Origin of the sequence: Streptomyces sp. NPDC088766, from assembly GCF_044750845.1 — a bacterium.
Lineage (GTDB): Bacteria > Actinomycetota > Actinomycetes > Streptomycetales > Streptomycetaceae > Streptomyces.
In genome coordinates, this window is sequence record NZ_JBIVKQ010000008.1 from 223,276 (window position 1) to 275,692 (window position 52,417).

The window sequence follows — 52,417 nt, forward strand, 5'->3', positions numbered from 1 at the left end:
CGTCCTCCTCCCGGCCGCCGTGATGATCCTCCTCGGCGCGCTCGGGGCCGCGCTGTCCATCCAGCGCATCACCTCCGTCGACCCGCTGACCGCCCTGGGGAGCGCCCGATGAGCCTCGACCTGACCGACATCACCCTCACCTACGCCGACGGCGACACCCGGCTGACCGCTCTCGACCGGGTCGGCCTGGAGGTACCCCAGGGCAGCCTGACCGCCGTGGTCGGCCCTTCCGGCTCCGGCAAGTCCAGCCTCCTGGCCGTCGCCGCCACCCTCATCACGCCCGACGCCGGCACCGTCACCATCGACGGCACCCCCACCACCGGCCTGAGCCGCGGCGAACTCGCCCACCTGCGCCGCCGCAGGATCGGCATCGTCTTCCAGCAGCCCCACCTGATCCCCTCGCTCACCGCCGTCGAACAACTCCAGGTCATCGCCCGGATCGACGGCCGCAAGCCCCGCACCGCCCGGGACCGGGCCATGGAACTCCTTGCCGCGGTGGGCCTGGCCGACCAGGCCCGCCGACGCCCCCACCAGCTCTCCGGCGGCCAGCGCCAGCGCGTCAACATCGCCCGCGCCCTCATGAACGATCCCACCGTCCTGCTGGTCGACGAACCCACCAGCGCCCTCGACCACGAACGCGGCGCCGCCGTCATCGACCTCATCACCCGCCTCACCCACCAGCGGGCCACCGCCACCGTCCTGGTCACCCACGACCCCGCGCACCTCACCTCGGTCGACCGGATCGCCGAAGTGCACGACGGAAGGCTCACCCTCCCCGCTGCGGCCCGCTGAGCCGAGGAGGAGGACATCGACGCACGTCCGGGCGACGCGTACCGGCAAGGACGCCGACACGGCGGACACGCGTCATGCCGCGCCGTTGCGAGGGCTCCGTGAGTGCGAGGTCCGCCTCACGATGCCAGGATCCTGCGCTTCTGCTCCTCGAACTCGGTCTCCGTGAGCACCCCTTGGGCCTTGAGGTCGCCGAGCTGCTTCAGCTGTTCGATCTTGCTCGTCATGTCGGTCGCCGGTGGTTCCGCCGGCGGTTCGGCGTGGGCCGGCGGCGGGGGCGTCGTCCCGTCCCCCTGCTGGGCCGCCCATCGCCCCTGCTGGCGTCGGGACACGCGGTTCGACACGGCGGTCGCCGTTCCGGCGACGACGGCGGTACGGGCGACCCCGCGGATGAGTCCTGGCATGACTGGTTCCCTTCTGCGCGTCAGGGACCTCGACGGGCGGTCAGTGAGCGGTTTCGGTCTCGTCGAGGGAGGCGACGAGGGCCTGGACGGGGACGCGCCCGGAGGCGACCAACCTGGCTCCGCCGCGGCGCAGGGCGGCGGCGAAGGGCGCGGCCCACACGTTCTCGTAGACCAGGATGCCGGCCGAACAGCCGGGTTCCAGCGCGGTGGCCGCCTCCTCGATGTCGTCCTGGCCCAGCAGCCCCGAGGACGCGCCCTCGAAGACGGCCAGGTCGAGTTCGCCGTCGCCGGTGAGGTCGGCGATCTCCATCGCGGTCACGGAACCGTCGTCGTCCTTCCTGACGAACGTCAGGTCCAGGACCCGGATGACGCCGCGGTCCACCAGGTCGACCAGGAGAGGCAAACCCTCGCCGGTCATGCGGTTCCCGGGGAACTCGACGACCAGGTAGTCGATGGGTCCCACTTCTTCGAAATCGTCGCTCATGGCGTCCTCTCCGAGGTGTGCGGCTCACTCCCCCCGGGCGCCCGCCCCGCCCCCATTGCAGCATCGCCCAACCGGCCCCGCACCTCGGTACGCCGTTCACCCGCCCGGTTCGCCCAGGTCGCACGTTCCGCGCCGGACGGATCTGCTGGTGGCCATGAGCGACAGCGGTGGCGAACAGCCCTCGGCAGGGGAGCGCGACGAACTGGGCGAGCTGCGCCGCCGGGTCAGGGCTCTGGAAGCCGCCGGGCCTGCGGGGGGCCACCGGCACCATCCGCTGCGCTCGCTCGGCTCGGCCCTGCTGATCCTCCTCGCGGCACTGCTGTCGCTGCTGTCCGTCGTGGCGGTGTGGGCGAACAGCATCGTGCAGGACACGGACCGTTACGTCGCCACCGTCGGGCCGCTGGCGAGCGATCCCGATGTGCAGAAGGCGGTCACCAACCGGGTCACCGACGCGGTGCTGGCACAGGTCGACGTGGACGCGCTGGTCGAACAGCTCACGGACGCGGCCGGGCAGCAGGGGGTCCCACCGCGGTTGACCCGGTTGCTGGGCGATCTGGACGGCCCGATCGAGAACGGGCTCAAGCAACTGGTCAGCAGCACGGTGGAGCGGGTGGTCACCAGCAGTGCCTTCGAGACCGTCTGGGTGAACGCCAACCGCAGGGCACACTCGGCACTGGACAAGGCCCTGACAGGGCAGGCCGACGGACCGGTCAAGCTGAAGAACGACCAGGTCGTCATCGACCTGGGACCGATCGTCGCCGAGGTCAAGGGCCGGCTGGTCGACGCCGGCTTCTCGCCCGCCGCGAAGATCCCGGACGTCCACACCGACTTCGTGGTGTTCGCGTCGCAGGACATCGGCGAGGTCAGGACCTATGTGCGCGTGCTGGAGATCCTCGGCAGCTGGCTGCCGCTCATCGCCCTGCTGGTCGCCGCCGCCGGGGTGTACGTGGCGTTCAACCGCCGGCACGCGCTGATCGGGGCCGGGCTGGCGGTGTTCGTGGCCATGCTGGTTCTCGGCATCGCCCTCACCGTGACCCGGGACGTCTACCTCGACCGTCTGCCACCCGACGTGTCCCAGGCCGCCGCGGGATCCGTGTACGACGCGCTGGTCAGATTCCTGCGGGCCGGCATCCGGGCGCTCGCCGCGGTCGCCCTCTTCACCGCCGCCGGCGCCTTCCTGTCCGGGCCGTCCCGGATCGCCGTCCTCACGCGGACCGGCTGCCAAAAGAGCATCGGCGCCCTGCGCGGCGTGGCGACCTCGGCGGGGCTGCGTCTCGGTGCGGTCGGGCGGTTCGTCCACCGTTTCAAGCGCTGGATCGGGGTGGCCATCCTGGTGATCGCGGCCGTCGTCCTGTTCACCTGGAGCTACCCGACCACGGCGGTCGTGGTGTGGACGGCGGTGATCACACTGGTGGGCTTCGCGATCCGCGAGTTCCTGGACCACGACCACACCGACCCCTCCACCGGCTCCGGGGGCCGGGCCACCGCCCTGTGACCCGGCTCGCCGGGTTCCCCCTGCGGGGATACGTCGAGGGCGTCGCTGATGTCCCCTGCGCGGAGCGGATCCCCGAGTGTGCGGCGATCGGGTCCACAGGATCGTCGGCATGGCACCGAGACCTGTTCAGGTGAACATCAAGGCCGTTGACGGCCCGGCGGTCGGCCGGTTCTGGGCGGAGGCGCTCGGCCGCGGCGCCTACGGCCCCCGCGTGACCGGCTGGGCCGGACCCGGTGGCGGCCTCGTCTGCACCTCGATCCCGCCACCAGCTCCGCGGCCCGTCAGGCGGAGTGCGCCGTGCGTCCGGGGGATCCCGGTGCGACGCCCGCCGACGTGGGTCAGGGCGAGGTGCCGTGGCCAGTGCCCGCCGGCCCGCAGGGCCACGAGTCCTGCGTCCTCGCCCCGTCCTGACGCGGAGCCTCACGAAGGCTGACACGATGAGGCGGAAGGAGTCCTCTCCCCGCGTCCGGACGCCGAGGCGGGCGTCGTCCGACGCGGGGGCATGACGCGCCCGTGGTCGCCGGCGGCGCCCGCATCCGCCGGGCCGCCCGGGCACGAAGTACGAGTGGCGGCCGCTCGCCGCCGGCCGTTCGACGGCGCCGAGCGGCGTCCCGCCCCGTTCCGGCCGAGGAGAGGCTGATGCGCATGGTGACGACGCAGCCGACTCCGGCTTCGGACCCGCTGAACGGGCAAGGGGACCCGGGCCCCGCGGCGCGGCCGCCGTCCGGTGATCCGCCGACGTACGCCGAGGTCGGCGTGGACTCGATGTCCGCACTGCTGGTCGCGTCACTGCGCCGAGGGGGCAGCCGCTTCTTCGAAGCGCGCTGCCAGTGGCCGCGGTGGCACGCGCTCAACGAGCGCCGGCTCGCCGTGACGCACCACCCGGTCATCATGGCCGAGTCGACCCGCCAGCTCGCTGCCGCCGTCCAACTGCGGTACCTGCCGAAGGCGCATACCGCTCCACTTCGCCCCCTCGCGGTGTGCCTCGGCCTGGACCCGCGGACCTGGCCGGTCGAGCGCGGCGGTGCCACCGACGTGGCCGTGCGGGTCACCGTCAGCGATCTCCAGCTGCGCGGCGGCGGCCTCGCCGGATACCGTCTGACGGCCGAGTTCCTCCACGCGCAGACACGATTCGGGACCTGCACCATGGCGGTGGGCCGCCCGCCGGGCCCCGGCCCGTCACCGGGCGACCTGACCCCGGCGGGGCTGCTGCATCCTTCGTCGGCCGCGTTGGGGGCGGCGGCCGAAGCGGACGTCATGCTCGCCCGTGCTCCGCAGGGCCGCCTGGTGATCCTCCCTCGCGACCCCGGTCACCCCGTGCTGCTCCCCGGGCGTCCCGACGTACTGCCGCTGCTGGCGGTACTGGAATCCGGACGGCAGGCGACGCTGCTGTACCGGGGGGCGACGGCTGCGGCCGTGGTCGGTCTCGCCGTGCGACTGCACGGCCCTGTGGCGAGCCGGGGAGCGGTCGTCGACGTGGCGGCGGAACGGGGTGCCGCACGGTTCGTCGTGACGTCGGGCGGGCAGTGTGCCGCCACGGGCACGGTCACCTTGCTGACGGCAGGTGCTCGCGGCTGATGTCGGCGCTCGCGCGGGCGGGGCGGAGGCGGGCCGCCGGGCGTGCCGGTCAGAGCAGGCCGATACGGCGGGCGATGTCCTCGCCGTGCTGCATGTGGAGGTGTCCTTCGTCGCCGAGAGCTGTCACGAGGCCGGCGATCACCGTCTCGATGACGGCGAGGGTGGGCACGAGGCTGTCGTAGGGGGAGAGGCTGGTGACCTGGCTCGGGAGAACCACCTCGGCGTGGGCGCTGGTGGGGGAGAGCCAGGTGTCGGTGAAGACGACGACCCTGCCGCCGCGTTCCTCGGTGAGCTGGGCGAAGGCCACCTTGTCCTCCTCGTAGCGGCGGTAGTCGAAGACGACGAGGACGTCACGGCGGGCGAGGCGAGAGAGGGCGGCGGTGCGTTCGACGTCGCGTTCGGGCAGGAAGTGGACGTCGTCACGCAGTTGCATCAGGTGGAGGCCGAGGTACTGGGCGAAGAAGTGGGTGAAGCGTCCGCCGGCCAGGGTGATGCGGCGTTTGCGGTCGGACAGCAGCGCGACGGCGCGCTGGAGGTCGTGCGGCGGCGTCTCCGCCAGGGTCTGCGTCACCGCGGTCGAGAACACCTTGCCGGCCCGGGCCATGAGACCCGCGGCCGAGTCGTCGCCGCCGGGGCCGTCGGTCTCCTCGTACAGCGACAGGGGTGAGGCGTTGCGCTGGTCGAGCTCGGCGCGCAGGGCGGCCTGGAACTCGGGGAAACCGTGGTAGCCGAGGCGGGCGACGAAGCGCAGAACCGTGGGGGCGCTGACGGCGGCCCGTTCGGCGATGGTGGCGACGGTCTCGAAGCCGGCGGCGGGGTAGGCGGCCAGGAGCACCCGGGCGACCTTCCGTTCGGCCGGGCTGAGGGTGCCCAGCTTGAGGCGGATGTCGTCGGCGAGCGTGCCGGAGGCCATGACGGTTCCTTTCCGATCTTGGGTTGCGCCGGCACTGAGCCTAGGCCCTGTCGTCACCTTCCCGCCTGCCCCGCGGCGCCGTGCACGCCTTCTCGCCGCACCCGGCCCTGACCCGAGTACGTCCAGTACGAGGACCAGGACCCGGCCCCCCAGCCTTCGGCCGGTGGTGGGGGGGCATCCCCGGAGCACGCGCCTGACGCCTCAGGGGCCGTTCTTTGGGCGGACGGCGGGAAGGCGACGACAGGGCTTGGTGCGCGTGGGCCCACGGGGACGGGCTGCCTCCGGGTGAGCGGCGGCACTGCCGGCCGCGATGCGGGGTCAGCCCGCGGTGATGTCGACGCGCAGGCCGATCAGGGTCTGTGCGCTGGTGCCGTCGTTCGTCCAGGCGGAGAAACCGTGACGTCTGGCGAAGGTGACGGTGAAGCGGGGGCCGCTCTCGAAGGTGGTGGCGGTGGCGGTCCGTTGGACGCGGTGGGCGGCGAGGGCGCGGGCGGTTTCCAGGAACGCGTACGGGACGCCGGCGGGGTTGTCCGCCGAGTGGAACACGTCGGTGTCGGCGGGCACGGGGGCCGTGTCCGCCGGGATCAGGCGTCGCTTCGAGGGGGCGGGCCGAACGGTCCAGCGGCGTGCGTCGTAGCGGTCGCCGTCGGAGAGGTGGGTGTACCTGGTTCCCGTCAGGTTCCATCCGGCCGGTGTGGTGCGGGCGCGGGCGTCGCGCAGGTCGAGGACGCCCACGCCGTTGGGACCGAGGACGGTCATGGTCTCGTGGGGCGTTCCCGGGTGGTCGACGACCAGCGCACTGTTCTCCTGGAGCGCGTAGACGCGGTCGTGACCGGTGTCGGCGGCCAGGCGTACGGCCCGGCCCTCCCGCCCGTAGGCACCGGTGTGGGTGTCGAGCAGGCCGGAACGCAGGAAACCGAATCCGCCCTCGGGGAGGTGTCCCAGGCGGGTGGGGTCGTCGAAGTAGCCGGGCGCGGTGCCGTCGCGCAGGGCACGGTACGAGTCGCCTCCCGTGACCATGTCGGGTCCGGAGGCGATCTGCGCTCCCGCCGACGTTCCGGCGACGACCGCGCCGCCGGCCAGCTTGGCGCGGATGGCGGCGAGCACCTTGGAGTCGGTGTGCGGCTTGCCGTGCAGCAGGGTGGTGACGTACCGGTACTGGTCTCCCCCTCCGAAGAAGAAGCCGGTCATCGAGTCGACCTGCTCGACCACGGCGTCGGAGTCGGCGTTGTCGATGTGGTCGAGGTCGACGGGGATCCACTGGGCGTCGGCCGCTCCGTGCCGTTCGAACAGTGCGGCGTAGTAGGCGCCGTTGCAGGCCGAGTTGGCGCAGCGGTCCGGGTCGTCCGCGTGCGGGTCCTGGCTGGCGGGCACCGAGCCCGCCGTCAGGACGCCGATGCGCGCACGGGCGCCGCCGGCCCGCTGGACGATCTCCCGGTACACCGCGGTGTTGTCCTCGTCGAGTGCGCCGCCGACCAGAACGAGGGATCCGGTCTGCGTCCGGGCCTGGTGCTGTGTGTCGGCCCGGACCGCCGGGCCGGCGGTGAGAGTCAGGGCCAGGGCTGCGGCGCCGACGAGGACGGTACGCCGTGCGGGTCTCGCGTGAAGGGGCATGGTCGCTCCTGGGAGGGGTGTGGTCGGGGACGTTCTGCTCTCCCGCGGGGCGCGTACCGGGGCCGCCGGGCAGGTCCGGGGGCGGTCCGCGGGCGGTGGAGGGGCCGTGTCCGCGGGCGGTGGAGGAGTGGTGGGAGAAAGGTCATGCTCCGTCGGCGTGGTCTCCCGCACCCAGCGTGGTGATCAGCGAGGCGAGCAGCGCGACGCGCTGTGCCACGGTGGCGGTGTCCAGCCATTCCTGCGGGGTGTGGTCGGCGCCTCCGACGGGACCGAGGCCGTCGAGGACGGGGACGCCCACGCCGGCGATGAGGTTGGCGTCGCCGACGCCTCCGGTCGCTGCCGCGCCCAGGGGCAGGCCGAGGGCGGCGGCCGCATTCCCGGCCGCGGCGAGCATGCGGCGCGACGCGGCGGTCTCCTCCATCGGAGGGCAGTGGTCCAGTTGTTCCACGGTCACGGTGGTGCCCGGGACCGCCGGGCGGGCGGCGGCCGCTTCGATGGCGCGCCGGGCGCGGCGCATCCCGGCGGCGGTCGCCGCACGCACCTCCAGGCGCAGGGTCGCCTGCGGGCAGACGATGTTGGCGCGGCTGCCGGCCCGGACCACTCCGACGTTGACCGTGACGTCGTCCCCGTGGCCGTTGAGCGCCTGCAGGGCGACGACGAGGTGGGCCGCGGCGAGGGCCGCGTTGGCACCGCGTTCGGGTTCGATGCCGGCGTGGGCGGCCCGGCCGGTGACGACGAGGCGGAAGTCGGCGACTCCCTTGCGCGCGATCACCAGGTCGCCGTTCTCCCGTGCGCACTCCAGGCCGAGCGCGTAGTGGACGCCGCGGGCGACGGCTTCGGTGGCCGGCCGGCTGTGCGGTGCCCCGATCTCCTCGTCGGGGGTGGCGAGGAAGACCAGTTCGGCGTACTCCTCGACGCCGTGCCGGCGCAGGACGTCCAGGGCGGCCAGGCCGGCCAGGAGTCCGCCCTTGTCGTCGCTGACGCCGGGGCCGCGGGCGAGCGTCCCGTCGAGGGTGAAGGGCCGTTCGGCGGCGGTGCCCTCCTCGAAGACGGTGTCCATGTGGGCCGCCAGCAGGATCCGGCGCCCGCCGTCGGCCTCGGCGAGCCGTCCCGGCCTGCGGGCGACCAGCACGTCACCGGTGCGGTGGTACGTGCCCGGAGCGGCGTCGTCCGGCGGGAGCGGGGAGATCCGCTCGACGGTGAAGGCGAGTTCCTCCAGGCGGGCCTGTACCCAGTCGGCGACCTTGTTCACGCCCTCGGGGCTGTAGGAGCCGGAGTCGATGCCGACGAGTTCGGCGAGGTCGTGCAGGTAACGCGCCTGCCGGCCCAGGGCGGTGTCGAGCAGTTCGGCGGGGCGGGGCCGCTGCCGCGAGGGGGCGCTCACAGGACCTTGGACAGGAAGGCGCGGGTGCGTTCCTGCTCCGGTTCGACCAGGACCTGCCGCGGGTCGCCGGACTCGACGATCACCCCTTCGTCCATGAACACCGCGGTGTCGCCCACCTCGCGGGCGAAGCCGATCTCGTGGGTGACCACGACCATGGTGATGCCGTCGTGCGCCAGTTGCCGCATCACGTCCAGGACGTCTCCGACGAGTTCGGGGTCGAGGGCCGAGGTCGGTTCGTCGAACAGCATCAGCTTGGGCTTCATGGCCAGTGCCCGGGCGATGGCGACGCGCTGCTGCTGCCCGCCGGACAGCTGTGCCGGGTAGTGCCCGGCGCGGTCGGCGAGGCCGACCCGCTCCAGCAGGCCGTGCGCCTCCTCGCGGGCCTGCGCCCGGTTCACGCCCGCCACCCGCACGGGTGCCTCGGTGATGTTCTCCAGCGCGTTCATGTGCGGGAACAGGTTGAAGCGCTGGAAGACCATGCCGATGTTGCGCCGCCGCTCGGCGACCTCCCGTTCGCGCAGTTCGTGCAGTGCGTCGCCCCGCCGGCGGTGACCGACCGGCTCGCCGTCGACCGTGAGCCGGCCGCCGTCGATCTTCTCCAGGTGGTTGATGCAGCGCAGGAAGGTGGACTTCCCGGAGCCGGAGGGCCCCAGGAGGCAGCAGACGCTGCCGCGCCGGACGGTGAGGTCGATCCCCTTGAGGACCTCGAGCCTGCCGTAGTGCTTGCGCACGCCCTCCGCGTGCACCATGGGGGCGCTCACCGGCCCGCCTCCTCGTCCTTCGTGCGGCTGGGGTGTGCGGCGGCGCCGAGCATGCGCCGCAGGGGTGACACGAGCCCGGCGCGGGTGGTGCCGCGGCCGTAGCGGCGCTCCAGGTACGCCTGGGGGACGCCGAGCACGGTCACCAGGGCGAGGTACCACAGGCTCGCGACGACGAGCATGGGGATGACCTGGTAGTTCTGGGCGTACACGTCCTGGATGTTCGACATGAGGTCGTGCGCCGAGATCACCGACACCAGGGCGGTCATCTTCAGCATGTTGATGGTCTCGTTGCCCATCGGCGGGATGATGACGCGCATCGCCTGCGGCAGCACGATGCGGCGCATGGTCAGCGCCGGGCGCATGCCCAGTGAGTGCGCGGCCTCCGTCTGGCCGGGGTCGACCGACTGGATGCCGGCGCGCACGATCTCCGAGGCGTAGGCGGCCTCGTTGAGCCCGAGGGCGAGGAGGGCCGCGACGGCGGGCGTCAGCAGGCTGTTGGTGTCGGCCTTGAAGAAGGTGATGTCGGTGAACGGGACGCCGATCATCACGTACTGGTACAGCGCCGCCGCATAGCCCCAGAAGATGATCTGCACGAGCAGCGGTGTGCCACGGAAGATCCACACGAAGAAGGTGGCCAGGCCGTACAGGACGGGGCTGGGGGACAGGCGCATCACCGCGATCAGGGTGCCGAGGGCCAGCCCGAGGGCCATGGCGGCCACGGTGAGCCACACGGTCGTGAACAGTCCGTCGAAGATCAGGTCGGCGAAAAGGTAGTCCCCGACGATGTCCCAGCGCAGGTTGTCGTTCCTCGCGAGTGATCCGACGAGTCCGATGAGCCCGGCCAGGGCCGCCACGGCGGCGGCCCAGCGGCCGTAGTGGCGCACCGGGACGACCCGGAGTTCTCCCGCCCGCCGGCCGGCCGACGCGGGCGCGGCGGCTTCGGCGGGTGTCTTCGCTTCGGTCCTCATCAGTCCACCGCCGCGTTCTTGGTGGCTTCCTGGACCGCGATGGAGGCGACACCGTACTTGTCGTAGATCTTGGTCAGGGTGCCGTCGTCGATGAGGGCCTGCAGCGCCTTCTGTATCGCGTCCCTCAGCTCGGGCAGGCGCTTGCTGACGACTATGCCGTTGGGGGAGGCGTTGTACCCGCCGGGCGCCGCGGGGTCCTCGACGAGGTCGAACGCCTTGCCCCCGTCGGCCGTCTTGGCCGTCCAGCCGGCCGCCGGTTTGGTCAGCAACTGCGCGACGGCTTTCCCGGAACGCAGGGCCAGCTGGGCGTCGGAGTCCTTGGGATAGGTCTGGATGTCGATGCTGCCCCTGCCGGCCTTCCGGCACGCCGACTGGTGGGACTTGAGCAGGTCGAGCTGGTTGGTGGCGGTCTGCACGGCCACCTTGCGTCCGCAGAGGTCGTCGAGGGTGGCGACCTTCCCGGGGTTGCCCTCGGCGACGAGGATGCCGGAGCCGGACTGCGAGTAGTCGACGAAGTCGACCACCTTCTGCCGCTCCTTGTTGTCCGTGATCGCCGACATCGCCACGTGGAACTTGCCGGCCTGGATGGCGGGCACGATCCCGTCGAACTTCTGCGGGGTGAACTCGAAGCGCACACCGAGCTTCGCGCCCAGCGCCTGCCCGAGGTCGTAGTCGAGTCCGGTGAGCCGGCTCCCGCGCTCCTCGAGGTACATCTCGAAGGGCGGGTACGGCACGTCGGTGGCCACCTTGACGGTGCCCGACTTCTTGATCTCCTCGGGAAGCGCGTCGTGCAGTGCGCCGTCCTCGTCGATCTTCACGCCTGCGACGGCGACCTCGCTGTTCGCGGCCGGTGCGGTGTCGTCACCGCCCGAGCAGGCGGTCAGGGCGGACAGGGCGGTGCTCACCGCGGCGGCGGCCGCCAGACGGCGGACGGTACGAGCGTTCATGAGTTCGGACCTCTCGGATGCCTTGGCCGACGCTGAACCCGTCGACCGCACCCCGGAAATTACAGATGGCCGCCTTGTTTGGCTAGATGTATCAAGCGTTACGTTGAGGTAACGCGGAGAACGGGTGCGCTCGATCGACCTTTATGGCCATGTTGAGGCGGTTTTCGATCGCGCTCACGCGTTCATGGGCGGATGATTCCGCGATACATCTTCACGCCGGACTCCGCCATCTGTACCTTCCGCTAGCACGAGTGGTCCCCACCGCTCGCCCTCCCCCTCGACCCTGGAGGCCCCATGCCCCGCCGCTTCCCACGCCGTCCCGCGAGCGCGGTGACCGTCGCGCTCCTCTCCCTCGCCGGCACTCTCGTCTCCACCGCGCCCGCGGAGGCCGCGGCCGACCGGATCCGGCTGGGCAGCACGGCAGACGTCAGCCGCACCCGATGGAGCGGCCCGGCGTTCACCATGAACGGTGACGGCTCGGTCGTCGCCGCCTCCATGGCCCGGGCGATCGACACGATCCGCGGCGACACCGGCACACTCGACGTCGTCGTCCTCGCCGGCTCGGCCCCCTCCTCCGGCAGCAGGACGCCCGAGTGCGACACGGTCATGGAACTGGCCGGGGTCAACTCCTGCACCACCTGGACGCTCACCTCCGCCGCGGACGCCGACGGTGCCGCCGTCAACACCGACATCCGCAACGCGGAGTTCGTGTTCTTCGCCGGTGGCGACCAGTGCCGGTACGCCGGCTGGAAGGGCACCGCACTCGAGGCGTCCGTCGAATCCGTCGTCGCGAAGGCGGGCGGTGCGGGCGGCGGCAGCGCGGGCCACCACATCAACAGCCCCGTCGTCTACGACGCCTGCGCCGGCAGCGTCACGACCGCCGAAGCCCTGGCCGACCCCTACGACCCGGCCCTCACGTTCACCACCGGCATGTTCGAGTGGCCGCACTACGCGGGCGTCGTCAACGACTCCCATTTCAGCGCCCGCGACCGCATGGGCCGCACCATGGCCTTCGTGGCCCGGGCCGTCAAGGACGGTCTGGCCCCCGGCGGACGGGCCTGGGGCGTCGGCGTCGACGAGAAGGCCTCCCTCTTCATCGACAAGAACGGCCTGGGGACCCAGTACGGAGGCAACGCCTACGTCGTCCTCGGCGACCACCAGCCCGAACAGGCCGCTCCGGGAAAGCCGTTGACGTATTCCGGCTACAAGATCTGGAGACTCGCGCCGGGCACGACGTACGACTTCGCCGATCGCCCCACATGCGGCTACTACCGCCGCAGCGTCACCCGGGGAGTCGCCGACGCGAACCTCTACAACGGCACGCCCGAGAACTGCGCCCCCGGTGCGACCACGCTGAACGAGAGCGAACCCAACGACTCCCGCACCAGCGCCGACGACGCCACCGCCCTGGTCTGGCCGGCCACCCTCGCCGGCACCCTGCACAGCTCCTCCGACCGGGACCACTACCGCATCACCCTTGCATCCGGAGGGACGGCGGCCGTCCACTGCGACACCCCCTCCGCCTACGACGCCGACCTGTACCTGCTGGACGCGGACGGCCGCACCCTCCAGCGGTCCGTCAACGACGGCAGCGGCAGCGACGAGGCCGTCACGTTCACCCGTACCGCCTCCGGCACCGGCACCTACTACGTGGACTTCGAGGCCTACAGCGGTTCCGGCGAGGCGGCCTACGGCTGCACGCTGCGGCAGTCCTGAGGCGCGAGGGGACACCGAGTGCCTGCCGGACGGGCGACGGCACGGACGGCAGGGGGGTCGGCGGGCGGCGCACGGGCCGCCGCCCGCCGGGAGCCAGGTTCCCAGACGGGTCGCCGGGGGCACAGGGTGACCCGTTGTCAACGTTCTGAGGCTTCGTCAGGAGCGGTTCCTCCCGGCATCATCGTCCGACCGTCCGCGGATGCGACCGTCCGTGGACGCGACCGCACGGGCTCCCCTCCCGGAGCGCGCCGGGACCGCGGCGGGTGCCCGGCGCGCAACGGCATCGAGGCGTCACGGCGTGAGGAGGCACAAGGTGGAGCAGGAACCACAAGGGCCGCAAGATCCGCAAGATCCGCAAGGAACACTCTCCGGGGGAGCGGACGACCCCGCAGCGGTTCTTCCCCCACGTGAGTCGTGGCGCAGGAAGATGCGGGAGGACGTGCTGAACGCGGCCCGCGTCATGGCGGTGGAGAAGGGCTGGGACGCCGTGAGCCTGGCCGAGGTGGCGGCACGCGCGGAGGTGTCGCGGCCGTCCATCTACAAGGCGTTCGGCAACCGCGAGGGACTGAGCCTGGCACTGGTCCACCGTGAGGCGGAGCGCTTCCTCCACGGCGTGGACCGGGCGCTTCGGCAGCCGGCGGGTGATCCGCCGGAGATCCTGGCGGCCGCGGTCCTGTTCGCCCTGCGGGAGGCGGCGCAGAACCCCCTGATCGCCGCGGCGGTCAGGGCGGCCCGTGAGGGCACGGATTCCCTGCTCCCCTACCTGACGACCCGCTCGGACCCCGTCGTCACCGGGGCGCAGCGACTGGTGCGGTCATGGTGCCGGGCCCGGTTCCCGCACATCGACGCGGCGCGGGCGGACCAGGCGGCCGACGTCACCGTTCGCCTGGCCCTGTCCCACATCGTCCTGCCGCCCGGCACCGGAACCCTCGGCGAGGCCGCCGAGGTCATCACCGCCGCCGCGCTGGGCGCGCTCGGACGGCCGTCGGCCCCCCCCGACCTCCCGCATGTCCCCTCGCCGCACGTCACCTGCCCCAACGTCACCTGATCGAAAACCCTTGTGACGGGGCGTCAGAACATTGACACGACGCCCCGCATTGTCAGTGGTCGGCGTCGCTGCCACGCTCTGCCGGGTCGCCGGAAGACGTTGCCTCCGACCGCTCCGGCGGCCGCCGCAGCCCGAGCGACCGTCCCTTCCCGAGCCGACCGCCCTGAGGAGCGCAGCGCGATGACAGCGTCGACGACCACACCTTCCCCACGGCCCGCGGCCCCGCCCTGGCGCGACCGCAAGCGCCACGCCTGGCTCCTCGGCCTGGCGGTTCCCGCGCTCCCCTTCCAGGCCGCCGCACTCGTCGAAGTCAGTGACTGGCACGTGCTGTGGTGGTGGGGACCGTTCTTCGCGTTCGTGATCATCCCGTTGCTCGACGCCCTCGTCGGCCGGGACCAGGAGAACCCTCCCGAAGAGGCGGTCCCGCTCCTGGAGAACGACCGGTACTACCGCTGGTGCACGTTCCTGTACCTGCCTCTGCAGTACGTGGGACTGCTCTACGCCTGCCTGCTGTGGTCCGGGGGAATGCCGGTGACGGACGCGCTCGGCCTGGCCGCCACCGTGGGCGTCGTGGCCGGTGTCGCCATCAACACCGCTCACGAACTCGGACACAAGCGCGAGACGGTCGAGCGGCGTCTCGCCCGCATCGCCCTGGCACAAGCCGCGTACGGGCACTTCTTCGTCGAGCACAACCACGGCCACCACGTGCGTGTCGCCACCCCGGAGGATCCGGCCAGCTCACGGCTGGGGGAGAGCCTGTGGGCGTTCCTGCCGCGGACCGTCGCCGGAAGCATCCGGTCCGCCTGGCATCTCGAGGCCCGCCGCCTCAACCGCCGACGGCACCGCACCTGGTCGCACCGCAACGACGTGCTGACCGCTTGGGGCCTGACCCTCGTACTCTTCGCCGCACTCGCGACCGGATTCGGACCGGGTGTCCTTCCCTACCTGTTCGTCCAGGCGGCCTGTGGCGTCCTGCTGCTGGAAACCGTCAACTACATCGAGCACTATGGCCTGTTGCGCGAGCGCCGTCCCGACGGACGCTACGAGCGGGTCGCTCCGCGACACAGCTGGAACAGCAACAACACCACCAGCAACATCCTCCTGTACCAGCTCCAGCGGCACTCGGACCACCACGCGAACCCCCTGCGCCGCTACCAGACGCTTCGGCACTTCGAAGAGGCCCCCCAACTGCCCTCCGGCTACGCCTCGATGATCGTCCTGGCGTGGGTGACCCCGCTGTGGCGGCGGGTCATGGACCCCAAGGTCGTGGCGCACTACGGAGGAGACCCGACGCGCGCCAACCAGCACCACGGCGTCCGTCCCGTCACGTGACACTCGGCGGCGGACAGCCCGCAGCGGTCGCCGGGAGGGAGAAGGAGAGCGGGGGTCGGCCGGACCGCGTCCGGGCCGGCCGGTCGCCCACATCCCGTCCCAGGTCCGGACCCGGCGTGTCCGTCGGTTGCGGACAGGCGGACGGGGCGTCCCCGCGTCGGCGGAGGGGACCGCCGGGGTCGCAGGGTGGGCCGACCGCGGTCCTGTCCGGAACGTGAAAGACGGACCGACCGTGCAGGGGCGCTCACGCCCGGCATCCCGTGCCCGTGGACCGGCGACCGGAACGCGGGGACAACCCTGCTGGGTGCCGCCGCGTGCGGACGGGCTGAACAGGAATTTCCGTCCCGCACGGCGGCCCCTCACGTCGCCTTGTCAGCGCGACGAGGACGCCTGTATAACGTTGCAAAAGTCAGGTGGGGGACTCGGTGCACAGCCGACGGTGACGACCCCGTACCCGTACCGGCCGCACCGGTCGGGACGCCGTGAAGGGATTGCCGTGCGGGTCAGCCTCAAGGACGTTGCCGCGCACGCGGGGGTCTCCATCAAGACCGTCTCCAACGTGGTGAACAACTACCAGCACGTCACACCGGCCATGCGCGAGCGCGTCCAGCGGTCCATCGACATGCTCGGTTACCGGCCCAACCTGGCCGCCCGGCATCTGCGCAAGGGGCGCACCGGCATCATCGCGCTCGCTCTGCCCGAGCTCGGCAATCCCTACTTCGCCGAACTGGCGGCCGCCGTCATAGACGCCGCCGCCGCTCACGATCTCATCGTGCTGCTGGACCACACCGGCGGCCGCCGCGAGCAGGAGGTCCTGGTCAGCCAGGGTTTCCGGGCCAGGGTGATCGACGGACTCATCCTCAGCCCCATCGAGCTGGAGAGCGACGACCTGCGCGACCGGACGGAGAACGTACCGCTGGTCCTGCTCGGCGAACGCGACTACGACCTGCCGTACGACCACATCGCCATCGACAACGTGGCCGCGGCCCGCGCCGCCGTCCGCCACCTCATCGACCTCGGACGCCGCGAGGTGGCGTTCATCGGCGCCCGGCGCGGCCGCAGTGAGCCCGCCCACCTGCGGGTGCGTGGCTGGCGAGAGGAACTGACCGCCGCCGGACTGCCGGCCGACGACGGGCTGGTCGCCGCCACCGACGGCTGGGGCCACGCGGACGGGGCAGCGGCCATGGCCCGCATTCTGGAGGCCGGACGGCGTCCCGACGCGGTCTTCGCCTACAACGACCCGATGGCCATCGGCGCCATGCGCGTCCTCCACCAACGAGGACTGCGCGTACCCGAGGACATCGCGATCGTCGGCTTCGACGACGTGGTCGAGGGACGGTTCGGCGCGGTGACGCTCACCTCCGTGTCGCCGGACAAGGGAGCCATCGGCCGGCTCGCGGTCGAGTCGGTGCTCGCCCGGCTCGGCGGCGGCGAGTTGCCCGAACCGCGCCGTGTCCGGGCGGACTACCGCCTGGTGGAGCGTGAGAGCACGCTGGGTCGCGCGGCACCCGGTCGTGGGCACGGCTGATCTGTTCGGCGGTGCGGGCGTTCATCGGGGCCTCCCTGGGTTCGACCGCCCCGGTCGCTCTGCCCACCGGCCGGTACAAGTCCCTCCGGTACGACGCCGAACTGCGGCCGGCCGTCCCGGGCGGTACGCGCGCCTTCGACAACCCTGCCCTGTGCACGGAGGACACCACGTGGTCCGTGGAGGCGCCCTGGGCGCCGCGACCCCGGCGCTGCTCCACCGAGCAGCGGTCCCGGCGGCGGGAGATCCTCTTCCCGCCACCGGGACCGCTGCGCAGGCACCCCGCGAGCCCGGGATGATCCAAGCCGGGAGGTTCCTAGGGCTTGCCCTCCGTGTAGAGGCCGCTCACCTCCTGCGCGGTGAGTGCCCGGTCGAAGGCGTGGACCTCGTCGACCGCGCCGTTCCAGAAGTCGACGTCCGCGCCGTCCCAGTGGGCGCGGCCCACGGTCAGCGGGCCGCTGCTCGGGTGGGCGGCCCCGCCCGTGGCGGTCGCGGCGAGCTTGCCGTCGAGGTACAGCTGGATCTGGTTGCTCGTGGTGTCGCGGACGCCGACGAGGTGGTACCAGCGGCCGGTCTCCGCGCCAGTGGCCACCTGGGCGCGGCGTTCACCGGGTGTGCTGAAGGCGAAGTTGCCGTGGCCGTACTGGAGGTAGAACGCGTTGGCCGTCGCCCGGGAGTCCTGGCTGACCGCGGTGGCGTAGTTGCCGGGAATCCGGTCGAGCCGGACCCAGGCCGACACCGAGTAGCTGCCGGCCGTGTCGAGCACCGGTCCGGAGGTCTCGGCGTACTGCTTCTGGCCGTCGAACGCGAGCGCGCTGCCGCTGACGCCGGGGGTCCAGGAAGCGCCCCCACGGAGCGTGAGGGGCCGGTCGTTCGGACCGTCGTCCGCGGCGGTGGTGCCGGTGCCCTCGTCCATGGCCCAGTGCCCGCCGCCCGTCAAAGGCTTGTGCGAGCCGGCGGCGGCGCCGGCGGCGATCACCTTGCGGTTGATCTCCCGCACCCGCGCGGCGTCGACCTTGATGTCGCGGCGGTCGTAGGTGTACAGGCCGTTGAGTTCGTTCTCGAGGTCGGTGATCTGCGTGTACACCGAGCCGGACAGTTCGGCCCCGGCCTGGTCGAGGTAGTACCGCTCGGTGTTCTCCACGTACGTGCGGGTCAGCTCCTCCTTGGTGGTGACGCCGCTGTAGATCACGGTCGGGGCGCCCGGCCACATGTGGCCCGGGGTACGCAGGGTGAAGCCGCCGTGCTCGCCGTCCATGGCGGCCCGCTCGTCGTCGGGGAAGGCCGGGTCGGTGTTGTTGTAGTCGTGGTGGTCGATGATGTCGCCCTTGCCGGAATCCCCCTTGCTGTTGCAGCAGTTGACCCCGCTGTGGGCGTTGACGACCCGGGACGGGTCGGCGGCCTTCACGGACTCGGCGATACGGCCGGTCTCCTCGCGGTTCCACTCGCCCCAGCCCTCGTTGAAGACGGTCCAGCCGATCACGGAGGGCGCGTCGTGGTGCTGGCGCATCATCTCCTCGCCCTGCCCGACGAATGCCTTTTGGCCCGTCCCGTCGGTGATGTCACCGGAGACGAAGTCCTGCCAGACCAGCAGGCCCAGCTTGTCGGCGTGGTGGAACCAGCGCGCCGGTTCCACCTTGATGTGCTTGCGGACGGCGTTGAAGCCGAGCTTCTTGTGCGCCTCGAGGTCGAAGGCGAGGGCCTCGTCGCTGGGCGCGGTGTACAGGCCGTCGGGCCAGAACCCCTGGTCGAGCGTGGCGAGGGAGAAGACCGGCTCGCCGTTGAGGACGAGCTTGTTGTAGCCGCCGACCTTCTCGATGCCGACCTCGCGCATGCCGAAGTAGCCGGTGACCCGGTCGGTGGACCTGCCGTCGGTGAGCTCGACGTCGAGGTCGTAGAGGTAGGGGTCGTCGGGGCTCCACAGATGCTGCTTCGCCACGCGCAGGCCGAGTCGCTCGTTGGCCGCTCCGGTGACCTTGCCGACGACCTTGCCGCGGGCGTCGCGGGCGACGGCCTCGACGCGGGCGGTGGGGGAGGCGTCGTCCGAGTCGACCGTCACGGCGAGGGTGCCGGTGTCGATGTCGGGCGTGGTGACGATGTCGTCGATCGAGGCGGCGGCGACGGGTTCCATCCACACGGTCTGCCAGATGCCGGAGGTCTGGGTGTAGAAGATGCCGCCGGGGTTCGTGGACTGCTTGCCCATGGGCTGGTTCGCGCCGCCGGTGTCGGTGACCGCGACCACGATCTCCTGCCGCCCGGAGCCCTTGAGCGCATCGGTGATGTCGGCGCTGAAGGCGTTGTAGCCACCGGTGTGTTCGGCGACCTTCGTGCCGTTGACGTAGACGCGGGCCTGGTAGTCCACAGCGCCGAAGTTGAGCTTGAGCCGGTTGGCCCGGCTGTTCGTGCCCACCTTCCAGCTCTCGGGTACGTCGACGAGCCTGCGGTAGAACATGTGGTCCTCGTGCCGCTCCAGCCCGGACAGCTGCGACTCGACCGGGAACGGCACGATGATCTTCTCGTCGAGGTTCTTGCCGAAGTCCGGCTCCTCGCCCTGCTCGGCGGCGCTGAACTGCCACGGGCCGTTGAGATTCCTCCACTTGCTTCGCACCTGCTGCGGGCGCGGGTACTCCGGCAGCGGATGCTCCGTGTCGAGCGCGTCGCCCCAGGCGGTGGTCAGGCGGTGGGCGGAGGCGTTCTCGGCGTAGCGGATGACCTTCGGCACGCTCCTGCCGCCGGCCGTCAGGCCGCCCGCACCGTCGTAGGAGAACCTGACCAGCTGGTTCTTCTGGACCGGTTCGGAGAGGGTGACGAGCAGGGAGTCGGCGTCACCCGGGTAGGCCGTGACCGACCTGACGGGCATGGCGGTGGTGTCGGCCTCGGCCTTGAGGTGGTCCTTGACCGCCTGGAGGCCGCCGACCTCGCCGTCGAAGCGGACGCGCAGCCGCCGCCCGTCCTGGGCGACGCTCGGCTCCACCGGGTACACCTCGAAGTCGGCCGGCGGGGTGAACGCCGACATCGGCACGAGCTGCTTGGACCGCGTCGGCGTCGACCAGCGCAGGAACATGTTGGCTCCGCCGGTGTCCTGGAACATCTCCAAGCGGAAGTCGTGCTTCTCACCGGCGGCCAGCCTGACCGGGGCGCCGGTCTGCTCCCGGTCCCAGTCGCCCACCCAGTGGTCGATGACCGGCTCGTCGTCGATGTAGAGGCGGAAGCCGTTGTCGCCGATGGCGTGGAAGGTGTAGTCACCGGTGGCGGGTGCCTCTATTTGTCCCGTCCACCGCGCCGTCGTGTGTTCCGTTCTGCCGGTCAACTCCTCGAAGGTGCTGGTCAGTCCGGAGAAGTTGATCTGCGGATCGAGTAATGTGCCGCCGAGTTCGGCGAAGTCCCGGGCACCGGGCGCCGACATGCTGAAGTACTCGCCCTTCAGACCGTGCGTCCGGACGGCGGCCTGCTCGGCGGCGGGTGCCGACGCGTTGTCCGTGTGTTCCGCGGCCGTCGCGGTGGACACCAGGCCGGTGGGGGGCAGGACCAGGGCGGCTGCGGCGAGCAGCGCCCACACTCTTGCTTTCGGGCGGGTGCGGTGTCGTGTCATCAAACCTTTTCCTCGTGTGGAGGTTGTGCCTGGGCGCGGTCGGCCGGCGGCAACCTTTTCAACGTTGGAAATCCTGTGACAGCGGTATGACAGCACGGCCTCCATACGCTGTCCAGACCTCGCGCACCACTCGGTCGCCCGCCGTCACCGGACGCCGCGGCCAGAGGGCGGCAGAGATTCCGGATCGGGAAACGGCCCGGTGCGGGAGCGCAAGTCCCCGCCGAGGAGGCGCCCTCGTGGGCGAGTTCGAAGAGGCGGCGTGAGAGGGCGCCGCGGGCAGCTGCCCCGTACGGTCGCAGCCGCCGTGCAACTGAGGTACCCGTTCACCCGGGCGTGCGTCGGTCCACCCACGGGCGCGCGTCTCTGCCCCGATGTCGGGTCAGGCCGGCTCAGCGAACCGGTGGACGAGAAAGGACGTCCGGTGGTCGGGTTCGGCGCTTGCCGAGTCCACCCGGTAGGGGCCGGCGCCGAGTTCGAGGACGCTGCCGGCCGTGAGCGTCCCGCCTCGGTGCCGAAGCAGGCGGCGTCGAACACGAGGAGGTCGCCAGTGATGCCCGGTACGGGTTCTTCTTCCCGCTCGGCGGTGGGAAGCCAGCCAGGACGGTGTCACCGACACCTTCCTCGCTCTCCGCGTGGCACCGGCGGACGAGGACACCGGCGGACGAGGAATCGGTGCTCGGGAGGCGGGCGGTGGAGAGAGGGCTCGGCTCCGAGGACGAGCGCCTCGGCTCCGTCAGGCGATTCGAGGACTCCGACGAGGTCACCACCTCGCGAGCCCGGTCGTGGTCGCCCTCCGTCCCCGACCGGTGCGGCAGCGCGGCGTGCGGGCCCGTGCGGCCGCCTCTGCGACTTCCACGGCCGGCGCCGGGGACACGCCCTGAGCGTTCGTGGGGCGGAGACGGCGGCTGCCACTGAGATCGTCGCGGAGAACGCCCCTCTGCCTCGACGAAGCCCTCTCTCACCAGGTGAGGGTTCCGGGTGCTCCCTTGAAGGGGCCACGCACTTCCTTGGTGATCCAGCCGCCGTAGAAGTCGCCTTCTTGCGCCTGGACCTCCTCGTCCCCGACCGTGCAGCGGTCCACCCGACTCGCGTAGAAGGCGAGACAGCCCGTGATCAGGCTGTAGGCGGGAGCGGGGTGCGGGTAGCTCCAGGCGGCTCTCTCGCGCACATCGTCACCCACCACCAGATCCCAGTACTGAGCCTTGCCCTTCCACTCGCACCAGGTGCCGCCGGCGGCGGGGCGCAGCAGGTCGAGACGTACGTCCGCGGGGGGAATGTAGAACACGGGCGGGTGACTGGTCTCCAGGACACGGACTGCTCTCCTGGTGTCCGCCACCAGCAGGCCGCCGCACTCGACACGGGTGTGGCGGGCGTCTTCTCGCATGGCGGGCGGCCTGGGGTAGTCCCAGACGGACTCGGGCTGCAGGGATGCGGAAGCAGACATGAGGTCCTCGTGGTGTGCAGCACGGTGCGGTATCGGTCACAGGTGTTTCGTCGCCGCAGGTCCTGCCGGATGCACCTGGCTCGCACACGTGTGACGAGAAGGCTCGTGAAGAGGGTGCATCCGGTCGACGGTCTTCGGACGTATGCATCTCCTGCAACGTCGAGAACATCGCAACCGACGGGAGATCGAACCGTGTTGACTCGTATTGCGCTGATCGGCATCAGCTCCGTGACCGCGGCGGCCCTGACCACCGGCCCCGCACTGGCCTCCCCGGCGACCGTCCACGTCAAGTCCGGCACCACCAAGGTCACCGTGGCCCCGGCCGTGGCCAGGGCGCTGCTGTCCAACGGCGTCGCGCCGCTCGTGACCCGCCCCGGCAAGCCCGGCCTCGCCGTCGTCGGCAAGCAGCCCACCCTGACCGCCGCCTACCCGGTCACCGGCGGGACGCTGACGACCGATCCGCTGGCCGGCACCGTCAAGCACCAGGGGGGACTGAAGTTCGTCAACGTCTTCAACGGCCGCTCGTTGGAGGTCAAGGACTTCACCATCGACCTCACCAAGGGCAATCTGACCGCCAAGGTCGCCGGCTCGGCCACCAGGGTCCCCGTGTTCAACCTCGACACCTCCACGGCGTCCGTGGACGTGTCCAAGCACCGCCTCGACGCGCGGAAGGTCACTCTCCGACTCACTTCCACCGCCGCTTCCGCGCTGAACAACACGCTCAGGACCAAGGTGTTCGCCACCGGCCTCGTCGTCGGCACCGCTGACACGCACCTCCGCTTCTAGATCGGGTACCGGAAGTGGATCATGTGCATGGGGTGTCAGCACGCCGCCGAGCCACATGGTCCTCTCATCCGGTCGTTCGATCGAGCTCACCGAGGTGCGGATGTCCTCGGCCCATGAGGGACGCTGATCCCGCGCTTCGCAGTGTTCGCAGGGAGGGGCCGGCCCAGGTCACCCGGGCCGGCCCCCTCCCGCTCGCTCTCCCCCGGCCGGACGCCGGGCGACGGCTCGGCCGCCGCCCGATCCCCTCCCAGGTCCGAGGCGCCCGGCGATACCGTCGCACGTCGCACGTCGCACGTCGCACGTCGCACGTCGCGCGGAGGCCGGTGCTTTCACCGGCATCCCCGGAATGCCGGCCGGGCATGCCCGGAGCTGTCCGCCGGAGTTCCGTCGCCGTCGTCCGGTCCGCTCCCCTCAGGAGGGGAGCGCCGCCAGCCGGCGCCGGTCATGGGGCGAGGAGCGGCGGTCCAGACGTTCCTGCAGGCGCACCCGGGCCGCGGTGCACAAGCCCGCCGAGACCTGCGCGTACAGCAGGGTCTCCTCCACGACCTCGCGCTGCGCGGCACTGCCGCCCACCATGCGGAGCATCGGGAGGATGCGTTCCAGCCGCCGCGCCGCTTCGGCCCAGTTCTCTTCCACGAGGTGGGTGAACGCCTCGCACAGCGGGGCGATGACCTCGCGCTGCACCTGATCGGCGTCCAGCGCGTGAGTCTGCAGCCGCCGCAGCCCCGGCAGGTCTCCCGCGGCGGTGAGGGTGATGGCGGAGTGCAGTGCGGTGAAGGCGGTGGCCGGGCGCTCCAGGATGTCGGCGGAGACCGATTCCAGCACGTCGTTGATCGGTATCCGCCCCTGCCAGCTGTCGGACACCTGGGCCCGCCACAACAGGGAACCGGAGTCGATCAGCGCCCGGATGCCGTTGACCTTCCCGGGCGACAGCTGTCCCGCCCACCTGCGCCGGACCGCCGCCGCGTCCGCGACGGCCAGCTCGTGCAGGGCGGCGTGCCAGGCGAAGTGGGCGCGGTGCGTGCCGCCGCGGCCCTGGCCGCTCAGCCATTCGTCGAGCCGCTCGCGGCCCTTGTCGTGGTCGCCGCGCTCGTAGTGCACGTGCGCCAGGGCGTGCATGGCGTGCCCCGACCCGGGCTCCGCCGCGAGGGCCTGCTCCGCCAGGTCCTCGGCCTCGTCGTAGCGGCTCTGCTCCTGGCGCATGAAGGCGAGCAGGGAGGTGTGGAACCAGTGTCCCCCGTGGGCCGGCGCGGTCTTCTCCAGCAGCCGGAGCGCGGCGCTGCCGTCGAGGTCGTACAGGCCGGAGAAGGCGATGGTCGGGACCGCGGTGGCGAGGGCCAGCCGGTCGCCCGGATAGTCCTCCAGGTGTCGCAGGAGGGCCGCGTCGCCCTCCGCGACCGTGCCCCGGACGCGGCGGGTCACCACGTCGACGAAGGAACGCTCACGGTCGTCGGCCCGCTCACGTGCGCTGCGCTGGGCATCGGCCAAGGCGCGGAAGACGTCCACGTCGGCCCCGCACTCGTGTCCGATCAGCGCGAGCGCGGCGTGGGCGGTCGCGAAGCCCGGGTCGAGGGCCGTGGCCCGCCGGAACGCCTCCGGGGCACCGGCCCGCACCTTCAGCAGCCGGTCCACCCCTGACCGGTAGGCGGCCGCGGCGGCGGAGTGGGTGCTGAGAGCGAGGCCGCCGCCGTCGCCGGGACGCCGGGCTGCACGTCGGGCGGACGCGGCGTGGGTGAGGGGAGCGGCGAGCCGGTCGAGCACCGCTTCGGCCGCGGCCGCGGCCTGGACCCGGATCTCCGGGATCGCGGTGGTCTCCCACAACTCGCCGCGGCGTGGCGAGCCGAGTGTCCACAACGCGCGGCTCGTCCGGCCGTCCCGGTCGCGCAGCCGTCCGTCGTCGGTGGACACGCCCATGCCCAGCGGGCCGGGCACCGCGTCGCCGCGCCGCAGCAGGTTCCGCCACAACGGATCGGCCGTGTCCGTCAGCCGCAGGCCCGGCCCCGTGCAGTCCACCACCCAGCCCACGGAAAGTTCACGGCCGTCGGTGAGGGAAACCCGCAGCGAGTGGTCCGGGAGCGTCCGGACGTCGGTGATCCGCCCCCGGACCGCCCTCAGCCTTCGCGTACGGCGCATCCGGGCCACGCTCTCCGCGGTGGCCGGGGGCATCCGGTGCCGGTGCACGTTCCACAGGGAGCCGTCCCGCTCGAGGAACTCGGCCCGCTCGTCGACGGACAGCGACGCCCACAACTGCGCTGTGAGCGGGCGCAGCCCGTCCAGCGCGGGGCGCCAGTCGCCCTGGGCGCGCACGACCCGGCCGACGTGCCGGTAGACCGCGGTGCGCACGTCCGGCAGCGGCAGCCCCGTGAGCGGCTCGGCGCAGGCGACGGCGGGCAGGGGCGTCACGGCGTGTGCCTGGGGCAGCCGCCCGCCGCGGGACACCGCGTGCACCGTCCGGCCCGGCCGGTTCAGCCGCAGGGCCACGTCCACGGCGGTCAGCCCGGTGCCGATCAGCAGCACGTCGTCCGAACACTGCTCGTGGGCCGGGGCGTCCAGGGCACCCGGCGTCCAGGGGGCGGCGACGAAGCGGTCACTGCGGTGCAGGGCGGCCGGCAGCCACGCGGAGGAGGAAGGCGCAGGACCGGTGGCCAGTATCACGCTGTCGGCGTCGACAGCGGTGCCGTCGGCCAGTTCGAGTCGGGCGGTCCCGCCGGGGCCGTCGCTCCAGCGGCAGTCGATGACCCGGGTGCGCAGCCGGCGGACGGTGACCGTGCCGTGGGCCGCGATGACGGCCCGGCCGAGGGTGTCCGACAGGTAGGCGCCGTAGCGGTAGCGCGAGACGAAGTCCGCGGCGGTGACCGTGGGTTCGCCGTGGCGGCACAGCCACCGTACGAAGTGCCCCGGGTCGTCGGGATAGCAACTCATGTTCCCGGCAGGCACGTTGAGGAGATGTCGCGGGTCGCGGGTGGAGTAGGCGGTGCCGCGGCCAGCCTCCCCCGCCGGGTCGATCAGCAGGAGTTCCAGGGGGATCCGGCGGCGGACGGCGGTTTCGCAGAGCTGCACGGCGACCAGAGCACCGGCCGCCCCCACTCCCACGATGGCCACCGATCCCCGCGGTGTTAATGACGTCATGCCACGCCTCCTGTCTGCCGGGCCGTTCGGCCGGATGGGTGCCCGTGCGCGTTGTCGCTCGCGCCGTGCGAGGTGGACGGCTGCGCTGGTGTCGCGTGGAGCTGTTCACGGACCACGAAGGTCCCAGAGTGAGTGCGCCGTAGTTCACCATTTTTGTGAACTACGGGCAAGAGCCTTGTTCTCTCCTGCCCGGTATCCGTTTCGGCTTCGGCATGATCACCGACGGTTCCCCTTCACGCTCCGTGCCGGCGCCGGCTGCCGTCGAACCCGCGTGAGGGCGTCAAAGCCTTTTCGGGTGTGAGAAATTGGCCGGATGCGGATCACGGCGAGGACGGACTATGCGGTGCGGGCGATGGCGGAGCTGGCGGCGGCCGGCGACACGCCCCTGACGGCCGAGCAGTTGTCGGACCGTCAGGACATTCCGGTCCGGTTCCTCTTCGGCATTCTGAGGGAGCTGAGGCTGGCCCATCTGGTACGCAGCGTGCGGGGTCCACAAGGCGGGTACCTGCTGGCCGGAGCGGCTGACGAGATCAGCCTCGCAGCGGTGATCCGCGCCGTGGACGGCCCGTTGGCCAAGGTGCGGGACCTGAGCCTCACCGACCTGGAGCACCCGGGGGCGGCGGCCGTGCTCCCCGACGTCTGGCGGGCGGTGCGCACCAGTCTGCGTCAGGTGCTGGAGGCCACCACGCTTGCCGACCTCGCACGCGGTGAGCTGCCGGACATCGTGCGGGAGCGGGCGCAACAGTACACCGCCGACATTCGCCGCTACGGACAGTGACGCGTTTCGCGTCCTCCGGTGTTCCGTGATCCGATTGCCGTCACCTGAAACGGCCTGTCTCGTCGAGTCGGCCGGCTGCCGCCTCGACACCAGCGAGGCGGAGCCCGCGCCACGCCTCGGCACGGTCGTGGCGGCCGAACCGCTGCTCGTCACCGAAGCCGGCGAGTTCCCCGGTGAGCTCCTGCTCTTCACACAGGACGGTTACCTCTCGCAGCTGGAAGAGTGCTCATGGAGCGACGGCATCGAAGTGGCACCGGCTGCCGCGCGTCACTGGATCCAGAGACGTTCTCGAGTCCTGAAGGTCCAGCGGCCGGCGGTTTCCGCCGGACGGCACAGCAGCGGGGCCGGCAAGAGCCATCCTCCCGTCAACCTGCCGGTACGAAAAGGGAATTGAGCAACCGAGGCCCCCTGCTACGGTGGCCCGATGGCATCGATCAAGCAGTTCCAGGTCACCTTCGACTGCGCGGAACCCGAGCGCGTCGCCCGTTTCTGGTGCGAGGTGCTGGGGTACGTCGTCCCGTCGCCGCCGGAGGGCTTTGCCACGTGGGACGACCACGATCGCTCGCTGCCGCCTGCGGACCGGGGTTCGTGGTTCGCATGCATCGATCCCTCCGGGGTGGGCCCGCGACTGTTCTTCCAGCGCGTCCCCGAGGGCAAGACCGTCAAGAATCGCCTGCATCTCGACGTGCGGGTCGGCACCGGACTCGTGGGTGAGGAGCGCCTGGCCGTTCTCGAGGCCGAATGCGCACGACTGGTCGCGCTCGGCGCGGTACGCCTGCGACTCCTGCTCGCCGACGAGGACAACGAGTCGTGCCTCGTGATGCAGGACGTCGAGGGCAACGAGTTCTGTCTCGACTGAACATCCGGCCTGATGGCGTTCGTGTGGTGACACGGTTCATCACCGGCCTCGGGGAACATCGGTACAGCGGTTGGCGCTGAGAACGATCAGAGTCGGGGTGTGAGCGTACCGACCCGGTTCTCGTGCTCGCGGCGGGCCTTGCGCCGGGCCGGGGACGACACCCTCACCGTCACCTTCGAGTACTCCGTCGAACTGTTCGACGAATCGACGGTCGAAGCACGGGGGCGGTCCTTCACCGCACTCCTCGGCGCAGTCGCAGCGGACCCCGATCGTCCGCTGCGAAGCCTGCACGGCACCGATCCGGGAGCCCAGGGAGCCCAGGGCAGCGACGAGTCGTACGGCCGCTGTGGAGGCCGTCGACCACCACCGGCGGACCGCCGTCAGGCGGGCGCCGGCATGAAGGCGCTGCGGGCCTGCGGGAGGGAGCAGGCCCGCAGAACACCGCTACGTGACCGTGCGCCCGACTTGGCGTGCGGGGGTGCGGGGGATCACTGCGGTGGCCGGACAGCGCCGGCGCTTCGTCGTTCGGCCGGTTGTCGGTCGTGTGGCCGTGTTGCCGGGCTGCCGGCCGACTGGTCGGCCGGGTGGTTCATGTGAGCGATTGGTTGCGGAGTGTGGCGAGGGTTTTCTGGATGCGGCTTTGGCGGGTCTCGGGTTTTTTGGCGCTTTCGATGGTGTGGATGTAGGCGCGTTTGCGGCTGGGGGAGAGTTGGTCGTAGGCGGTGCGGGCGACGGGGTCGGCGTCGAGGGCTTGGACGAGGTCTTCTGGTTCGGCGATGGTGCGGGGTTGGGTGTCGAGGGCGAGGTCGACTTCGACTTCCTCGCCGGTTTCGACGCCGGCGGCTTCGCGGTTGGCTTTGCTGAAGCCGATGAGGTAGCGGCCTCGCATGATCGCGATGCGGCTGTTCCAGGAGTGGCCGTTGATGGTGATGGTGATGGGTGGTCGTTTCCCGGCGTCGAGTTCGTCGATGATTTCCGGGGGGACTTCGAGGCCTCGCATGGGTTCGGGGGGTTCGACGTGGGTGCGGAACTTCATGGTCTGCTCCTGTCCGTGTGGCCGTGTGGCCGTGTGCGTCGGTCCGGTTCGCGGTGTGGGGGCCGCGATGGGCCGGTGGCCGTGCTGTGTCACATTGTCAGGGGAGTGGCCGGTGGGAGGGCGGCTGTTCGCCGGAATCGGCGTGGCGGGGGCTGGAGTTGGCCGTGTCGGGCGGGGCGGGACAACCACGGTGATTCGACTGACACCACCCGGTCACGCGCACCCGGCCACGCTCACACCGTTGCCGGAATCCCCTCGGCGATCGCCCAGGCCTGCGCCATGCCGAGCCGCCCGTATGCGGCCCGGCCTGCAGACCGGCGGTCCGGGCCTCCCTGTTGTTGCCCGACAGCAGGTACGCCACTGCCTCGTCCGGCAGCTCGCCGAGGCGCCCGAGCACGGCCTTCCGCACCCACGAGCCGTACCGCCGACGCCTGCTCACCAGCACTGCCAGGTGAGCCGGCACGGCCTCGTCCGCGCCCGCGAGGGCGTGGCCGAGGGGTGCGCGGGCCGGGTCCCTCACCTCCTCGTCGGTGTCCGCGCACCGGATCAGGACGAGCGGCAGCACGGACGCGGGCAGGGCTGCGGACTGCGCGCGTGCCACCCGTACGCGCAGCAGCACGGCGCCCGGCACGCGGGTTGGAGATCAGGCGGGGCATCCCGGCCATGGATGTCGCTTTCGGTCCGGACTCCACTCGTGGACACCGAAGGAGGGTTCCACCACCTCGCGGGGCCGGCGTCGGCGCACCTCGTCCAAACGGCGACACTGATCGTCCAGCCAGCCCTCCTCGAGGGCGCAAGCCTTCATCGCAGCATCTGACTCCATGACAGATCGTGACCGCGACCGGGCGACGAGAGTACGTCGAGATGACGCCGAAGCCGCCCCTGTCCGCGCAGCCTCTTGCTCGGCAGTGTCCGGCCGACTCCTCGATGCCCGCCGGGGGACGATGTGCGGCTGATGCGACTCCGCGCAAGCCGACGCACCGCCTCCCGCGCAGACGCAGACAACGGAAGGGGGGCCGTCACCTACTTGTTGCCCCAGTCGAGGCGGAGTACGGCGAGGTCGTCGGTGTGACGCCCGGCGTTCAGTGTCTGGGTCTCCTCGATGAGGCGGTCGACATGGGCGGCCGGGTCTGCCGTCGGCAGGTTCCGGATCAGGGTGAGGAGTCCTTCGACGCCGAGCCGCTCGGCGCGCGGGCCGTTGTGTCCCTCGGTGAGGCCGTCGGTGTAGAGGGTCAGGGCTCCGGCGGCGGGCAGCGGGACCACCGTGGCCGGCCAGGTTCCGAGCCTGGGGGCGATGCCCAGGGCCATTCCGTGGGCGGCGGCCAGTTCCCGGGTGGCCTCGGCGGTGGTGAGGAGGGGTTCGTGGTGACCGGCCAGGTACAGCGTGGCGGTGGCGGCGTTCTGGTCGAGGGTGAGGAGGGTGCAGGTGGCGAACAGGGGTTGCGGGCCGCGTTCGGCGAGCAGGATGCGTTCCATGAGGTGCAGGAGGCCGGGGCCGTGGTGTCCGCCCAGGACGAGGGAGCGCCAGGCGATGCGCAGGCAGACACCGAGTGCGGCGGCGTCCGGGCCGTGTCCGCTGACGTCGCCGACGACGGCGTGCAGGACGCCGTCGTCGTCCTCGACGACGTCGAGGAAGTCCCCTCCGAGCAGAGCGCTTTCGGTGCTGGGCAGGTATCGGGTCGTGACGGTGACACCGGAGGTGGAGAGGATGGGCTGGGGCAGCAGGCCCCGTTCCAGGCGGGCGTTCTCCTCGGCGCGCAGACGGGACTTCTGGGCGTCGGCGGCTGTGCGTTCGGTCTGGCTGCGGTAGACGGCGTAGCGGACGGTGCGGTGCAGCAGGTCGGCCTCGACCTTGCCCTTGACCAGGTAGTCCTGGGCGCCGGCGGCCATCGCCTCGGCTCCCGCCTGCGTCTCGGACAGGCCGGTGAGCACGATCACGGCGGTGTGGGGGGCGAGCTCGCGGACGGCGGCGATGGCCTTGGTGCCCGACACGTCGGGCAGGTGGAGATCGAGCAGGATGCAGTCGATCGCGGAGGCGGCGAGTTCGGTGCGGGCCTGGGCGAGGCTCGTTCTCGTGGTCAGGTCGAACCGCAGTCCCGTGTCGTGGAGGAGCTCTTCGACGAGCAGGGCGTCCGCTTGGTCGTCCTCGATGAGGAGGATGCGGTACACCGGGTCCGGCGAGGGACCGCCAGGGGCGTGCGTCGCGGGCACGGTCATCGCGTCGGCTCCGCATCGGCGCGGGTCGCTTCCGGCATGGTGGAGCGGGTCGCTGTTTCGGGCGGCTCGCAGGCCAGGGTGAACGTGATGCGGGCGCCGTCGCGGTGGTCGGGGTCGACGCGGATGGTGCCGCCGTGGAATTCGACGATCTTCTTGCACATCGCCAGGCCGATGCCGCTGCCGTTGTAGGCCTCTCGGGTGTGGAGCCGCTGGAAGATCACGAACACTTTCTCGGCGTACTCGGGGTCGATGCCGATGCCGTTGTCCGTGACCGCGAACCGCCACAGCGCGCCCTCCGGTGCGGCGGAGACGTGGATCTCGGGTGTCCGGCCGGGGCGGTGGAACTTGACGGCGTTGCCGATCAGGTTCTGCCAGAGCATGCCCATCTGGGTGGGATCGGCGACCAGGGACGGCAGCGGATCGTGCGTGATCGAGGCGCCTGTCTCCTCGATGCTCACGCTGAGGGAGGACAGGGCCCGCTCCAGCGCGGAGCCGAGGTCGACGCTCTGCAGCTCGCGGTGGACGCGGCCGACACGGGAGAAGTCGAGCAGGTCGTTGATCAGGGTCTGCATGCGGTTCGCGCCGTCGACCGCGTAGTCGATGTACTGGTCGGCCCGGGCGTCGAGCTGGCCGCCGTAGCGGCGCTGGAGGAGCTGGGTGAAGCTGGAGACCTTGCGCAGCGGCTCCTGGAGGTCGTGGGAGGCCACGTACGCGAACTGTTCCAGTTCGGCGTTCGAGCGTTGCAGGTCGGCGGTCTGCGCGTCGAGGCGCAGGCGGGCTTCTTCGGTGAACGCCAGCTCGCGTACCAGGCGGCGGCGCATGAAGTCGATCTCACCGCTGAGCCGTCGCAGGTCTGCGGGCCCGGCAGGGGTGATGGGGTGGTCGAAGGCACCGCCGGCGATGGTGCGGGCGTCCGCACCCAGCTGGGCCAGGGGGGCGGTGATGCCGCGGCGCAGTCCTTCGAAGATCAAGATCGTCAGAGCGAGGATGACGGCCGCGATCGCGCTGAACACCCAGTTCCGCAGCGCCATGGTGGAGGAGAGGTCTTCCGCTGCGTGCGCCCGCTCCGTCCGCAGCCGCTCCTGCTGGTCGCTCAGGGCGGAACGCAGTGCGTCGAATGCTTTCTTGCCCTCCGTGGCGCGTTCGGTGGCCAGCGACGAAGGCGTTCCGGAAGGCGCGGCGGCGATCGGCCGGGCGATCCTCGCCTGCCAGGCCTCCGCGGCGTCCTGCACGGCTTTGAGGTCCTTCAGGTCGGCCGTGTCGTCGTGCAGCAGCTCCTTCAGGCGTGCGGTGTGGGTGGCCTGGTCGGTGAGACCCTGCCGGTAGGGGACGAGGAAATCCGGGATGCCGGTGGCGCCGTATCCGCGGATGCCGGTCTCCTGGTTCAGCAGCGCCGATTCCAGCCGGAACGACGTGCTCAGAGCGGGAGATCTCACCTCCACGAGGTCTTCGCTGATCGATTCCGTCCGCGCCAGCACCCACGCGCCCGTCACCCCGAGGAGCGCGAGGACCGTCAGCGAGACCGCCACCCCGACACGCAGCCACCGCCGTGTCGTCCAGGTGGAAAACCTTCGCGCACGCGGTCTCGCGTTCCCGCTCATGCCGTGACCCTCCGATGTGATGCCGCCTGCACCATGCGGGGGCAGCCGCCACTTTAGATGCATCCTGACAACCATTGTTGTCGAGGTGGCTGATCGGAGCCTAAGGTGCTGGATGTGCCTGGCAAGAACTTCAGTCTGCGGATCACCCCCGAAGAAACGGCAGCGGTCGCGGACGCGGCGGTCGGCCGGCTTGCGAGGCGCCTCACTCTCCAACTCCTGGACGATGTCCCGCCCGCGCCGGAGGGCGGCCCTACGGGGGCGCTGACGCTGCTGTACGTGCTGGACCAGCTCCAGCGGGCCGCCGAACGCCTCCAGCGGAGCGCGGCCGTCTCCGCCGCCCGCGCGGGTGCCGGGTATCCGCAACTCGGTGCCGCCTGCGGCATGACCCGCCAGGGCGCCCGGCGTCGCTGGCCCGGACTCTTCCACCACTCCGACGAAGCACCCATGGAGCACCCGTTGATGACCACCCCCGCACGGCCCTTTGACGTCCTTCTCGTCGAAGACGACATGGCCGATGCCCTCCTCATCGAGGAAGCGCTCTCCGAGCGTGGAGCCCGCAACCTCGTCCAGGTCACCGACGGAGTCGCCGCGCTCGAGCACCTGCGCACCCCTGGCAACCCCCGCCCCGACCTGATCGTCCTGGACCTGAACATGCCCCGGATGAACGGACGCGAACTCCTGCGGATCCTCAAGACGGACGAGAACCTGCAGACCATCCCCGTCGTCGTCCTCACCACGTCCGCAGCCCCCGAGGACGTCACCGGCGCGTACACCAGCCACGCGAACGCGTATGTGACCAAGCCGGTCAACCTGGAGCAGTTCGAGCAGGCCGTCCAGAGCATCGACGCCTTCTACCTCGACACCGCCACCCGCCCGCCCCGCGACTAGGGCGTGCCCGGGACACGGGCCCGGTACGGGCCGGACCGGCCGTGAACCGATCACCGCGGTGTCCCGATCGTGAACACGGTCGCGATGGGGCCGTCCTGCTGTGCCACCGAGCCGGGCAGGCCGTTGACCGTGTGCTCCGGGAACGCCGTGCGGTCGCCCGGCAGACGGGCGATCTCGGCGTGGTGACGTGCGGTCCGCTCACCGCCGGAGTGCGGCCGACGTCACCCGGCTGATCCCGCTGCCGGACAAGGTCCCACCCGTGGCCGGCACGGCCGGGCGGCCACGCGGACGGCCGGAGACGCTCTTCGCCGGCCGCGGCTACGACCACGACAAGTACCGGCGACTGCTGTGGCGGCGAGGCGTCCCCGGCCGGCCATCGCGGAACGCGGCCGGCCCCACGGCTCCGGCTTTGGCGTCTTCCGCCGGGTCGTGGAGCGAACGATCTCCTGGCTCCCCGGCTTCCGCCCCTTGCGCATCCGCAGGCAGAGACGCGACGACATGCACGAAGCCTTCCTCGCCCTCGCCACCTGCCTCATCACCCACCGCCGCGTCCAACACCTTGTCAGGCCCCCTGAGCCCCGCTCGGCGTCCGTCCTTCGCCCCTCCGCCTCCCGCCGCGCGACTTCCCTCCGGGAGGGACGGCCGTGTCCCAGGATGCGTCATGACAGCCGTGGGCTGCCGGAGTGTCGGCCGCCGATGTCAGCGGCGTCGGCGAGAATCCCGGGCGCCGGTCACGGAATTCGAAGGCGCGTGATCTGCGGCGAAGGTGCGCCGGTGGCCCGGGCGGAGATCTGCCGGGTTCACGAACGGGAGGGCCGGGCATCCGGATGGCGAAGAGGAGGGTGGTGTCATGTATCTGGCACGTGGATCCGTCGGTGATCCCGGCGACTGGCTCTGGGCGCTGGCCGCGCTCGCGCTGTACGCGCTGATCAGTTACGGACTGGAGTACCGCGTGCGGGCCCGGCGCGGCTCGCGGCATCCGGGCCGCGACGCCCTGCGCGACCTCAAGGACCGCGAGGAGCCGCAGCGGCCGCGCCACCGTGTCGTGAGCCGTCTGATCATGCTCGGCGGAGGCGTGCTCACCGGTCTCGTCGCCTATCTGACCTCCGGCGGCGTGCGCGTCGCGGCCGTGGCCCTCACGGCCGCGGTCGCGGTGGCCCTGTGGGCGTACTACGACCACCGCACCGAGACGGCTCCCGCCGGCGGATGAGGCGTGCGCACGCGGGAGCGGTGCGCCGGCGCCCTGCCTCCGCCGGCGCACCGCTCCCGCGGAACCTCCCGCTGCCCCGCACCGGTTCCGCCCGCCGCTCGTCGGGCGCCGGCCCGTGGGGTTCGCCGCCCGTGCCGAACGCCGCCCGTGCCGAACGCCGCCGTGCCGGGGTGAGGCTGCGAAATCTCGCCAGTGATTGCCGAACCATTTCGGTGCGGAGACGTCCCGACGGAGCGCTCTGCGGGTGATGTCCGGCGGGAAATCCACGGGGAATCCACGGAGAATTGATTGTTGCCTCCCTGGCGTAAAAGGAGCGTCCGTCCAGTTCCGGTTGTGAAAGCTGCTGGCGTGGTTCCTGGTGCCGTGGAAGTATCCAGGGTGATCACGGGGGAGTCCCTGATCGATACGTCAAGCACCCGCCCGCAGAAGGGAATTCGCCGTGCATTCCACGTCGTCCCGTTCCGCCGTCGTCACCGCGTCCACGCTGTCCGTCCTGTTACTGGGAACGGCCGGGGTGCACGCCGAAGAGCCTGCTCGAGCGGGCTCCGTACCCGACGTCCCGGTCGCCGCGGTGATGCGTCACCTCGACGCGCTCCAGAAGATATCCGACGCGAACAACGGCAACCGGGCCCACGGCACGGCCGGTTATCTCGCCTCGCTCGACTATGTGCAGGGAAAGCTGAAAACCGCCGGATTCACCACCACGCGCCAGGAATTCGAGTTCGGCGGGAAGAAGAGCTGGAACCTGATTGCGGACTGGCCGCGCGGCGGGAGCTCAGGAGAGGTCCTCATGGTCGGGGCGCATCTCGACTCGGTCGACACGAGCCCCGGAATCAACGACAACGGCTCCAGCGTCGGGGCCGTTCTGGAGACCGCCCTCACGGTGGCCGCGCGACAGGCCGCCCCGTCCCGGCATCTCCGGTTCGCCTTCTGGGGCACGGAGGAGGAGACCTACATCGGGTCCACGCACTACGTGAACACGCTGCCGGCCGCCGAACTGTCCAAGATCACCGCCTACCTCAACTTCGACATGATCGGCTCGCCGAACCCGGGCTACTTCGTCTACGACCAGAGCCCCGAGGTCGCCCGCCACTTCGACCGGTACTTCCGCGGCAAGGGCATCCCCACCGAACCCGCCACCGCCCTCAACGGGCGCAGCGACCACGAGCCGTTCCTCGCCAAGGGCGTCCCGGTCGGCGGCATCTTCACCGGCTCCGCCGAGATCAAGACGCCCGAGCAGGCCGCCAAGTGGGGCGGCACCGCCGGCCAGGCCATGGACCCCTGCTACCACCTGGCCTGCGACACGCCGGCCAACATCGACCGGCGCGCGCTGGACGTCAACACCGACGCCGTCGCGGCCATGGTGTGGAAGCTCGGCGTGCGCGGCTAGGTGTGCTGTCCGGGAGGGGGGCGGGGACCCGCGCACGGGCCCCCGCCCCCCTCCCGCGGTCAGGCGCGGCGCCGGTCGCGAGGGCGGGCCGCCAGGCGGGCCAGCCCGTCCCGGTCCACCTTGCCCGTGGGGCCGACCGGCAACGCCGGCAGGACCAGCACGTGCTCCGGGAGCATGTAGCTGGGCAGGGTGCCGGCGAGGTGACGGCGGACGACACCGGCCGTCGGGGCCGGTGCCACAGCGCTCCCGTCCGACGCCGGCTCCTCGGCCGCGGTCCCGGACCCCGTCGCCACCGCCGCCACGATCTGGGGCCCGTCCTCGCCCCGCAGCGTCGTCACCGCGCAGTCCACCACACCGGGCACCTGCCGCAGCGCGGCCAGCACCTCGCCCAGTTCGATGCGGTAGCCGCGCACCTTGACCTGGTCGTCCCGCCGGCCGCGGAACTCCAGGTGTCCCTCGGGCATCCAGCGCGCCCGGTCACCGGTGGCGTACATCCGCTCGCCCGGCAGGCCGCTCACCGTGTCGGCGGTGAACCGGCTCGCCGACAGCTCCGGGTCGCCCACGTACCCGTCGGCCACCACCACGCCCGCGATGTGCAGGTCGCCCTCCACACCGATCGGACAGGGCTTGCGGTCTTCGTCCAGGACGTAGTAGCGGGCGTTCTGGATCGGCCTGCCGTACGGGATGCTGGGCCACCGCGGGTCGACCGCGCCGATGTCGAAGTGGTTGGACCAGATCGTCGCCTCCGTCGCCCCGCCCAGCGCCACGACGTGCGCCCGGGGGAAGCGGGCCCGCACCCGGTCCGGCAGGGTGAGCGGCACCCAGTCGCCGCTGAGGAAGACCAGCCGCAGATCCGGCACCCGCTCGCCCGCCGGGACGCCGTCGCTGAACGACATCACCATGCCGAGCGCGGCCGGCGCCGAGTCCCAGAAGGTGACGGGCTCACCGAGCATGATCTCCAGCAGCCGCTCCCCGTCCGTGAGTTCGACGGGCGGGACCACGCGCACGCTGGCGCCCGCGGCGAGGATCCCGAGCAGGTCGTACACCGAAAGGTCGAAGGTGAGCGCGGTGACCCACAGCAGGCAGTCGTCCGGGCCGACGGCGTACGTCTCGTTCACCCACTGGACGACGTTCACCGCGCTGCGGTGGCGCACCGAGACGCCCTTCGGCACCCCGGTGGAGCCGGACGTGAAGATGACGTACGCGGTGTCGTCGGCGCCGGGCCCGGTCGGCAGCGGCAGACCGCGGGCGTCCTCGACGTCGCTCCAGGTGCTGACGACCGGGGTGTACGGGGTCCCGGTGCCGGTGGGCGCCAGCCGCAGGACGACGTCGTAGCGCTCCCGCAGGACGGCCGGCCAGTCGTCGCCGGTGCGGCGGCGCACCTCCGCCCGGACGGGCAGGCCGAGTTGCTCGCCGAGCCGCTCGAACCAGACGGCGGGCAGCCGCAGATGGGCGCCGTCCCCCTCCCCGTCCGGTTCGGCGAGGTCGGCGAGGACCACCGCCCCGCCCGGGGCCAGGGCGCCCAGGGCGTCGCGCAGCACCGACCGCAGGTACTCGAAGCCGGGGAAGAACTGCGCGACGCTCGCCAGCAGCACCACGTCGGCGCCGGCCGGCGCCACCACGCGCCCCAGCTCGTCGGCGGGCGCGTGCACGAAGCGCGCGTCCTCCCCGGCCTCCCGGGCCGCCCGTTCCAGGGCCACCGGGGACACGTCGACGCCGGTGTAGGCGCCGGTCCGGCCGCGCAGGGCGCGCGCGATCAGCCCGGCGCCGCAGCCCACCTCGACCACCCGCGGACGCGGCGGCGCCACCGACAGCACGAGGTCGCGCACGTGTCCGACGTAGGTGCCGACCTGCTCGGCCGTGATGCCGTCGGCCGGGTCCCGGTGGAAGCCGGAGGCCCGCGCCAGGTCGTCGTCCTCGGCGACGGTGTCCCACAGCATCTCCACCGCCTCCGTGTCCAGCGGGTCCGCAGCCGCGCCGCGCAGGTCGGTGCAGACCAGCCGCAGACCGGTGCCGGCCAGATGACCCGCCTCCTCCGCGCGCCGCGCCAGCGCACGCCCGGTCACCACGAAACGGATGCCCAACTGCCGTACGGGCACGGCGATCCGCGGGGCCGGCCAGCGCGAGTCCAGCGGCACGTAGGCGGCGCCGGTGCGCAGCACCCCGACGACCGACAGCACGCTGTCGTAGGAGTTGTCGTGCAGGATGCCGACGAACCCGCCCCGGCCCACGCCCTGTCCGGCCAGGAAGCGGGCGAGCAGACCCGCGTCGTGCCACAGCCGCCCGTACGTCCTGACCTCCCCCGCGCCCAGGCGGACGGCCGGGGCGTCGGGGGACTCCCGCACGCGCCGTTCGATCAGGTCCATCATGCTCACCCCGTCCTCGAACGGACGGGCCGTGTCGTTCCATTCGGCCGGGGGCAGCTCCCAGGGCTCTGTCATCCGCCCTGCCTCCTTCAGCGGTCGCGGTCGGCGGGCGGGCGGTCAGATGACGCGGCCGTACTTGGGGTTGTCGCGGTGGATGACCCGCTCGCGGATGCGCAGCGCGCCCTGCTCGCGCACCATGTGGTCCTCCACGCTGGAGGAGGAGAAGAAACGCACCGTGTCCTCGGTGTCGGTCTGGGTGACCAGCGAGTAGTAGGTGACGCGCAGGCCGTCGCCCTCGGCGGGCTCGATCAGGAAGTGGTCGAACCAGTGCCGGGTGACGAGCCCCTCGTACATCGGGAGCATGCTCTTCATCTTGACGCGCATCGCCTCGCGGCCCTCCACCTTCTCCCCGCGGTGCGGGTGGGCGACCGAGCCGTCCTCGGTGAAGGTGGCGGTGAACTGCTCGATGTCCAGATCGTCCAGGACGCGCATCTGACGGGCGTAGAAGTTCTTGACCTCGACGTAGAGGTCGGCGGTGACGGACATGGGTGCTCCTCGGTAGATGATGCGACTGACGGGACGTCAGGGGACGGGGGCTTCCTCCAGGACGAGGAAGGCGTTGGTGCCGCCCACGCCGGCCGACATCAGGCCGGCCGTGCGCGGACGCCCGTGCGCGGGCCAGGGACGGCCCTCGGGGAGGATGCCGAAGCGGGCGCCGCGGCCGGTGAACTCCTCCACCGGGTCCTCGGTGTTCGGCGTCGCGGGCAGGAACCCGCGGTCGATCGCCAGACAGGTCTTGATCAGGGCCGCCATGCCGGCGGCGGTGTCGCAGTGGCCGACGGAGGCCTTCACCGAGCCGACCGCGACCGGCGGTCCCTCCGTGCCCAGGGCCTCGATCAGCGCGGTGGCCTCGATCTGGTCGTTGAGCGGGATGCCCACGCCGTGCGTCTCGACGTAGTCGACGTCCCCGCCCGTCAGGCCCGCCGCGGCCAGTGCCCGGCGCACCGCGCGCACCTTGCCGTCCACGCCCGGGATGACGAAACCCGGCTTGGCGCGGCCGTCGTTGGTGACCGCGCTGCCCCGGATGACGGCGTACACGGGGTCGCCGTCGCGCAGCGCGTCCGCCAGCCGCCGCAGCAGCACCGCACCCGAGCCGTCGCCCGGGACGACCCCGTTGTGCCGGCGGTCGAAGGGGCGCACGATGCCCTCGGTCGAGTAGATGCTGCGCGGGGTGCGCACGTAGGTGCCGTCGGCGTCCTCCTGGACGGCCACCGCGCCCGCCAGCGCGTAGTCGCAGGCGTGCAACCGCAGGCTCTGGCAGGCCAGATGGACCGCCACCGCCGACGTCGCGCACGCCGAGTCGAGCATCACCGACTCGCCCCACAGGTCCTGGAGGTAGGAGAAGTAGGGGCCCGCGAACGTCGGGTCCACGTGGACCACGTCGTCGAACGCGGCGCGCGGCACGTGCTTGGTGCGGGCGCACCCGGCGTACACGGCCGTACGGTCGGCGATCGCCGACAGCCGCAGCCCGGCGTCCTCCGCCGCCTGCCACAGCGACTCCTGGAGGATGCCGTGCTGCGGGTCCAGGCCCTCGACGCCGACGAGCGCGCTGTCGTAGCGGTCGCGGTGCGGGGCCACACCCCACGAGTGCACGCGCAGCCGGTCCCCGCCCAGGTCCTCGACGACCGGTACCGGCTCCCGCCGGAAGCAGTCCCGGCCCGCCACCAGATTCTCCCAGAACGCCCCGGTGTCGGGTGCGTCGGCGAACCGTCCGCCGACCCCGATCACCGCCACGGGCCCGGCGTCCCCGGCTTCCGCAGCCCGCTCCGCACGGCTCGGCTCCCTCATCGTCCGCGTCCTTTCCCGGCCCGGTCCGTCCCGGGCGAGCGCGTCTCAGTCAAAGCTGATCGCGACCTTCACGACGTCGTCGCGCCGGGTGTGTGCCAGCTCGAAGGCCCCGGCGATGTCCTTGATCCCGATCGTGTGGGTGAGGTGGTCGTCCACCCGGATCGCGCCGTCCCCGATCAGGTCCAGCGCGGTCCGGAAGGAGACGAGTCCCGGCTCCAACTGCGCCCCGCCCACCGCGTGGATCAACTGGGCGTTGCGCACGAAGAGATGGGCGTAGGGAATGCTCATGTCGTACGCCTCGGGCATGCCGAAGAAGCCCAGCCGGCCGTGCTGCCCGACCATCCGCATCGCGTGCTCGCGCGCCCCGTCGGTGCCGGCGGCCTCCACGACCAGGTCGGCGCCCCGCCCGCCGGTCGCTTCCATGACGGCCTCCTCGGCGCTGCTGCCGGGCACCAGCACGGTCACGTCCGCGCCGAGCGAGCGGGCCACGGCCAGCCGGCCCGGCTCCAGGTCCACCGCGACGACCTGCTCGAAACCGCGGTGCCGGAGCATCTGCAGGAACAGCAGGCCCGCCGAGCCGACGCCGACGACGGCGGCCGTCCGGCCCTCCGGGACGTGCTCCGGCCAGAACCGCTTCAGCGCGAACACGACCGTGCCGAGCTGCTGCGCCATCAGGTGCATGGCCGGGGACCCGGTGTCCCGCAGCGGCAGCAGGAACCGGTCGGCGATGGTCTGGTAGCGCGCGAAGGACGCCATGTACGCGTGGTTGGGCACGGTGAGCACCAGGTCGCCGGGGGAGAAGCGCCCCGAGCGGCTCTCCACCACCTCGCCCACGGCCTCGTGTCCGGGGTAGCCGGCCGGGCACGGATAGGGGTGGTCGCGCATGTCCCGGAAGAACGGGGACTCGGCGCGCACCCGGTGCACGTCGCTGCCGCAGATGGCGGCGAGGGTGTTGCGGACGAGCACCTCGTCCTCGGCCAGGTCCCGGAAGGTGACCTCCTCCACTTCCAGACGTCCGGGTTCGACGAGTACGGCGGCTTCGCCACGTACGTGCGGCATGCGGACCTTCCTTTACGGACGTGCGCCGGGCGCGGGGTGCGCCCACGACAGGGGATGACCGGGCAGCCGGAGCCGGCGGACCGCCGTCCCGGGCGGGACCGGGCGGACCTCGACGCCCCGGCACCACAGCGCGGCGAGGACGCCGAGCAGGGCCTCTTCCGGCGGCTCGGCGGGCGCGACGTCCACCACGGCCACCTCGCCGAGCCGGTCGCGGACGAGCTGGAGCAGCTTGGCCGGTTCGGCCTCGGCGCTCAGGTGCTGCTCCTGCGGGGCGGGTTCTCCCGGCGGGACGGGGCCGAGCGCGGTCGTCCACAGCAGGCGGGTGCCGCGCAGCGTGGGCGCGGCCCGGTCGCCGGGGCCGGCGGTCGCGAGCCGGGCGCCCTCGTCCGGGGTGAGCGCGCCGCTCAGCACGGCCGCCGCGATCCGGCCGGTCCCGGTGCCGTACACCGCGGCCGGGGTGACGCCCCGCGCGGCGAACCGGGCGGCGAGGTCGAGCCGCAGGCGCAGCCGTACGGCGCCGTCGCCGTCCGCCGTGCCGTCGTCCTCGGTGGCCGCGGTGGCCTCCGCGTCGGTGCAGGCGAGGACCACGGCCGGTGGTCCGCCCGGGGCGGCGGGCGGCGGGGCGGGGTCGGTGCGCAGGGCCCGGACCGCCTGCGCCGGGTCGTGCGCGACGGCGGCGAACCGGTGGGCGAAGCGTTCGCGGCCGGTGTCCAGCGTGTGGGCCACGTCCGCGAGTGACAGCTCCGGGGCGGACTCCAGACGGGCGGCCAGCCGTTCGCGTGCGACGGCGAGGGCGTCGGCCGTGGCTGCGGACAGGACGATGAGGTACGGCCCGGTCGGCGCCGGTGTGCCAGGTCGCGAGGGTGCGGAGCCGACGGCGTTCCGGCCGGAGCCGGAGCCGGAGCCGGAGCCGGATGCCGGGGCGGGTGCGGACACGGCGTCCGCGTCCGGTGCGGACACGGCGTCCGGCGCGGTCCGGGCCGGCGTGGTCCCGGGGCCCGCCGGGCCGGACGCCGGCCGGTGGGTGGCGGCGATCAGGCGTGCCTGGTCCTGGACCGTGACGTGCCGCAGGAGGTCGATCACGGGCACGTCGGCGCCGGTCGCCAGCCGCAGTTGCTCCCGCAGCTTCACCAGCAGCAGCGAATGCCCGCCGGCGTCGAAGAAGTTGCGGTCCGGGCCGAACCCGTCGTGTCCCAGCACGGCCCGCCAGGCCGCCCGCACCCCGGCCGTCACCTCGGGCAGCGCGGTACCACTGGCCGGTACGAGGTCCGGTGCCGGTGCCCCACCGGGAGCGGCCGCCGGGGCCGCCGGGGCCGCGGGCGCCACGGCGCCGGTGCGCGCTTTGCGGTCCGCCGCGCGCTCGGCGTCCGGCAGGCGCTGCCGGTCGATCTTGCCGGTCGGGGTGAGCGGCAGCGCGTCCACCAGCACGAGGTGGGAGGGCACGGCGAAGGCGGGCAGCCGCAGCCGGGCATGGCGGCCGAGGTCGTCCGCGTCGGTGCCGGGCGCGGCGACCGCGTAGGCGACGATCTCCTTCTCGCCGCGCCGGTTGACGCGGGTGGTGACGAACACCGACTCGACGGCCGGGTGGGCGTCCAGCACCGCCTCCACCTCGCCGAGCTCGACGCGCTGGCTGCGGATCTTCACCTGGTTGTCGTTGCGGCCGATGAACTCCAGCAGGCCGTCGGCCCGCAGGCGCACCCGGTCCCCGGTGCGGTAGAGGCGGGTCGTGCCGTCGGTGACGAACCGCTCGGCGGTCAGCTCCGGCGCGTTGAGGTAACCGTCGGCCAGTCCCTCGCCGCCGAGCAGCAGTTCACCGGGCACCCCGCGCGGCACCGGGCGCAGTGAGCCCTCCTGCACCACCCGTACCTCGGTGCCGGGCACGGGCCGGCCGATGGGCACGGTCCGGGCGTCCGCCGCGAGGGAAGTGACCGGGAACCAGGTGGAGGTGAAGGAGTTCTCGGTGGGGCCGTAGCTGTGCAGCAGGACCCCGGGCCGGCTCCAGCGCAGCGCGCGGCGCATGTGGGGCACGGAGATCAGCTCGCCGCCGAAGTAGACGTACCGCAGCGACTGGAGGGTGTCGGGGGCGTCCTCGATGATCCGGTTGAGCAGCGGCGTCGTGACGAGCAGGGTGGTCACCCCGCGTTCCCGCACGACCGCGCGCATCTCGCGCGGGCTGAGGACCAGGTGCTTGTCGAGGACGACGAGCTGCGCGCCGTGGGTGAGGGCGCCCCAGATCTCGTAGCTGGCGCCGTCGAAGTTGAGCGGGCAGAGCTGGGCGACGACATCGGTGGCGTCGAGCGGGATGAAGTCGGGCCTGCCGAAGAGCCGGGCCAGGCCGCGGTGCGGCAGGACGACGCCCTTGGGCCGGCCGGTGGTGCCGGAGGTGTAGAGCACGCACAGGGTCGCGGCCTCCGGCGCGGGGCCGGCCCGCCACGTCCCGTCCGGTGCCGGGGGTGTCAGGCCGCGCGCCTGCTCCCGGGCTTCGCCGACCTGGACGGCCGCTCCCTCCGGCAGCGTGACGGCCTGCCCGCAGCCGGGGTCGGTGACGAGGACCGCCGGGCGGGCGTCGTCCACGATCAGCTGGAGCTGGGCCTGCGGGTAGGCGGGGTCGAGCGGCAGGTAGGCGGCGCCCGCCAGCGCACAGGCCAGCCAGAACACCGGGGTGTCCGCACCGGGGGAGAGCAACAGGGCGACGGTGTCGCCGCGCCCGACGCCCCGGCCGTGCAGCCAGCCGGCCAGCTCGCCCGCCTGCTCGGTCAGTTCGCCGTAGGTGAGGGTGCGCTCCCCGTGGCGTACGGCGACGGCGCCGGGGCGGGCGGCCGCCTGCCGCAGGACCAGGTCGGGGACCAGGAGCGCCGGGGTGGTGGCGGGCGCGCCGTGGGCGGCCGCCCCGGACGTGCCGGGGTCGCAGGCGGCGAGCAGGTCGCCGCAGGTGGTGTGCGGCTCCGCGACGGCACGGGCCAGCAGTTCGCGCAGTTCCTCGGCGAACAGGGCGGCGGTGTCGGGGCGGTGGCGGGCGGTGTCGTAGTAGACGCACAGCCGGGTGCCGGCCGCGCTCTCCAGCACGTTGAGCGAGAACTCGTACTTCGACGTCTCGTCCGGGTGGTCGAAGCGGCGCACGGTCGTTTCGCCGGCGCGCCACTCGTCCTCGTAGGCCGGGGTGTACATGAACACCGTGCGCTCCGAGCCCGGACCGTCCGCGTGCGCGCTGCGGATCTCGCGCAGCCGCCGCGTCGGCAGGTGCGCGTGCTCCATGGCGTCGAGCACCTGCTCGCGCAGCCGGCGCGTGACGTCCAGGAAACGGTCCTCGGGCGCGAGGCGGTCGCGGACCGGCAGGGCGCGGCTGAACAGGTCCACCTGGTCGGCGTCCGCGTCGCGGCGGCCCGCGAAGACCATGCCGAAGGTGCCCTCGGACTCGCCGGCCCAGGCGTGCAGCAGCACCGACCACGCGGCCAGCGACACCACGGCCGGGGAGGCGCGTTCGGCGGTGGCCAGGGCCTGGACGCCCGCGGTCACCTCCGCGGGCAGCGCCACCTCCACCCGCCCCGAGGGGCCGGGGAAGCGGTCCTCGGGGACCATGTCGTGCGGGGGCGCCAGGGGGGCGGGGGCGTCGCGCAGGACCGAGGTCCAGTACGCCTCGGCGTCGGCGTCCGCGGCGGCCCGTTCGGCGGGGTCGGCGTCGGGGGCCGCGGGAGGGCGCGCGGCGGGTGCCGGGCCGCCGGCTGCCCGGGAGCGGTAGGCGGCCACCAGGTCCTCGGCGAGGATCCGGCTGGACCAGCCGTCCGTGACGATGTGGTGCAGGGTGACGGCGAGCAGCGCGCCGCCCTGCCCGCACAGCAGCGTGGCGCGCAGCAGCGGGGCGGTTGCCAGGTCGAACGGCGCCCGGCCGGCGACCACCGCCCGGGCGAGTGCCGCCTCGCGGTCGTAGCGGCCCGGGAGCCGCTCGGTGAGGAACGCCACCGGCGGGTCGGGCTCGGTGGTGCGGTACAGCTCGTCGCCCTCGGTGGTGAAGGTGCTGCGCAGTGCCGGATGGGCGCGCAGCACGTCGCCGAGCGCGGCCCGCAGCGCCGGTTCGTCGACGGACGGGGTGAACTCCAGGTCGACGGTGACGTTGTAGCGGTCGGACTCCGGCTCGCGCTGGCAGGCGAGCCAGACGTCCAACTGTTCGGAGGAAGCGGGCCGGCCGGCTGCCCGCGCCTGCGGTCGCGCGTCCGTCACTTCGGGACCGCCAGGTGGTCGCCCGCGGCGGCCCGCAGGGTGCGCACCAGGTCGGCCACCGTGCGCACCGAGCGGAAGTGCAGCGGGGTGAACTCGGCGTCCGTGATCTTCACGCCGAACCGTGCCTCGCACTGGGCGCGCAGCTCCACGAAGCCCAGGGAGTCCAGGCCCAGGACGTCCTGGAGGCCGTCGTCGTCCCCGATGCGGTCGGCGGGCACGTCGAGGAACAGGTCCTCGACGAGGATCTCCTTGAGGGTCGCTTCCAGGGTCATGACGTCTCTCCCTTGCTGTCGGTGGATCGGTGCGGCGCGACGACCGCCGCCCTCCGTTCCCGGTCCCCGGCCCCGCGCGCCAGCTCGGCGATCGCCGGTACGGGCACCCGGTGGTCCCGGGCCCGGCGCAGCACCGGCTCGGTGAGTGCGGCGAGTTCGGACGGCCGTACGCCGGCGGTGACGTCCCGGTGCAGGGAGGTGTCGGTCCGGCCGGGCAGGGTGTCCAGGGTGTGCAGCAGCCGCCGCGCGTCGACGGCGACCGACTCGGCCGCCGCCACGGCGCAGGCCTCCCGGGCGGCCTCGCGCAGCAGCGCCGCCGTCCCGGGGTCCCTGCGTACGGCGCCGAGCGGCCCGTCGACCGCGGTGGTGGCCAGGGCCAGCGGCAGCAGCAGGACCAGCTTGTGCCACAGCACGGTGGCCGCGTCCTGCTGCGGTACGCAGCCGATGCCCGCGTCGGTGAGGGCCTCGGCGAGGAGGGTGAGGCGGGCTCCGGCCGGGCCCTCCGGAGCGGCGGGGCCGGTGACCGGGCCGGTCCCGGGTGGGCTGTCCGGGGTGTCCGGGGCGAGGGAGACCTCCGCGAACAGGGAGTTCCAGGTGACCTCCCCGGGCGCGGTCCGCTCCGCCTCGACGCGGATCGCGCCGACCAGCTGACGGTTCCCGAACCGGGCCCGCAGCACGGCCGGATGGTCGAGCCCGTTGAGCAGCGGGACCACCGAGTCCGGTGCCGCCCCGGGGGCGACGCGCTCCAGCGCCGCCTCCAACGCGGGTGCCTTGACGGTCACCCACAGCACGTCGACGGGTTCCTCCAACCGGTCCACGGCACGGGCCGCGGCCCGGTGGTCGCCGCGCAGCCGGCTGCGGACGGCGATCAGGCCCGGGTAGCGGGCCCGGGAAGCCTCCCGCATGACCAGGGTGATCTCGTGGCCGGCGCGGGACAGCGCCGCCCCGACGGCCAGCCCCACTCCGCCGGCGCCCAGAATTGCATGCCTCAACACGCTTCCTTGCCGCATCTCGTGACGGACGCGGGTGTTCCGCGCCGCCGCCGCCCGATGCGGCGGGCGGCGGAAGGGGAACACCGCGAGAAGTAAAGGAAAAGGCCGGTAAAGGCCACTGGTGAGAGAGGGCGCGACCACAGGTCAGGTGGAAGGCCGTCCCAGAGTGCGTCGAAGTCCGTAGAACTCCGACGTATTTCAAAACAGGTCGGGCGACCGGTCCGGAGCCCTCGTTGCGGCGTACATCATGCCCCCCGTCACGCCGAATCATGTCTTCCTCGAACGCAGCCGCTGAAATACTGCGTTCACAAACGACTCATCGACGGTAGGGGTGCAAACTTTCGGCCGTCAACGTTCTTTTCAGCCATGCGGTTGGCTGGCGCATGCGCCGTACCCTCGACGGTGGCGGGTGCCGGCCGCGACCCTGCGAGAAGGATGGCCGACAATCGCCCCTTGACCGGCTCGACGGCCGCTGCCTACGCTCCGATATCGGCAATCTGGCCGTTACGGTGATCATTTACCTCAGGGGCCTAACCGGTTGACTCACCGGTTTGTGTGTCCGTTCCTGCGGGGGATCGAAAATTGAAACTTCACGCAGCTGCGCCTTTGTGCGTGGCCCCCGCCCGGCTGCGCCGCAACCGGGCCGTGCACCATGAGCCGCACTGATCCGGGGGAATTCATCTTGAGCGAAGACGGTGTGGAAACGCGCCCGGAAAGACAATGGGGCGAGCAGTCCGGAAAGGAACACGGGAAGGAGTCCGAAGGGGTGCGCGGAAAGCAGCCCGCGGATGTCGGAGCCGCCGCGAAAGCCCCCGTCCGGTCGGTGACCGACCAGGTGAGATCCGCGTGGGCCGAGGTGCTCGGCCATGACGACTTCGACGACGACACGCCTTTCACCGAAGCGGGCGGGCATTCGCTGAAAGCCACGCAGGTTCTCATGAGGCTGCGTCGACGGCTCGGTGTACGGCTGCCCAACCGGCTGTTCTTCGATCACCCCACGGTCCGCGAACTGGCGGTCGCGGTGGAACGTATCGCCGCTACTCAACCGATCGCCTGACCGGTCGGCCCGACCGCATGTCGGTCACGGCTGCACGGCGGAATCGAACGAGACAAGGAAGGCATCTCCCGTGACTGCTCCCGTTTCCCGCGACACCTTTCGCGCATGGGGTGACGGCGTTTTCCCGCCTGCCGAATGGCACGGTGACGCGAAGACCCCGATCGACGCCGACACGGCGTTCAACGGATTCATCTCCACCAATGTCGTGTACGCCCTGGAACAACTCGGCCTGTTCACCTGGTTCGACGAGTCCGGCGTACTCGACATACCGCAGTACTGCCGCCTGCACGGACTCGACGAAAGGGTTCTTCGTCAACTCCTCGCCGCGGCGGAGTCCTTCGGCCACCTCGTGGTGGCCGGCGACCGGGTGACGCCCACCCCGGCCTGGAGCGAACTCCGCCGTAAAATCGGGTTCTTCACCTGGGGGGTCGGCGGATATCACGACGTGTTCGCGAGTGCGGCCGCCATCACCCGCGGAGAACGCGTCTTCGGACGCGACGTCCGGCGCGACGAGGGCATGGTGGCACTCGGTTCGGCCCAGGCCGACCTGGCGATGATGCGCCATCTGCTGGACGAGCAGATCGCCGCACTGGACTTCTCCGTCCTCGCCGACCTCGGCAGCGGCATCAGTGAACGGGTGTCCCGGCTCGTCAAGTCCCGCCCCGGCACCCGCGGTCTGGGCCTGGACATCAGCGCCTCCGCCACCGAACTGGCCGCGGGCACCGTCGCACGGCACGGACTGACCGACCGCGTCCGGCCGATCTGCGCCGACGTCCTCGACGTCCTCTTCCGCGGCCGCCGCATCGAGGGGGCCGACCAGGTCGACGTCGCCATGAGCTTCATGTTCCTGCACGACCTGCTGGTCGACCCCGGCACCCGGACGGAGGTGATCCCGGCACTGCGCAAGGCGTTCCCGCACGCGCACACCTTCCTCCTCGCCGACACCACCGTCCGCCCGCGCGGCGCGGGGGACGCCCTCCCCGTCTTCTCCAGCGGTTTCGAACTCGCCCACGCTCTGATGGGCGTGCCGATCTACACGCGCGAGGAGTACGAGAACCTCTTCCACGAGGGCGGCCTGCGCCTGCGCCGCACGATCCCCTTCGGCGCCCCGCACACCTACCTGTTCGTACTGGAGGCCCAGTGACCGGCGAACGACACCCGCAGGACGCCGAGATCGTCGATGGGCTGCCGATCCCCCTCGCCGTGGCCGGCCACCACCAGCCCGCGCCCTTCTACCTCACCGCCGACATGTTCGGCGGCCTGCCCGTGCAGCTGGCCGGCGGCGAACTCAGCGCCCTGGTCGGCAAGCCCGTCGCCGAGCCGCACACCCACCCGGTGGACGAGCTGTACCTGCTGGTCTCCCCGAACAAGGGCGGCGCCCGCATCGAGGTGCGGCTCGACGGCGTCCGCCACGAGCTGGTCTCCCCGTGCGTCATGCGGATCCCGGCCGGCAGCGAGCACTGCTTCCTGACCCTGGAGGCCGAGGTCGGCAGCTACTGTTTCGGCGTCCTGCTCGGGGACCGCCTGTGACGTCGGCCGCCGCTCCGGGCCGGACGTTCAACGTCACCGTCCCCGGCGCCGACCACCTGATCCGGCTGCACCTCAGCGAGAGCCCGCTCGGGGCCAGCCCGGCGGCCCTGCGCGCGGCCGAGAACGAGCTGCGGCGCGCGAGCGTCTACCCCGACCCCGAGCGCCAGGACCTGGTGCGCGCCCTCGCCGGGCACTGGGACGTCACCCCCGACCACATCGCCGTGGCCAACGGCAGTGACGAACTGGTCCTGGCCACCGCCCTCGCCCTCGGCGACCGCGACCGGCCCGGACTCGTCACCGACGGCACCTTCCCCGGCTACCGGGCCTGCCTGGAACTGACCGGCCGCGGCTGCACCGCCGTACCGCTGGCGGACAAGGCCGTCGACGCGGATGCGTTCGCCGCACGGCTTCCCGGCCACGGGATCGGCTACCTGTGCAATCCGCACAACCCCAGCGGTGCGGCTCTCACCGGCGAGGAGCTGACCGCGCTCGCCGCCGCCGCGGCCCACGCCGGGGTGCCGCTGGTGTGCGACGAGGCCTACATGGAGTTCGCCGCGCCCGAAACCCCGCAGACCCGCGGCCTGCTGGACGGGGACGCTCCGCTCGTCGCCCTGCGCACCTTCTCCAAGGCGTACGGGCTGGCCGCGCTGCGCGTCGGCTACGCCGTCGGCCGGCCCGACCTGATCGCCGTCGTCCGGCAGACGCTGCGCGCCCTGCCGTTCAGCGTCAACCGGCTCGCGCAGGCCGCCGCGCTCGCCGCGCTCGGCGACCCGGACTTCGTCGGGGAGGTGCGCCGGTCCACCGACGCCCGGCGCCGCTGGTTCACCGGCGAACTGGACCGCAGGGGGCGCGGACACCTGCCGTCCGCCACCAACTTCGTCGCCGTCGCAGCCGCCGACAGCGCCCTCGCCCAGGATCGGCTCGCAGCGGATTTCGGCATTCTCGTTCGCAATGCAGGACTGTTCGGATTCCCCGGATATCTGCGCACGTCGCTCGGCACGCAGGAGCACCTCGTGCGTTTCCTCGACGCGCTCGACGAGATCGAGAAAAACCCCTGAACCACCACCGGAAAAGCCCGGCGGACGACTCTGAACGCGAATGAGAAGGAGCTATCTGCGTGTTCCGTCAAGACCCGTTGAACACGATCCTCGCCCTGGGCTCCGGGTTCACCCCCACCGCCGTCCGGGTGACCGCCACGCTCCGGCTGCCCGACCTGGTCGAGAAGGGGCACCGGACCGCGGCTGCCCTGGCCGCCGAGACCGGCACCGACGAGCAGTCCCTCGGCCGCGTCCTGCACTACGTGAGCCTGCTCGGCCTGTTCACCGAGACCACCACGCCCGACGGCACCGCCAAGGCGTACGAGCTGACCGACGTGGGCCGGGTCCTGCTCTCCTCGCACCCGGGCAACCTGCGGCGCTGGCTGGACCTCGACGACCCCAGCCGTCCGATGGAGGCCCGCTTCGAACCGGCCATGGGACGGCTGCTGGACGCCGTGCGCACCGGGCAGCCGGTCTACGAGCAGGCCCACGGGCGGCCTTTCTGGGCCGACCTGGCGGCCCACCCCGACATCGAGAAGTCCTTCAACGCGGGCATCGCCCGGATCGCGGGCCGGCTCGTCCCGGAACTGGCCCGCATCTACGACTGGGGGTCGGTCGGCCACGTCGTGGACGTCGGCGGCGGGAACGGTTCCCTGCTTCTGAAGCTGCTCACCGAGCACCCCGCCCTGCGCGGCACCCTGCTGGAACTGGACAGCGTGGTCGAGGAGGCCAAGGAGACGACGGCCCCGGTCGGCGACCGCTGCGACCTCGTCGCCGGCAGCTTCTTCGACCCCGTGCCCGCCGGCGGGGACGTCTACCTGATCGCCAACACCCTCCACAACTGGAGCGACCACGACGCGGGCCGCATCCTCGGCCGCTGCGCCGAGGCCCTCGCCCCCGGCGGACGGGTCGTGGTCGTGGAGCGGCTCCTCGACAGCGGCAAGGACCCCGTCATGGCGAGCTACGCCGACCTGCTGATGCTGGTCCTGCTCGGCGGCCGCGAGCGCAGCATGTCCGACCTGCGCGACCTCGGCGCGGGCGTCGGCCTCGCCCTCACCGACTCGAGGAGATTCGAGCTGCCCGGCCACTGGCTGGTGGAGTTCACCAAACAGCAGACCGGAGAGGAGACCAGGTGAAGCGCTCGCTGAATCCGGACGAGCCCAACGCCCTGCTGTCGTACGACTTCGACCGGGGCAGCAACTACGAGAACGTCCTCCACCTCACCGACGCCCTCGGCGCACTGGTCCCGGAGAGCGAGACCGACCACCCCGACCAGCGGTTCTTCCAGGTCACGCACCTGATCACCGAGTACGCCTGGGTACAGGTCCACTACGAGCTGCGCCGGGCGATCAGCCATCTGGACCACGACCGGTTCGCGCCGGCTGTGCGCCTGTTCGACCGGGCCACCGGCCTCAGCGAGGTGACCGTGCAGGCGGTGCGACTGCTCACCGACCACCTGCCCCAGCACAGTCTGCTCATGATGCGCAACGCGCTGCCCGAGGACGCCACCGGCCTCGACTCGCCCGGCTACCGCAACCTGCGGCGCGTGGCCCGCCCGGTGTGGAAGGCGTACGAGGAGGCACTCGCGCGCGCCGGCCTGTCCCTCCAGGACGTGATCGCCCAGCAGGACGACGGCTACGAAGGCCCGCGCACGGCCGCCTCCCAGTCCCTGGCCCTCGTCCGGGAGGCGATGCTCCGCCTCGACGGCAGCGTCCTCGGATGGAAGCAGCACCACCTGATCATGGTGTGGTCGCAGCTGGGCGGTCAGCCGGGCCTGCGCAAGGAGACCGTCACGCAGGCCGGGACCGCGCGGGACGGGGAGACGGCAGGTCCCGTGGAGCTCCCGCAGAGCCTGGGCGGCCGGTCCCTGGCCACGCTGGAGGCCCGCTCCCAGCTGGCGCTGTTCCCGGAACTGTGGCGGGCCGCGGAGGAGGCGTACTGGCTGCTGGGCACCCGCCACGACACCGACGCGCCGGTCCGCGGGGGCACCGGCGGCGGGGGGTGCCCGGTCCAGCACTGACCTGCCCCCAGGCCCGGTGAGCGGGGGGGCCCCCCCCGGGGGGGGGCCCCCCCCCCCCCCCCCGTTCCCGGCCCACGGGCGCCCCCGACCCCGACCCCGGACCCCGCGCCCCCGGCCGGCGCCCCCGGGT

General features: G+C 72.1%; 43 protein-coding genes and 1 pseudogene (1 of these 44 cut by a window edge). 23 read left to right on the plus strand and 21 right to left on the minus strand.

Annotated elements, in window-relative coordinates:
• Both ACIP5W_RS14210 and ACIP5W_RS14215 read left to right on the plus strand, forming a co-directional pair.
• A protein-coding gene (locus tag ACIP5W_RS14210; RefSeq protein WP_401471773.1) for an ABC transporter permease crosses the window boundary here: on the plus strand, window positions 1-112 show its final stretch. It extends 983 nt beyond the left edge of the window; 112 of the gene's 1,095 nt are visible here — the last part of the coding sequence; its start codon lies beyond the left edge, outside the window; the stop codon is at window positions 110-112.
• Window positions 109-792, plus strand: a complete 684-nt coding sequence (locus tag ACIP5W_RS14215) for an ABC transporter ATP-binding protein (protein ID WP_401471776.1) — start codon at window positions 109-111, stop codon at window positions 790-792. Before ACIP5W_RS14210 ends, ACIP5W_RS14215 begins: the two co-directional genes overlap by 4 nt.
• A 116-nt stretch (window positions 793-908) precedes the next feature.
• Here the strand turns inward: ACIP5W_RS14215 and ACIP5W_RS14220 are convergent, their stop codons facing one another.
• Together ACIP5W_RS14220 and ACIP5W_RS14225 are read right to left on the minus strand one after the other, a co-directional pair.
• Entirely contained in the window at window positions 909-1,193 is a 285-nt protein-coding gene (locus ACIP5W_RS14220; RefSeq protein ID WP_401471779.1) for an SHOCT domain-containing protein, read from the minus strand.
• 40 nt (window positions 1,194-1,233) lie between these two features.
• Window positions 1,234-1,677, minus strand: a complete 444-nt coding sequence (locus ACIP5W_RS14225) for a DUF6325 family protein (RefSeq protein WP_401471782.1) — start codon at window positions 1,675-1,677, stop codon at window positions 1,234-1,236.
• 154 nt (window positions 1,678-1,831) lie between these two features.
• Between ACIP5W_RS14225 and ACIP5W_RS14230 the strand changes: the two genes are divergently transcribed.
• The 3 genes and pseudogenes from ACIP5W_RS14230 to ACIP5W_RS14240 all read left to right on the plus strand — a co-directional run bounded on the left by ACIP5W_RS14230 (window position 1,832) and on the right by ACIP5W_RS14240 (window position 4,750).
• Window positions 1,832-3,172, plus strand: a complete 1,341-nt coding sequence (locus ACIP5W_RS14230; protein WP_401471785.1) for a hypothetical protein — start codon at window positions 1,832-1,834, stop codon at window positions 3,170-3,172.
• 109 nt (window positions 3,173-3,281) lie between these two features.
• Window positions 3,282-3,577, plus strand: a pseudogene (locus ACIP5W_RS14235) (VOC family protein); the annotation flags it as partial.
• A gap of 234 nt (window positions 3,578-3,811) precedes the next feature.
• Window positions 3,812-4,750, plus strand: coding sequence for a hypothetical protein (locus ACIP5W_RS14240; protein WP_401471788.1), 939 nt, complete (start codon window positions 3,812-3,814; stop codon window positions 4,748-4,750).
• Window positions 4,751-4,799: 49 nt separating this feature from the next.
• Here ACIP5W_RS14240 and ACIP5W_RS14245 read toward each other — a convergent pair whose 3' ends face one another.
• From ACIP5W_RS14245 to ACIP5W_RS14270, 6 genes are all read right to left on the minus strand, one after another.
• The gene (locus ACIP5W_RS14245) at window positions 4,800-5,663 is read right to left on the minus strand and encodes a MurR/RpiR family transcriptional regulator (protein WP_401471791.1); all 864 of its coding nucleotides are present in this window, start codon (window positions 5,661-5,663) and stop codon (window positions 4,800-4,802) included.
• A 318-nt stretch (window positions 5,664-5,981) separates the two neighbouring features.
• A complete protein-coding gene (locus ACIP5W_RS14250; protein WP_401471794.1) occupies window positions 5,982-7,277 on the minus strand; it encodes a cyanophycinase in 1,296 nt (431 codons plus the stop codon).
• Between the two features lie 142 nt (window positions 7,278-7,419).
• Window positions 7,420-8,661, minus strand: coding sequence for a M20/M25/M40 family metallo-hydrolase (locus ACIP5W_RS14255; RefSeq protein WP_401471797.1), 1,242 nt, complete (start codon window positions 8,659-8,661; stop codon window positions 7,420-7,422).
• The gene (locus ACIP5W_RS14260) at window positions 8,658-9,410 is read right to left on the minus strand and encodes an amino acid ABC transporter ATP-binding protein (RefSeq protein ID WP_401471949.1); all 753 of its coding nucleotides are present in this window, start codon (window positions 9,408-9,410) and stop codon (window positions 8,658-8,660) included. Before ACIP5W_RS14260 ends, ACIP5W_RS14255 begins: the two co-directional genes overlap by 4 nt.
• Window positions 9,411-9,418: 8 nt before the next feature.
• Complete coding sequence (locus tag ACIP5W_RS14265) at window positions 9,419-10,390, minus strand: amino acid ABC transporter permease (RefSeq protein ID WP_401471800.1); 972 nt, start codon at window positions 10,388-10,390, stop codon at window positions 9,419-9,421.
• Window positions 10,390-11,337 (minus strand): ABC transporter substrate-binding protein, encoded by a 948-nt coding sequence (locus tag ACIP5W_RS14270; protein WP_401471803.1) that lies wholly within the window; start codon window positions 11,335-11,337, stop codon window positions 10,390-10,392. Before ACIP5W_RS14270 ends, ACIP5W_RS14265 begins: the two co-directional genes overlap by 1 nt.
• Before the next feature lie 294 nt (window positions 11,338-11,631).
• Here ACIP5W_RS14270 and ACIP5W_RS14275 point away from each other — a divergent pair, with 294 nt between their 5' ends.
• From ACIP5W_RS14275 to ACIP5W_RS14295, 5 genes are all read left to right on the plus strand, one after another.
• On the plus strand, window positions 11,632-13,053 hold the full coding sequence (locus ACIP5W_RS14275) for a pre-peptidase C-terminal domain-containing protein (protein ID WP_401471806.1): 1,422 nt from the start codon (window positions 11,632-11,634) through the stop codon (window positions 13,051-13,053).
• Window positions 13,054-13,480: 427 nt separating this feature from the next.
• On the plus strand, window positions 13,481-14,101 hold the full coding sequence (locus ACIP5W_RS14280; RefSeq protein WP_401471809.1) for a TetR/AcrR family transcriptional regulator: 621 nt from the start codon (window positions 13,481-13,483) through the stop codon (window positions 14,099-14,101).
• Window positions 14,102-14,281: 180 nt separating this feature from the next.
• The gene (locus tag ACIP5W_RS14285) at window positions 14,282-15,433 is read left to right on the plus strand and encodes an alkane 1-monooxygenase (RefSeq protein ID WP_401471812.1); all 1,152 of its coding nucleotides are present in this window, start codon (window positions 14,282-14,284) and stop codon (window positions 15,431-15,433) included.
• 496 nt (window positions 15,434-15,929) lie between these two features.
• Window positions 15,930-16,961, plus strand: coding sequence for a LacI family DNA-binding transcriptional regulator (locus tag ACIP5W_RS14290; protein ID WP_401471815.1), 1,032 nt, complete (start codon window positions 15,930-15,932; stop codon window positions 16,959-16,961).
• An 11-nt stretch (window positions 16,962-16,972) separates the two neighbouring features.
• The gene (locus ACIP5W_RS14295) at window positions 16,973-17,257 is read left to right on the plus strand and encodes a hypothetical protein (protein WP_401471958.1); all 285 of its coding nucleotides are present in this window, start codon (window positions 16,973-16,975) and stop codon (window positions 17,255-17,257) included.
• Between the two features lie 17 nt (window positions 17,258-17,274).
• Here the strand turns inward: ACIP5W_RS14295 and ACIP5W_RS14300 are convergent, their stop codons facing one another.
• On the minus strand, window positions 17,275-20,550 hold the full coding sequence (locus ACIP5W_RS14300; RefSeq protein ID WP_401471818.1) for a LamG-like jellyroll fold domain-containing protein: 3,276 nt from the start codon (window positions 20,548-20,550) through the stop codon (window positions 17,275-17,277).
• Between the two features lie 958 nt (window positions 20,551-21,508).
• Entirely contained in the window at window positions 21,509-21,994 is a 486-nt protein-coding gene (locus ACIP5W_RS14305; RefSeq protein WP_401471821.1) for a DUF427 domain-containing protein, read from the minus strand.
• 192 nt (window positions 21,995-22,186) lie between these two features.
• Here ACIP5W_RS14305 and ACIP5W_RS14310 point away from each other — a divergent pair, with 192 nt between their 5' ends.
• The gene (locus tag ACIP5W_RS14310; RefSeq protein WP_401471824.1) at window positions 22,187-22,780 is read left to right on the plus strand and encodes a hypothetical protein; all 594 of its coding nucleotides are present in this window, start codon (window positions 22,187-22,189) and stop codon (window positions 22,778-22,780) included.
• Window positions 22,781-23,191: 411 nt separating this feature from the next.
• Here the strand turns inward: ACIP5W_RS14310 and ACIP5W_RS14315 are convergent, their stop codons facing one another.
• On the minus strand, window positions 23,192-25,909 hold the full coding sequence (locus ACIP5W_RS14315) for an FAD/NAD(P)-binding protein (RefSeq protein WP_401471827.1): 2,718 nt from the start codon (window positions 25,907-25,909) through the stop codon (window positions 23,192-23,194).
• A 313-nt stretch (window positions 25,910-26,222) separates the two neighbouring features.
• Between ACIP5W_RS14315 and ACIP5W_RS14320 the strand changes: the two genes are divergently transcribed.
• The 3 genes from ACIP5W_RS14320 to ACIP5W_RS14330 are packed head-to-tail and all read left to right on the plus strand — an operon-like array spanning window position 26,223 to window position 27,546.
• On the plus strand, window positions 26,223-26,687 hold the full coding sequence (locus ACIP5W_RS14320) for an RrF2 family transcriptional regulator (RefSeq protein WP_401471830.1): 465 nt from the start codon (window positions 26,223-26,225) through the stop codon (window positions 26,685-26,687).
• A 25-nt stretch (window positions 26,688-26,712) separates the two neighbouring features.
• Window positions 26,713-27,081, plus strand: coding sequence for a hypothetical protein (locus ACIP5W_RS14325; protein ID WP_401471833.1), 369 nt, complete (start codon window positions 26,713-26,715; stop codon window positions 27,079-27,081).
• Window positions 27,082-27,111: 30 nt separating this feature from the next.
• Entirely contained in the window at window positions 27,112-27,546 is a 435-nt protein-coding gene (locus ACIP5W_RS14330; protein ID WP_401471836.1) for a VOC family protein, read from the plus strand.
• A 589-nt stretch (window positions 27,547-28,135) separates the two neighbouring features.
• Here the strand turns inward: ACIP5W_RS14330 and ACIP5W_RS14335 are convergent.
• From ACIP5W_RS14335 to ACIP5W_RS14345, 3 genes are all read right to left on the minus strand, one after another.
• Window positions 28,136-28,582 (minus strand): YdeI/OmpD-associated family protein, encoded by a 447-nt coding sequence (locus ACIP5W_RS14335; protein ID WP_401471839.1) that lies wholly within the window; start codon window positions 28,580-28,582, stop codon window positions 28,136-28,138.
• Between the two features lie 1,023 nt (window positions 28,583-29,605).
• A complete protein-coding gene (locus ACIP5W_RS14340; RefSeq protein WP_401471841.1) occupies window positions 29,606-30,799 on the minus strand; it encodes a PP2C family protein-serine/threonine phosphatase in 1,194 nt (397 codons plus the stop codon).
• Window positions 30,796-32,400 carry a CHASE3 domain-containing protein gene (locus tag ACIP5W_RS14345; RefSeq protein WP_401471844.1) on the minus strand — a complete coding sequence of 535 codons (1,605 nt, stop codon included), beginning with the start codon at window positions 32,398-32,400 and terminating at the stop codon, window positions 30,796-30,798. The genes ACIP5W_RS14340 and ACIP5W_RS14345 overlap by 4 nt, the downstream gene beginning before the upstream one ends.
• A 114-nt stretch (window positions 32,401-32,514) precedes the next feature.
• Between ACIP5W_RS14345 and ACIP5W_RS14350 the strand changes: the two genes are divergently transcribed.
• The 3 genes from ACIP5W_RS14350 (at window position 32,515) to ACIP5W_RS14360 (ending at window position 35,888) form a co-directional block, all read left to right on the plus strand.
• Entirely contained in the window at window positions 32,515-33,288 is a 774-nt protein-coding gene (locus tag ACIP5W_RS14350) for a response regulator (RefSeq protein ID WP_401471847.1), read from the plus strand.
• 850 nt (window positions 33,289-34,138) lie between these two features.
• Window positions 34,139-34,498, plus strand: a complete 360-nt coding sequence (locus ACIP5W_RS14355) for a hypothetical protein (RefSeq protein WP_401471850.1) — start codon at window positions 34,139-34,141, stop codon at window positions 34,496-34,498.
• Window positions 34,499-34,937: 439 nt separating this feature from the next.
• Window positions 34,938-35,888 (plus strand): M28 family metallopeptidase, encoded by a 951-nt coding sequence (locus tag ACIP5W_RS14360; RefSeq protein WP_401471853.1) that lies wholly within the window; start codon window positions 34,938-34,940, stop codon window positions 35,886-35,888.
• 59 nt (window positions 35,889-35,947) lie between these two features.
• Here ACIP5W_RS14360 and ACIP5W_RS14365 read toward each other — a convergent pair whose 3' ends face one another.
• From ACIP5W_RS14365 to ACIP5W_RS14395, 7 genes are read right to left on the minus strand one after another with little or no spacing between them, the layout of a single operon-like run.
• On the minus strand, window positions 35,948-38,329 hold the full coding sequence (locus ACIP5W_RS14365) for an AMP-binding protein (RefSeq protein WP_401471856.1): 2,382 nt from the start codon (window positions 38,327-38,329) through the stop codon (window positions 35,948-35,950).
• A gap of 42 nt (window positions 38,330-38,371) precedes the next feature.
• Complete coding sequence (locus ACIP5W_RS14370; protein ID WP_401471859.1) at window positions 38,372-38,800, minus strand: nuclear transport factor 2 family protein; 429 nt, start codon at window positions 38,798-38,800, stop codon at window positions 38,372-38,374.
• Between the two features lie 36 nt (window positions 38,801-38,836).
• A complete protein-coding gene (locus tag ACIP5W_RS14375; protein WP_401471862.1) occupies window positions 38,837-40,102 on the minus strand; it encodes a polyketide synthase in 1,266 nt (421 codons plus the stop codon).
• 45 nt (window positions 40,103-40,147) lie between these two features.
• A complete protein-coding gene (locus tag ACIP5W_RS14380; RefSeq protein ID WP_401471865.1) occupies window positions 40,148-41,161 on the minus strand; it encodes a zinc-binding dehydrogenase in 1,014 nt (337 codons plus the stop codon).
• Window positions 41,162-41,173: 12 nt separating this feature from the next.
• Window positions 41,174-45,379, minus strand: coding sequence for an amino acid adenylation domain-containing protein (locus ACIP5W_RS14385; RefSeq protein ID WP_401471868.1), 4,206 nt, complete (start codon window positions 45,377-45,379; stop codon window positions 41,174-41,176).
• Window positions 45,376-45,651: an acyl carrier protein gene (locus ACIP5W_RS14390; RefSeq protein ID WP_401471871.1), complete on the minus strand. Its 276-nt coding sequence runs from the start codon at window positions 45,649-45,651 to the stop codon at window positions 45,376-45,378. Before ACIP5W_RS14390 ends, ACIP5W_RS14385 begins: the two co-directional genes overlap by 4 nt.
• The gene (locus ACIP5W_RS14395; protein ID WP_401471874.1) at window positions 45,648-46,643 is read right to left on the minus strand and encodes a ketopantoate reductase family protein; all 996 of its coding nucleotides are present in this window, start codon (window positions 46,641-46,643) and stop codon (window positions 45,648-45,650) included. The genes ACIP5W_RS14390 and ACIP5W_RS14395 overlap by 4 nt, the downstream gene beginning before the upstream one ends.
• A gap of 682 nt (window positions 46,644-47,325) precedes the next feature.
• Between ACIP5W_RS14395 and ACIP5W_RS14400 the strand changes: the two genes are divergently transcribed.
• The 6 genes from ACIP5W_RS14400 to ACIP5W_RS14425 all read left to right on the plus strand — a co-directional run bounded on the left by ACIP5W_RS14400 (window position 47,326) and on the right by ACIP5W_RS14425 (window position 52,287).
• Complete coding sequence (locus ACIP5W_RS14400; protein WP_401471877.1) at window positions 47,326-47,700, plus strand: acyl carrier protein; 375 nt, start codon at window positions 47,326-47,328, stop codon at window positions 47,698-47,700.
• Between the two features lie 70 nt (window positions 47,701-47,770).
• Window positions 47,771-48,844, plus strand: coding sequence for an SAM-dependent methyltransferase (locus tag ACIP5W_RS14405; RefSeq protein ID WP_401471880.1), 1,074 nt, complete (start codon window positions 47,771-47,773; stop codon window positions 48,842-48,844).
• Entirely contained in the window at window positions 48,841-49,230 is a 390-nt protein-coding gene (locus tag ACIP5W_RS14410; RefSeq protein ID WP_401471883.1) for a cupin domain-containing protein, read from the plus strand. The genes ACIP5W_RS14405 and ACIP5W_RS14410 overlap by 4 nt, the downstream gene beginning before the upstream one ends.
• Entirely contained in the window at window positions 49,227-50,288 is a 1,062-nt protein-coding gene (locus ACIP5W_RS14415; protein WP_401471886.1) for a pyridoxal phosphate-dependent aminotransferase, read from the plus strand. The genes ACIP5W_RS14410 and ACIP5W_RS14415 overlap by 4 nt, the downstream gene beginning before the upstream one ends.
• Before the next feature lie 59 nt (window positions 50,289-50,347).
• The gene (locus ACIP5W_RS14420) at window positions 50,348-51,403 is read left to right on the plus strand and encodes a methyltransferase (RefSeq protein WP_401471889.1); all 1,056 of its coding nucleotides are present in this window, start codon (window positions 50,348-50,350) and stop codon (window positions 51,401-51,403) included.
• On the plus strand, window positions 51,400-52,287 hold the full coding sequence (locus tag ACIP5W_RS14425; RefSeq protein ID WP_401471892.1) for a hypothetical protein: 888 nt from the start codon (window positions 51,400-51,402) through the stop codon (window positions 52,285-52,287). Before ACIP5W_RS14420 ends, ACIP5W_RS14425 begins: the two co-directional genes overlap by 4 nt.
• Window positions 52,288-52,417 lie beyond the last annotated feature (130 nt).

Coding starts and splice junctions, on each gene's coding strand:
- ACIP5W_RS14215 (WP_401471776.1), top strand. CDS start 109: ATGAGCCTCGACCTGACCGACATCACCCTCACCTACGCCGACGGCGAC.
- ACIP5W_RS14220 (WP_401471779.1), bottom strand. CDS start 1,193: ATGCCAGGACTCATCCGCGGGGTCGCCCGTACCGCCGTCGTCGCCGGA.
- ACIP5W_RS14225 (WP_401471782.1), bottom strand. CDS start 1,677: ATGAGCGACGATTTCGAAGAAGTGGGACCCATCGACTACCTGGTCGTC.
- ACIP5W_RS14230 (WP_401471785.1), top strand. CDS start 1,832: ATGAGCGACAGCGGTGGCGAACAGCCCTCGGCAGGGGAGCGCGACGAA.
- ACIP5W_RS14240 (WP_401471788.1), top strand. CDS start 3,812: ATGCGCATGGTGACGACGCAGCCGACTCCGGCTTCGGACCCGCTGAAC.
- ACIP5W_RS14245 (WP_401471791.1), bottom strand. CDS start 5,663: ATGGCCTCCGGCACGCTCGCCGACGACATCCGCCTCAAGCTGGGCACC.
- ACIP5W_RS14250 (WP_401471794.1), bottom strand. CDS start 7,277: ATGCCCCTTCACGCGAGACCCGCACGGCGTACCGTCCTCGTCGGCGCC.
- ACIP5W_RS14260 (WP_401471949.1), bottom strand. CDS start 9,410: ATGGTGCACGCGGAGGGCGTGCGCAAGCACTACGGCAGGCTCGAGGTC.
- ACIP5W_RS14265 (WP_401471800.1), bottom strand. CDS start 10,390: ATGAGGACCGAAGCGAAGACACCCGCCGAAGCCGCCGCGCCCGCGTCG.
- ACIP5W_RS14270 (WP_401471803.1), bottom strand. CDS start 11,337: ATGAACGCTCGTACCGTCCGCCGTCTGGCGGCCGCCGCCGCGGTGAGC.
- ACIP5W_RS14275 (WP_401471806.1), top strand. CDS start 11,632: ATGCCCCGCCGCTTCCCACGCCGTCCCGCGAGCGCGGTGACCGTCGCG.
- ACIP5W_RS14280 (WP_401471809.1), top strand. CDS start 13,481: ATGCGGGAGGACGTGCTGAACGCGGCCCGCGTCATGGCGGTGGAGAAG.
- ACIP5W_RS14285 (WP_401471812.1), top strand. CDS start 14,282: ATGACAGCGTCGACGACCACACCTTCCCCACGGCCCGCGGCCCCGCCC.
- ACIP5W_RS14300 (WP_401471818.1), bottom strand. CDS start 20,550: ATGACACGACACCGCACCCGCCCGAAAGCAAGAGTGTGGGCGCTGCTC.
- ACIP5W_RS14305 (WP_401471821.1), bottom strand. CDS start 21,994: ATGTCTGCTTCCGCATCCCTGCAGCCCGAGTCCGTCTGGGACTACCCC.
- ACIP5W_RS14315 (WP_401471827.1), bottom strand. CDS start 25,909: ATGACGTCATTAACACCGCGGGGATCGGTGGCCATCGTGGGAGTGGGG.
- ACIP5W_RS14320 (WP_401471830.1), top strand. CDS start 26,223: ATGCGGATCACGGCGAGGACGGACTATGCGGTGCGGGCGATGGCGGAG.
- ACIP5W_RS14330 (WP_401471836.1), top strand. CDS start 27,112: ATGGCATCGATCAAGCAGTTCCAGGTCACCTTCGACTGCGCGGAACCC.
- ACIP5W_RS14335 (WP_401471839.1), bottom strand. CDS start 28,582: ATGAAGTTCCGCACCCACGTCGAACCCCCCGAACCCATGCGAGGCCTC.
- ACIP5W_RS14340 (WP_401471841.1), bottom strand. CDS start 30,799: ATGACCGTGCCCGCGACGCACGCCCCTGGCGGTCCCTCGCCGGACCCG.
- ACIP5W_RS14345 (WP_401471844.1), bottom strand. CDS start 32,400: ATGAGCGGGAACGCGAGACCGCGTGCGCGAAGGTTTTCCACCTGGACG.
- ACIP5W_RS14355 (WP_401471850.1), top strand. CDS start 34,139: ATGTATCTGGCACGTGGATCCGTCGGTGATCCCGGCGACTGGCTCTGG.
- ACIP5W_RS14365 (WP_401471856.1), bottom strand. CDS start 38,329: ATGACAGAGCCCTGGGAGCTGCCCCCGGCCGAATGGAACGACACGGCC.
- ACIP5W_RS14370 (WP_401471859.1), bottom strand. CDS start 38,800: ATGTCCGTCACCGCCGACCTCTACGTCGAGGTCAAGAACTTCTACGCC.
- ACIP5W_RS14375 (WP_401471862.1), bottom strand. CDS start 40,102: ATGAGGGAGCCGAGCCGTGCGGAGCGGGCTGCGGAAGCCGGGGACGCC.
- ACIP5W_RS14380 (WP_401471865.1), bottom strand. CDS start 41,161: ATGCCGCACGTACGTGGCGAAGCCGCCGTACTCGTCGAACCCGGACGT.
- ACIP5W_RS14390 (WP_401471871.1), bottom strand. CDS start 45,651: ATGACCCTGGAAGCGACCCTCAAGGAGATCCTCGTCGAGGACCTGTTC.